Source organism: Bradyrhizobium sp. SZCCT0148, assembly GCF_018129985.1.
Lineage (GTDB): Bacteria > Pseudomonadota > Alphaproteobacteria > Rhizobiales > Xanthobacteraceae > Bradyrhizobium > Bradyrhizobium japonicum_H.
Genome location: NZ_JAFCKT010000021.1, coordinates 1 through 56,559, shown reverse-complemented (window position 1 = coordinate 56,559; position 56,559 = coordinate 1). Strand labels below are relative to the sequence as shown.

49 protein-coding genes and 1 pseudogene (1 of these 50 only partly in view) are annotated in these 56,559 nt (G+C 65.4%); 30 read left to right on the top strand and 20 right to left on the bottom strand.

What is annotated here, in order from left to right:
* The 5 genes from JQ580_RS31680 to JQ580_RS31660 form a co-directional block, all read left to right on the top strand.
* Window positions 1-851, top strand: partial view of a mannose-1-phosphate guanylyltransferase/mannose-6-phosphate isomerase gene (locus JQ580_RS31680; RefSeq protein WP_212284958.1) — the 3' portion only. Its footprint begins 562 nt before the window's first position; 851 of the gene's 1,413 nt are visible here — the last part of the coding sequence; its start codon lies beyond the left edge, outside the window; its stop codon occupies window positions 849-851.
* A 182-nt stretch (window positions 852-1,033) separates the two neighbouring features.
* Entirely contained in the window at window positions 1,034-2,038 is a 1,005-nt protein-coding gene (locus tag JQ580_RS31675; protein ID WP_212284956.1) for a Gfo/Idh/MocA family protein, read from the top strand.
* A gap of 51 nt (window positions 2,039-2,089) precedes the next feature.
* Window positions 2,090-3,241, top strand: coding sequence for a DegT/DnrJ/EryC1/StrS family aminotransferase (locus JQ580_RS31670; RefSeq protein WP_212284970.1), 1,152 nt, complete (start codon window positions 2,090-2,092; stop codon window positions 3,239-3,241).
* Window positions 3,242-3,454: 213 nt separating this feature from the next.
* A complete protein-coding gene (murJ, locus tag JQ580_RS31665; protein ID WP_212284954.1) occupies window positions 3,455-4,981 on the top strand; it encodes a murein biosynthesis integral membrane protein MurJ in 1,527 nt (508 codons plus the stop codon).
* A 261-nt stretch (window positions 4,982-5,242) separates the two neighbouring features.
* Window positions 5,243-5,623 (top strand): DUF1127 domain-containing protein, encoded by a 381-nt coding sequence (locus tag JQ580_RS31660; protein WP_212284952.1) that lies wholly within the window; start codon window positions 5,243-5,245, stop codon window positions 5,621-5,623.
* A gap of 103 nt (window positions 5,624-5,726) precedes the next feature.
* Here JQ580_RS31660 and JQ580_RS31655 read toward each other — a convergent pair whose 3' ends face one another.
* Complete coding sequence (locus JQ580_RS31655) at window positions 5,727-5,891, bottom strand: DUF2934 domain-containing protein (RefSeq protein ID WP_212284950.1); 165 nt, start codon at window positions 5,889-5,891, stop codon at window positions 5,727-5,729.
* Between the two features lie 248 nt (window positions 5,892-6,139).
* On the opposite strand from JQ580_RS31655, the gene JQ580_RS31650 reads away from it, so the two are divergent.
* From JQ580_RS31650 to JQ580_RS31640, 3 genes are all read left to right on the top strand, one after another.
* Window positions 6,140-8,449: a xanthine dehydrogenase family protein molybdopterin-binding subunit gene (locus JQ580_RS31650; RefSeq protein ID WP_212284948.1), complete on the top strand. Its 2,310-nt coding sequence runs from the start codon at window positions 6,140-6,142 to the stop codon at window positions 8,447-8,449.
* 167 nt (window positions 8,450-8,616) lie between these two features.
* Window positions 8,617-9,063, top strand: coding sequence for a c-type cytochrome (locus JQ580_RS31645; RefSeq protein ID WP_212284946.1), 447 nt, complete (start codon window positions 8,617-8,619; stop codon window positions 9,061-9,063).
* Window positions 9,064-9,353: 290 nt separating this feature from the next.
* Window positions 9,354-10,637 (top strand): cystathionine gamma-synthase family protein, encoded by a 1,284-nt coding sequence (locus JQ580_RS31640; protein ID WP_212284944.1) that lies wholly within the window; start codon window positions 9,354-9,356, stop codon window positions 10,635-10,637.
* A 72-nt stretch (window positions 10,638-10,709) separates the two neighbouring features.
* Here JQ580_RS31640 and JQ580_RS31635 read toward each other — a convergent pair whose 3' ends face one another.
* Window positions 10,710-11,126 carry a CHRD domain-containing protein gene (locus JQ580_RS31635; protein ID WP_212284942.1) on the bottom strand — a complete coding sequence of 139 codons (417 nt, stop codon included), beginning with the start codon at window positions 11,124-11,126 and terminating at the stop codon, window positions 10,710-10,712.
* Window positions 11,127-11,281: 155 nt separating this feature from the next.
* Here JQ580_RS31635 and JQ580_RS31630 point away from each other — a divergent pair, with 155 nt between their 5' ends.
* Window positions 11,282-12,208 (top strand): cytochrome c, encoded by a 927-nt coding sequence (locus tag JQ580_RS31630; protein WP_212284940.1) that lies wholly within the window; start codon window positions 11,282-11,284, stop codon window positions 12,206-12,208.
* Window positions 12,209-12,215: 7 nt separating this feature from the next.
* Here the strand turns inward: JQ580_RS31630 and JQ580_RS31625 are convergent, their stop codons facing one another.
* Window positions 12,216-12,461: an Lrp/AsnC ligand binding domain-containing protein gene (locus JQ580_RS31625; protein ID WP_018317369.1), complete on the bottom strand. Its 246-nt coding sequence runs from the start codon at window positions 12,459-12,461 to the stop codon at window positions 12,216-12,218.
* A gap of 132 nt (window positions 12,462-12,593) precedes the next feature.
* Between JQ580_RS31625 and thiD the strand changes: the two genes are divergently transcribed.
* From thiD to JQ580_RS31605, 4 genes are all read left to right on the top strand, one after another.
* Window positions 12,594-13,394, top strand: coding sequence for a bifunctional hydroxymethylpyrimidine kinase/phosphomethylpyrimidine kinase (gene thiD / locus JQ580_RS31620; protein WP_212284938.1), 801 nt, complete (start codon window positions 12,594-12,596; stop codon window positions 13,392-13,394).
* Between the two features lie 361 nt (window positions 13,395-13,755).
* Window positions 13,756-14,568 carry a UDP-2,3-diacylglucosamine diphosphatase gene (locus JQ580_RS31615; RefSeq protein ID WP_212284936.1) on the top strand — a complete coding sequence of 271 codons (813 nt, stop codon included), beginning with the start codon at window positions 13,756-13,758 and terminating at the stop codon, window positions 14,566-14,568.
* Between the two features lie 13 nt (window positions 14,569-14,581).
* The gene (locus JQ580_RS31610; protein WP_212284934.1) at window positions 14,582-15,625 is read left to right on the top strand and encodes a glycosyltransferase family 4 protein; all 1,044 of its coding nucleotides are present in this window, start codon (window positions 14,582-14,584) and stop codon (window positions 15,623-15,625) included.
* 61 nt (window positions 15,626-15,686) lie between these two features.
* Window positions 15,687-16,670, top strand: coding sequence for a threonine/serine dehydratase family protein (locus JQ580_RS31605; RefSeq protein WP_212284932.1), 984 nt, complete (start codon window positions 15,687-15,689; stop codon window positions 16,668-16,670).
* 113 nt (window positions 16,671-16,783) lie between these two features.
* Here the strand turns inward: JQ580_RS31605 and JQ580_RS31600 are convergent, their stop codons facing one another.
* A complete protein-coding gene (locus tag JQ580_RS31600) occupies window positions 16,784-18,592 on the bottom strand; it encodes a caspase family protein (RefSeq protein ID WP_212284930.1) in 1,809 nt (602 codons plus the stop codon).
* A gap of 163 nt (window positions 18,593-18,755) precedes the next feature.
* Between JQ580_RS31600 and JQ580_RS31595 the strand changes: the two genes are divergently transcribed.
* Complete coding sequence (locus tag JQ580_RS31595) at window positions 18,756-19,199, top strand: RbsD/FucU family protein (RefSeq protein WP_212284928.1); 444 nt, start codon at window positions 18,756-18,758, stop codon at window positions 19,197-19,199.
* Here the strand turns inward: JQ580_RS31595 and JQ580_RS31590 are convergent.
* Window positions 19,192-19,578 carry a VOC family protein gene (locus JQ580_RS31590; RefSeq protein WP_212284926.1) on the bottom strand — a complete coding sequence of 129 codons (387 nt, stop codon included), beginning with the start codon at window positions 19,576-19,578 and terminating at the stop codon, window positions 19,192-19,194. The two genes, JQ580_RS31595 and JQ580_RS31590, sit on opposite strands and share 8 nt — an antisense overlap.
* A gap of 150 nt (window positions 19,579-19,728) precedes the next feature.
* On the opposite strand from JQ580_RS31590, the gene JQ580_RS31585 reads away from it, so the two are divergent.
* Window positions 19,729-20,088, top strand: coding sequence for a hypothetical protein (locus JQ580_RS31585; protein ID WP_212284924.1), 360 nt, complete (start codon window positions 19,729-19,731; stop codon window positions 20,086-20,088).
* A gap of 19 nt (window positions 20,089-20,107) precedes the next feature.
* Here JQ580_RS31585 and JQ580_RS31580 read toward each other — a convergent pair whose 3' ends face one another.
* Window positions 20,108-20,461, bottom strand: a complete 354-nt coding sequence (locus JQ580_RS31580; protein WP_212284922.1) for an ADP-ribosylation/crystallin J1 — start codon at window positions 20,459-20,461, stop codon at window positions 20,108-20,110.
* Window positions 20,462-20,469: 8 nt separating this feature from the next.
* A complete protein-coding gene (locus JQ580_RS31575) occupies window positions 20,470-21,855 on the bottom strand; it encodes a hypothetical protein (RefSeq protein WP_212284920.1) in 1,386 nt (461 codons plus the stop codon).
* A 75-nt stretch (window positions 21,856-21,930) separates the two neighbouring features.
* Here JQ580_RS31575 and JQ580_RS31570 point away from each other — a divergent pair, with 75 nt between their 5' ends.
* Entirely contained in the window at window positions 21,931-23,127 is a 1,197-nt protein-coding gene (locus tag JQ580_RS31570) for an MFS transporter (RefSeq protein ID WP_212284919.1), read from the top strand.
* Here the strand turns inward: JQ580_RS31570 and dgcA are convergent.
* Window positions 23,097-24,092 (bottom strand): N-acetyl-D-Glu racemase DgcA, encoded by a 996-nt coding sequence (gene dgcA, locus JQ580_RS31565; protein WP_212284917.1) that lies wholly within the window; start codon window positions 24,090-24,092, stop codon window positions 23,097-23,099. The genes JQ580_RS31570 and dgcA overlap by 31 nt on opposite strands.
* A 133-nt stretch (window positions 24,093-24,225) precedes the next feature.
* Here dgcA and JQ580_RS31560 point away from each other — a divergent pair, with 133 nt between their 5' ends.
* The 3 genes from JQ580_RS31560 to JQ580_RS31550 are packed head-to-tail and all read left to right on the top strand — an operon-like array spanning window position 24,226 to window position 27,049.
* A complete protein-coding gene (locus JQ580_RS31560) occupies window positions 24,226-25,359 on the top strand; it encodes an MlaE family ABC transporter permease (protein ID WP_212284915.1) in 1,134 nt (377 codons plus the stop codon).
* Window positions 25,360-25,361: 2 nt separating this feature from the next.
* Window positions 25,362-26,144: an ABC transporter ATP-binding protein gene (locus JQ580_RS31555; protein ID WP_212284913.1), complete on the top strand. Its 783-nt coding sequence runs from the start codon at window positions 25,362-25,364 to the stop codon at window positions 26,142-26,144.
* Window positions 26,145-26,173: 29 nt separating this feature from the next.
* Window positions 26,174-27,049: an MlaD family protein gene (locus tag JQ580_RS31550; protein WP_212284911.1), complete on the top strand. Its 876-nt coding sequence runs from the start codon at window positions 26,174-26,176 to the stop codon at window positions 27,047-27,049.
* Window positions 27,050-27,374: 325 nt separating this feature from the next.
* Here the strand turns inward: JQ580_RS31550 and JQ580_RS31545 are convergent, their stop codons facing one another.
* Complete coding sequence (locus JQ580_RS31545; RefSeq protein ID WP_212284909.1) at window positions 27,375-33,152, bottom strand: apolipoprotein A-IV repeat region-like domain-containing protein; 5,778 nt, start codon at window positions 33,150-33,152, stop codon at window positions 27,375-27,377.
* A gap of 394 nt (window positions 33,153-33,546) precedes the next feature.
* On the opposite strand from JQ580_RS31545, the gene JQ580_RS31540 reads away from it, so the two are divergent.
* Together JQ580_RS31540 and JQ580_RS31535 are read left to right on the top strand one after the other, a co-directional pair.
* Window positions 33,547-33,921, top strand: a complete 375-nt coding sequence (locus JQ580_RS31540) for an Hpt domain-containing protein (RefSeq protein ID WP_212284907.1) — start codon at window positions 33,547-33,549, stop codon at window positions 33,919-33,921.
* Between the two features lie 164 nt (window positions 33,922-34,085).
* Window positions 34,086-34,406 (top strand): 2Fe-2S iron-sulfur cluster-binding protein, encoded by a 321-nt coding sequence (locus tag JQ580_RS31535; RefSeq protein ID WP_092213319.1) that lies wholly within the window; start codon window positions 34,086-34,088, stop codon window positions 34,404-34,406.
* A 60-nt stretch (window positions 34,407-34,466) separates the two neighbouring features.
* Here JQ580_RS31535 and JQ580_RS31530 read toward each other — a convergent pair whose 3' ends face one another.
* Window positions 34,467-34,934: an acyl-CoA thioesterase gene (locus JQ580_RS31530; protein ID WP_094972381.1), complete on the bottom strand. Its 468-nt coding sequence runs from the start codon at window positions 34,932-34,934 to the stop codon at window positions 34,467-34,469.
* A gap of 183 nt (window positions 34,935-35,117) precedes the next feature.
* Here JQ580_RS31530 and JQ580_RS31525 point away from each other — a divergent pair, with 183 nt between their 5' ends.
* The 3 genes from JQ580_RS31525 (at window position 35,118) to JQ580_RS31515 (ending at window position 37,528) form a co-directional block, all read left to right on the top strand.
* On the top strand, window positions 35,118-36,146 hold the full coding sequence (locus tag JQ580_RS31525; RefSeq protein ID WP_212284905.1) for an NAD(P)/FAD-dependent oxidoreductase: 1,029 nt from the start codon (window positions 35,118-35,120) through the stop codon (window positions 36,144-36,146).
* Between the two features lie 107 nt (window positions 36,147-36,253).
* Window positions 36,254-36,847: a DUF2147 domain-containing protein gene (locus JQ580_RS31520; protein ID WP_212284903.1), complete on the top strand. Its 594-nt coding sequence runs from the start codon at window positions 36,254-36,256 to the stop codon at window positions 36,845-36,847.
* 324 nt (window positions 36,848-37,171) lie between these two features.
* Window positions 37,172-37,528: a hypothetical protein gene (locus tag JQ580_RS31515; RefSeq protein ID WP_212284902.1), complete on the top strand. Its 357-nt coding sequence runs from the start codon at window positions 37,172-37,174 to the stop codon at window positions 37,526-37,528.
* Window positions 37,529-37,582: 54 nt separating this feature from the next.
* On the opposite strand, the gene JQ580_RS31510 is transcribed toward JQ580_RS31515, so the two are convergent.
* The 8 genes from JQ580_RS31510 to JQ580_RS31475 form a co-directional block, all read right to left on the bottom strand.
* The gene (locus JQ580_RS31510; RefSeq protein WP_212284901.1) at window positions 37,583-37,852 is read right to left on the bottom strand and encodes a hypothetical protein; all 270 of its coding nucleotides are present in this window, start codon (window positions 37,850-37,852) and stop codon (window positions 37,583-37,585) included.
* Window positions 37,853-38,022: 170 nt separating this feature from the next.
* The gene (gene garD, locus JQ580_RS31505) at window positions 38,023-39,564 is read right to left on the bottom strand and encodes a galactarate dehydratase (protein ID WP_212284899.1); all 1,542 of its coding nucleotides are present in this window, start codon (window positions 39,562-39,564) and stop codon (window positions 38,023-38,025) included.
* Between the two features lie 123 nt (window positions 39,565-39,687).
* Window positions 39,688-41,136, bottom strand: a complete 1,449-nt coding sequence (locus tag JQ580_RS31500; RefSeq protein ID WP_212284968.1) for an aldehyde dehydrogenase family protein — start codon at window positions 41,134-41,136, stop codon at window positions 39,688-39,690.
* Window positions 41,137-41,217: 81 nt separating this feature from the next.
* Entirely contained in the window at window positions 41,218-42,561 is a 1,344-nt protein-coding gene (gene gudD / locus JQ580_RS31495) for a glucarate dehydratase (protein ID WP_212284897.1), read from the bottom strand.
* Between the two features lie 25 nt (window positions 42,562-42,586).
* Window positions 42,587-43,531: a 5-dehydro-4-deoxyglucarate dehydratase gene (gene kdgD, locus JQ580_RS31490; RefSeq protein ID WP_212284895.1), complete on the bottom strand. Its 945-nt coding sequence runs from the start codon at window positions 43,529-43,531 to the stop codon at window positions 42,587-42,589.
* Window positions 43,532-43,659: 128 nt separating this feature from the next.
* The gene (locus JQ580_RS31485) at window positions 43,660-44,565 is read right to left on the bottom strand and encodes a LysR family transcriptional regulator (protein WP_212284893.1); all 906 of its coding nucleotides are present in this window, start codon (window positions 44,563-44,565) and stop codon (window positions 43,660-43,662) included.
* Between the two features lie 354 nt (window positions 44,566-44,919).
* Window positions 44,920-46,869, bottom strand: a complete 1,950-nt coding sequence (locus JQ580_RS31480) for an SGNH/GDSL hydrolase family protein (RefSeq protein WP_212284891.1) — start codon at window positions 46,867-46,869, stop codon at window positions 44,920-44,922.
* 86 nt (window positions 46,870-46,955) lie between these two features.
* Entirely contained in the window at window positions 46,956-48,038 is a 1,083-nt protein-coding gene (locus tag JQ580_RS31475; protein WP_212284889.1) for a lysylphosphatidylglycerol synthase transmembrane domain-containing protein, read from the bottom strand.
* A gap of 430 nt (window positions 48,039-48,468) precedes the next feature.
* On the opposite strand from JQ580_RS31475, the gene JQ580_RS31470 reads away from it, so the two are divergent.
* The 3 genes and pseudogenes from JQ580_RS31470 (at window position 48,469) to JQ580_RS31460 (ending at window position 52,344) form a co-directional block, all read left to right on the top strand.
* Window positions 48,469-48,975 (top strand): YciE/YciF ferroxidase family protein, encoded by a 507-nt coding sequence (locus JQ580_RS31470; protein ID WP_212284887.1) that lies wholly within the window; start codon window positions 48,469-48,471, stop codon window positions 48,973-48,975.
* A 202-nt stretch (window positions 48,976-49,177) separates the two neighbouring features.
* Window positions 49,178-49,766: pseudogene (locus JQ580_RS31465) on the top strand (MFS transporter); the annotation flags it as partial.
* A gap of 178 nt (window positions 49,767-49,944) precedes the next feature.
* Complete coding sequence (locus JQ580_RS31460; RefSeq protein WP_212284885.1) at window positions 49,945-52,344, top strand: EAL domain-containing protein; 2,400 nt, start codon at window positions 49,945-49,947, stop codon at window positions 52,342-52,344.
* A 2-nt stretch (window positions 52,345-52,346) separates the two neighbouring features.
* Here JQ580_RS31460 and JQ580_RS31455 read toward each other — a convergent pair whose 3' ends face one another.
* Window positions 52,347-52,781: a hypothetical protein gene (locus tag JQ580_RS31455; protein WP_212284883.1), complete on the bottom strand. Its 435-nt coding sequence runs from the start codon at window positions 52,779-52,781 to the stop codon at window positions 52,347-52,349.
* 77 nt (window positions 52,782-52,858) lie between these two features.
* Here JQ580_RS31455 and JQ580_RS31450 point away from each other — a divergent pair, with 77 nt between their 5' ends.
* Window positions 52,859-53,446 (top strand): hypothetical protein, encoded by a 588-nt coding sequence (locus JQ580_RS31450; RefSeq protein WP_212284881.1) that lies wholly within the window; start codon window positions 52,859-52,861, stop codon window positions 53,444-53,446.
* Window positions 53,447-53,490: 44 nt separating this feature from the next.
* Window positions 53,491-54,105, top strand: a complete 615-nt coding sequence (locus JQ580_RS31445) for a YdcF family protein (protein ID WP_249134581.1) — start codon at window positions 53,491-53,493, stop codon at window positions 54,103-54,105.
* 24 nt (window positions 54,106-54,129) lie between these two features.
* On the opposite strand, the gene JQ580_RS31440 is transcribed toward JQ580_RS31445, so the two are convergent.
* Window positions 54,130-55,473, bottom strand: coding sequence for an aminotransferase-like domain-containing protein (locus JQ580_RS31440; RefSeq protein ID WP_212284879.1), 1,344 nt, complete (start codon window positions 55,471-55,473; stop codon window positions 54,130-54,132).
* A 186-nt stretch (window positions 55,474-55,659) separates the two neighbouring features.
* On the opposite strand from JQ580_RS31440, the gene JQ580_RS31435 reads away from it, so the two are divergent.
* Entirely contained in the window at window positions 55,660-55,896 is a 237-nt protein-coding gene (locus JQ580_RS31435; RefSeq protein WP_212284877.1) for a DUF1127 domain-containing protein, read from the top strand.
* Window positions 55,897-56,559: the final 663 nt, after the last annotated feature.

Below are 56,559 nucleotides of genomic sequence, written 5' to 3'. Positions count from 1 at the left end.
ATTCGGGCTATCTCTGGAACAGCGGCAACTTCATGTTCCCGGCAAGCGTGCTGCTCGACGAATATCGCAAGGTCGATGCAGCGAGCGTCGAGGCCGTCACCAATGCGGTCAGCAATGCCGGTCGCGATCTCGGCTTCGTTACGCTGGAGCCCGAGGCGTTCGGCTCGGCGAAGGCGATCTCGATCGACTATGCGGTGATGGAGAAGACCTCGCGCGCAGCGGTCGTGCCGGTATCGTGCGGCTGGTCCGACGTCGGCTCCTGGCACGCGGTGTGGGAGCTCTCCGACAAGGACGCGCAGGGCAACGCATCGCATGGCAGCGCGGTGTTCGAGGATTCCCGCAATTGCAACGTCACCACCGATTCCGCGCTGGTCGCGCTCGAAGGCGTCGACGATCTCATCGTGGTTGCAACCGCGGATGCGGTGCTGGTCTCGCGCCAGAAAGATGCCAACGGCCTGAAGCGTCTCGTCACCAAGCTGAAGGCGGTCGCGCCGAAGGTCACCGAGGAGCACCTGAAGGTGCACCGCCCCTGGGGCAGCTACCAGTCGGTCGACAATGGCGAGCGCCATCAGGTCAAGCGCATCGTGGTGAAGCCGGGCGGGCGGCTGTCGCTGCAGAAGCACCATCATCGGGCCGAGCACTGGATCGTGGTCCGCGGCACCGCGCAGGTTACGGTCAATGAGACCGTGAAAATGGTGCACGAAAACGAGTCGATCTACATCCCGATGGGCGCCGTCCATCGGATGGAGAATCCCGGTAAAATCCTGCTGGAACTGATCGAGGTCCAGACTGGAAGCTATCTCGGGGAAGACGACATCATCCGGATTGAAGACGACTACCAAAGGTCGTAACCAGCAAACTCCGAATCACGCGACCCGGGCTAAACAGGCGATATTTTTCGGCTTAAGGCCCGGGGAACGTGTAACTTTTTGAATCAAATCGTGTCCGGGCCGCGAAGGCGGCATTCGCCACAAATGTGGCGCCCGTGCTAGAAGCGCGCCGGGGATTTGCGGTTGAATCGGGGTTTGCTCAGATGAGTTCCAACGGATCTGCGCCGGCAAAGGTCGGCTTGCGCGTCGGCGTGATTGGCGCCGGCGTAATGGGGAGCAACCACGCGCGCGTGCTTGCGGGTCTTCCCGGCGTCAGCCTCGTCGGAGTGGTCGATCCGTCGCCGGCACATCGCACACGCGCGACGGAACTGGCAAATTGCGCAAGCTTCGAGACCCTCGATCAACTGCTCGCCTCAGGCGTCGATGCCGTCACCATCGCGGCTCCAACCCATCTGCATCACGAAGTCGCGCTCGCCTGCATCGCCAAGAACATCCATGTTCTGGTCGAGAAGCCGATCGCATCCACCGTGGAGGAGGGCCGCGAGATCGTCGCTGCCGCGCACAAGGCCGGCGTCACACTGATGGTCGGCCATGTCGAGCGCTTCAATCCGGCGGTCGTCGCCGTCAAGCAGGCGATCGCGGGTGAGGACATTCTCTCCATCGCGATCACACGTGTCGGCCCGTTCCCGCCGCGCATGTCCAATGTCGGCGTCGTGATCGACCTCGCCGTGCACGACATCGATCTGATCCGCTGGTTCACCGAATCCGATATCGTCGAGGTGCAACCGCAATTGTCGAGCGCGGTCGCCGAGCGCGAGGACATCGCGCTGTTGCAGTTTCGCACCGCCAACGGCGTGCTCGCGCACATCAACACCAACTGGCTGACGCCGTTCAAGGCGCGCAGCGTCACGGTCGCGACCCGCGGCAAATACGTGATGGGCGATCTCTTGACGCGCCAGGTCACCGAATGCTTCGGCTTCAAGCCTGACGGCAGCTACTCGATGCGGCATCTGCCGGTCGGCCATGACGAGCCGCTCCGCGCCGAGCTGATCGCATTCCTCAAGGCGGTGCGCAACGGCGAGACGCCGGCGGTCACGGGCGACGAAGGCGTTGCCAGCCTCGAGATCGCGACGCAGTGCCTGGAGACGCCGTCACGGCCCGCCGCCAAATCGACCGCCCTCAAGGGCCCACGCCGCGTCGTCGGCTGATCCCTGTCCATGTCGACTGTTCAACACCAGCAAGGCGCCAAGAACCAGACGATGAACCAGCATCTGCGTTCCGAACCCATTCCCTTCATCGACGTCGCCTCGCAGCGCCGCCGGCTCGGCGCCTCGCTGGATGCCGCGGTCAAGCGCGTGATGGACCATTGCCAGTTCGTCAATGGTCCGGAAGTCGCCGAGCTCGAGAAGCAGCTCGCGGCCTATAGCGGTGCCAAGCACGTGATCGGCTGCGCCAGCGGCACCGATGCGATCCTGATGGTGATGATGGCGATGAACGTCGGGCCCGGCGATGCCGTGCTGTGTCCGTCCTTCACCTTCATCGCAACGGCCTCGCCGGTGGCACGGACCGGCGCGACGCCTGTCTACGTCGACGTCGACGAGACCACCTTCAACATGAGCCCGGAGTCGCTCAAGCGCGGCATCGCGACTGCGCGCAAGGCCGGCCTCAAGCCGGTCGCGGTCGTTCCGGTCGATCTGTTCGGCCAACCCGCCGATCACGATGCGATCGCGGAGATCGCCAAGGCCGAGGGCCTCTTCGTGCTCGACGACGCCGCGCAAGGCTTTGGCGCAAGCTACAAGGGCCGCAAGCTCGGCACCTTCGGGCTCGCCACCGCAACCAGCTTCTTCCCGGCCAAGCCGCTCGGCTGCTTCGGCGACGGCGGCGCGATCTTCACCGATGACGACAAACTGGCAGCGACGCTGCGCAGCATCCGCGTCCACGGACAGGGCGTCGACAAATACGACAACGTCCGCCTCGGCCTCACCGGCCGGATCGACACCATGCAGGCTGCGATCCTGATCGAGAAGCTGAAGATCTTCGACGACGAGATCGCCGCCCGCAACAAGGTTGCGGAACGCTATGCGCGTGGCCTGTCCAATGTCGTCACCGTGCCGCGCCTCAACCCCGGCAATACCTCGGTCTGGGCGCAGTACACCATCCGCCTCCCGAAGGGCACCGACCGCGACGGCTTTGCCGCTGCCCTGAAGGCTCAGGGCGTGCCGACCGCGATCTATTACGGCAAGTCGATGCATCAGCAGACCGCCTACAAGCAATATCCGGTCGCCGAGGACGGCCTGCCGGGTTGCGAGAGCCTGTCGCAGGACGTCATCAGCCTGCCGATGCACGCCTACCTGACCGAAGCCGATCAGGAGCGAATCATCGCTGCCGTCCGCGGCGCGCTGGCGGGCTGAGTTAGCCGGTTCTTGCGCTGATCGTCATGCCCGGGCTTGTCCCGGGCATCCACGTTCTTCGTGCTGCGTGGCAAGGCAAGGATCGCCGGGACAAGCCCGGCCATGACGTTGCGGGGACCATGGGCGCCCTGGCTAACGGACAAGCGGGGAGCGAGCGTACCTCCGCAGTGGTTTGCACCTAGACCTGATCCTGCGATGCTCTAAAACATCCGCATGCTCGGACGCATCTTCACGGTCGGTGGTTACACGCTGCTCTCGCGGCTGACGGGGTTTGCGCGCGACATCATGCTCGCGGCAATCCTCGGCGCCGGCCCCGTGGCCGACGCCTTCTTCGTGGCGCTGCGGCTGCCCAATCATTTCCGCGCGATCTTCGCCGAGGGGGCCTTCAACGCCGCGTGGGTGCCGGCCTATGCCCATGTCCATGGCGAGAAGGGGGAGGCGGCGGCGCATCTGTTCGCCGACCGCATCTTCACGCTGCTGCTGGCCTCGCAGGTGGTGCTGCTGATCGTCGCCTGGCTGTTCATGCCGCAGGCCATGAGCATCCTTGCACCCGGCTTCAGTGACGACGCCGAGCAGCGCAAGCTCGCGATCGAACTGACCCGGATCACCTTTCCCTATCTGCTGCTGATCACGCTGGTGACGCTCTATGGCGGCATGCTCAACGTGATGCAGCGCTTTGCCAGCGCCGCTGCTGCGTCGATCTTTCTCAACGTCGCGATGATGATGACGCTGGCGGTTGCCGTCTGGTTTCCGACGGCGGGCCATGCCGCGGCCTGGGGCGTTCTCATTTCCGGTTTTCTGCAATATTTCCTGTTGGCCGGCGATCTCGCCCGCCACGGCGGCCTGCCGCGCTTTGCGCCTTTGAAGCTCGACGAGGACGTCCGCGGTTTCTTCAAGGCGTTGGGCCCGGCGACGCTGGGATCGATGGGCACGCAGGTCGCGCTGTTCGCCGACACCATCATTGCGACCTTCCTGCCCGCCGGCGCGCTGTCGGCGCTGTATTATGCCGACCGCCTCAACCAGCTCCCGATCGGCGTCATCGGCATCGCCATCGGCACCGTGCTGCTGCCGGAGATGTCGAAACGGATCACGGCGAACGACCATGACGGCGCGATGAAGGCGCAGCGCCGCGCCTTCGATTTCACGCTGCTGTTCTCGATTCCGTTCGTCGCGGCCTTCCTGACCGTGCCCGACGAGATCATGCGCGCGCTGTTCGCCCGCGGGGCGTTCTCCCAGGCCGACGCAGTGGCCGCGGGCGGCACTCTCGCAGCGTATGCCATCGGCCTGATCCCGTTCGTGCTGATCCGCAGCGCGGTCGCGACCTTCTATGCCCGCAAGGACACGGCAACGCCGGTGCGCGCGTCGCTGACCGGCATCGCCGTCAACGTCGCGCTGAAAGTCGCCTTGATGGGATCGCTCGCCCAGATCGGCCTCGCGCTCGCAACCGCCGTCGGCGTCTGGACAAATCTCTTGCTTGTGCTGTTTTTCGCGATGCGCCGCGGTTTTCTCGTGCTCGACCGGGCATGGCTGGTGTCGCTCGCCAAATTCCTGCTGACCGGGATCATTCTGGCGGTGGCGTTCTGGCTGATCGCGCGCTTCAGCGGATCTTGGCTGGGTGCGATGCACCTCCACGATGAGTTGACGCTGGTGTTGCTGGCGCTTGGGGGCACCATCGTCTACGCGCTCGCAATCCTCGTGCTGTTTGGGCGAAAATGGCTCGTCTCGCTGGTGCGTGGCTAACCGAGCGGGTGCGCTCGCCTCCAGGCTGCAGCCCACATCGACACATCTGTTGATTTTGTGCCATTGCCGTGCTATCGGCGGTTCATGATCAAATCGTCGCGCAAACTCAACCGCAACCACATGACCCGCTTCGGCTGGGCCGTGGAAGGAGTCGCGCGCTAGGATTTCGACGACGACATCTTTTCACCAGGCCCCGCCGGCATCGGACGGGGCCTTTTGTTTGGCCACCGCTCCCTGCCGGCTCACCAGCAGGAGCATCCGATGCCACCTCAACTGACGAACGTGTCCACCGGGATTGATAGCGACGCCGCAAGGCGTAGCCTCAACCTCGCCATCGCGTCAGCAAAGAGCGCCGTTGACCAGGCTTTGACAGCGCGCCTCAAGGCATCCGCTGCAGCATTGGAAAACGCTCTGCCGGACAAGGGTGCCTCAGGACCCTCCGTGGCAGTGATTCCAAGCGTTCTGGGCTTGCTCAAGCGATCTTGGGATGCGTTTTGGCGGCAGCGTCGAGACCCTAGGGTCAGCTTGCAGGACCTGAGTGACAGAGCGTTGATGGATATCGGCCTGACGCGTGGTGAGATCGACCACCTCACGCCTCAGCGCGCGATCGAACGGCTGCGAGATAGCACGCGTATCTTTTGAACCGCGGGGGCCTGTAAATGACCACCCCCGCGCGACGGAGGTGCGCTTTGAGGCAGCGGCGCCAGCGTGGCCGCTGGTCTCAGGCTCATCTTATGCCGGCCTGTTACTCGAGAAATGTCTCGGACTTCTCGTCGGGATTGTTGCTGCCGTCCTTCAATTCGCGTTCGGCTTCGTGCCAGAACTCGTCCTCGCGGCCCTCGGGGTGTCCGGCGGCCTCCCACAACTGGTGTGCGCGAATACTGATCTGCTCTTGGGTCGGGCTCGGCATGGGTCCACTCGTTGATTGGGAGCGTAACGCGGCCGCACGGGCATTACGCCGTAAGGCCGCGCTGGCGACTGTCCCGCTCTGGATTCCGTCTCCGCAACACAAAGCCTGCCCTGGAGGAATTGTTCCTCCGCGGCGGTTTTGGAAAGAAGCGCCCGGGACCATGTCCGGCGCCGCCGGAAAGCCGTTTGCCTTGCCAGTTTTTCCACGGCAATATGCCCACAAAACAACCATGAGAACGGGAAGATAAAATGGCGGCTCCCATCAAGTTCGGCGTTGGCCAAAGCGTGCTGCGCAAGGAGGATGACGCGCTCATCCGCGGCAAGGGCCGCTACACCGACGATTATGCGCCGCAGGCTGCGCTCCGCTGCCTGATGCTGCGCTCGCCGCACGCGCACGCCAAATATACCATCGATGTGAGTCGCGCCCGTGGGCTTCCCGGCGTCGCGCTGATCCTGACCGCCGACGACGTCAAGGACCTCGGCAATCTGCCGTGCCTGTTCAACCTGGAGACTGATCCGTTCACCGGCCCGCCATACCCGATTTTGGCCAAGGACGAAGTCCGGCATGTCGGCGATGCCGTCGCGTTCGTCGTCGCCGAGACCATCGATCAGGCCCGTGACGCGATCGAGGCGATCGAGGTCAAATGGTCGCCGCTGCCGGCGGTGACCGGCCTCGTCAACGCCGTCAAAAAAGGCGCGCCGCAGGTCTGGCCGGACAAGCCCGGCAATGTGCTGTTCGACGTCTCGATCGGCGACAAGGCCGCGACCGAAGCCGCCTTCGCCAAGGCGCATGCGGTGGCGGAAGTTTCCATTGTCAATCCGCGCGTGGTCGCGAGCTTCATGGAGACACGTGCCGCGGTCTGCGAATACGATTCCAAGCGCGACCATCTGACGCTGACGATCGGCAGCCAGGGCAGTCACCGGCTGCGCGACATCCTGTGCCAGAACGTGCTCAACATCCCCACCGACAAGATGCGGGTGATCTGTCCCGATGTCGGCGGCGGCTTCGGCACGAAGCTGTTTCCGTACCGGGAATACGCCCTGTTGGCGGTTGCGGCCAAGAAGCTCAAGAAGACGGTGAAATGGGCGGCCGACCGCACTGAGCATTTCATGGGCGATGCGCAGGGCCGCGACAACGTCACCACCGCTAAGATGGCGCTCGCCGAGGACGGAAAATTCCTCGCGATGGATTGCGACCTGATGGGCGACATGGGCGCGTATCTGTCGACCTTCGGGCCTTACATTCCGCATGGCGGCGCCGGCATGCTGCCGGGCCTCTACGACATCCAGGCGTTCCACTGCCGGGTGCGCACCGTCTTCACCAACAGCGTGCCGGTCGACGCCTATCGCGGCGCCGGCCGTCCTGAAGCCGCCTATGTCATCGAGCGCCTCGTCGACGCCTGCGCGCGCAAGCTCGACATGACGCCGGATGCGATCCGCCGCAAGAACTTCATTCCGCCGAAGGCATTGCCGTACAAGACGGCTACCGGCAAGGTCTACGATTCCGGCGATTTCGCCGCGCATCTGAAGCGCGCGATGGAGATCGCCGAGTGGAAGGAGTTTGGAAAGCGCGCCAAGGCGGCCAAGAAGGGCGGCCTGATCCGCGGCATCGGTCTTGCGAGCTATGTCGAGATCTGCGGCACCATGGGCGAGGAAACCGCCAATGTGCGGATGGATCCCAATGGTGACATCACGGTCCTGATCGGCACGCAGTCGAGCGGGCAGGGGCACCAGACGGCTTACGCGCAGATCGTCGCCGAACAGTTCGGTGTGGCGCCCGAGCGCGTGCACGTCCACCAGGGCGATACCGACATGATCGCCACCGGGCTCGGCACTGGCGGCTCAGCCTCGATCCCGTCGGGCGGCGTCAGCGTCGAGCGGGCTACGCGCGAACTCGGGCAAAAGCTCAAGGAGATCGCGGCGCAGGCACTGGAGGCCGGCGCAGGCGACCTCGAGATCGCTGAAGGCGTGGTGCGGATCGCCGGCACGGACCGCTCGATCTCGTTCGCCGATCTCGCCAAGCGGCCGGGGGCCGATCCGTCGAAGCTCAACGCCAGCGCGACCTTCGCGAGCGCCGACGGCACCTACCCCAACGGCACGCATGTTGCGGAGGTCGAGATCGATCCGGCCACCGGCATCATCAAGATCGTCAACTACGTGATCGTCGATGATTTCGGCAAAACGCTCAATCCGCTGCTTCTGGCCGGCCAGGTGCATGGCGGTGCCATGCAGGGCATCGGCCAGGCGCTGATGGAGCAGGTGGTTTACGGGCCCCATGACGGCCAGCTGATCACCGCGACCTTCATGGACTACGCGCTGCCGCGGGCGGCGGACGGGCCGGCCTTCGTGTTCGAGACCGCCAACGTCCCCTGCAAGACCAATCCGATGGGCGTGAAGGGGGCAGGCGAGGCCGGCGCGATCGGCTCCTGTCCGGCCATCGTCAACGCGATCGTCGACGCCCTCTGGCGCGAGTACAAGATCGACCACATCGACATGCCGGCAACGCCCGAGCGGGTATGGATCGCCATCAACGAGCACCATCGCCGCCACAGCCTGTAAATATCGAGCAAACCTGGGAATGGGGGCAAACGCCCGAAACGTTGGCCCAACCATTGTCCAGCGTGCGACGATTTATCGTCGCGCTGGGGATGGAATGAAATCTGCCGAACGGTGTTGGCCCATAAGGGGTCGGCACGATCCTGACAGCAAGGAAAGGGATTTTGCGAATGAAGCGAGTGTTGATTGTTGGGGGCGCACTGCTGCTCGGGATGGGCGCCGTTTGGGCACAACAGGACTCCGTCAAGGAGGTTCAGGCCCTCATGAAGGGCAACGGCAAGAACGCCGGCGCGATGTCGGCGATGATCAAGGGCGAGAAGCCCTATGACCAGGCCACGGTGGACAGCGCGCTGGCGCAGTTCGAGGATACCGCCAAGAAGCTGCCGAACCTGTTTCCGGCCAGCGCCAAGGGCGTGAAGCTTGACGGCGACTATTCGACCTCGCCGAAGGTCTGGGAGGACAAGGCCGGCTTCGACGCAAAGATCGCGAGCTTCGCCAAGGTGGTGGGCGAGGCCAAGGGCAAGATCAAGGATCTGGACTCGCTCAAGGCGAATTTCCCCGCGGTCGGCAAGGAGTGCGGCGGCTGCCACGAGACGTACCGCGTCAAGAACAGTTGAAGCGGGTGGCTTCGTAGCCCGGATGGAGCGCAAGCGAAATCCGGGGATCTATCCGAGTTGAGTCAGTCCCGGATTGTGCTTCGCTGTATCCGGGCTGTTGGCACAAGAGAGGGCGGTTGCGACAGCAGCCGCCCTTTTTCGATTGGCAAGGTCTGACGGATCGCGACCGGAGCAGCTATCTTCAATGGCAACGGCCGCTGCGTTGATGCGACTAGGCGTATCTCGTTGCTGACTGTCTGATGACAGCAGCAGTTCCAGCGCGCGGCGAGGATCCAACAGCGAGACAGGCCATGGTCAAACCGTTCCCGTCGAAGACCCATATCGGCAATCATATGCTGCATCCGGAAACCCTGATGCTGACCTATGGCTATGATCCCCAGTTGTCGGAAGGCGCGATCAAGCCGCCGGTGTTCCTCACCTCCACGTTCGTGTTCAAGACCGCCGATGACGGCCAGGACTTCTTCGATTTCGTTGCCGGCCGGCGCGAGCCTCCGGAAGGCATGGGCGCCGGCCTGGTCTATTCGCGCTTCAACCACCCCAACAGCGAGATTGTCGAGGACAGGCTCGCGATCTACGAGCGCACGGAGAGTTGTGCGTTGTTCTCATCCGGCATGGCGGCGATCGCAACCACGATCCTCGCCTTCGTCCGCCCCGGCGATGTCATCCTGCACTCGCAGCCGCTCTATGGCGGGACGGAAACGCTGCTGACCAACACGCTTTCGCGTCTGTCGATCGGCGCCGTCGGTTTCGCCGACGGGATCGACGAAGCAGCCGTGAAGCAGGCGGCGGACGAGGCCATGGCCAAGGGGCGCGTCTCGATGATCCTGATCGAGACGCCGGCCAACCCGACCAACGGCCTGGTCGATGTCGCCATGATCCGCCGCATCGCCGATTCCATCGGAAAGGCGCAAGGCGGCACGCCGATCATCGCCTGCGACAATACGCTGCTCGGGCCGGTGTTTCAGCGGCCGATCGAGCACGGTGCGGACCTGTCGCTGTATTCGCTGACGAAATATGTCGGTGGACATTCAGATCTGATCGCAGGTGCGGCGCTCGGCTCGAAAGCGATCATGAAAGGGATCAAGGCGCTGCGCGGCGCCATCGGCACCCAGCTCGATCCGCATTCCTGCTGGATGATCAACCGCTCGCTCGAGACGCTGAGCCTGCGCATGGAGAAAGCCAACAGCAATGCGCGCCTCGTGGCGGATTTCCTACGCGATCATCCCAAGGTCGCCAACGTTCACTACCTCGGTCATCACGAGGAGGCCTCGCCCGCCGGCCGCGTGTTCGCGCGGCAATGCCTGGGGGCGGGATCGACCTTCGCGTTCGACATCGTCGGCGGCAAGGACGCTGCGGTCAAATTCCTCAACGCGTTGCAGATCATCAAACTGGCGGTAAGCCTCGGTGGCACCGAGTCGCTCGCGAGCCTGCCCGCGACCATGACCCATTCCGGAGTTCCTGCCGACATCCGCCGGAAAATCGGCGTGCTCGATTCCACGATCCGGCTGTCGATCGGCATCGAGAACCCCTCCGATCTGATCGCCGACCTCACGCAGGCGCTCAACGCGGCCTAGGCGCGATCGAATCGAAGAGGCCGGGCGCCCCCTCCTGCGCCCGGCTTCCCCGCAGCGAAGCAGCGTCGCGGCTTACTTCGTCACTTGGCCGCGGATCTCGCCGCCCGGATTGGCCGCGGTGTGGATGTTGATGTAGTACTTGCCGCCGAGCAGATCGGCAGCCTGCGCATCCGTGAGCGTCGCCTCACCCTTGACCGGGCTCGCGGCTGCATTCGCGATCGGCACGGCCACGCCGGCGTTCTTGCCAGCCTCGGCAGGTCCGTGGAAATGCGCGGCGGTGGCGGGTCCGGACAGTCCGGAATAAGTGACGGTCCACGACAGCTTCTTGCTGGCGGCATCATAGTTCAGATCGGCGGTTCCGGTGCCGCTGCTGGTCGTTGCCGGCACCTCGGACTTGCCGTCGAGGGTCGCCTTCAGCTTTTCGGCACTGGCGGGGCTCGCGAAGGCAATGGCGCCGAGCGCCAAGGCGGCAATGACAGTCTTGTTCATGATAATCTCCCTGCTGAACCCATTCGGGCTGCCTAACTTCCAACAGCCGGCATTTCAGTTTATTCCCGTTTCCGGCCAGGGCGGGCTAAATTCTTCGTGGCTGGAGCCACGACGACATCGGTCTTAGGTTCGCCGCGACGAGTGAATGGATCGGCATGTTGCAACGAACAATTCTCGCAGGGCTGCTCGCCGCTGTCGTTGCTGGCGGCGTCTATTGGTGGCTCAGCGCGCCGGTGGTGGCAGCTGTGGGCAATCCGCCGGCCCATGTGGCAGACCTTGCCAATGGCGAGGTGATGTTCAACGCAGGAGGCTGCGCGTCCTGCCATGCCACGCCGAACCAGCCCGATCGTGTCAGGCTCGGCGGCGGCGTCGCCATCAAGTCGCCGTTCGGAACGTTCTACGCGCCGAACATCTCGCCCGATCCGAACGACGGTATCGGCAAATGGACCGACGCCGACTTCGTCAACGCGGTGATGCACGGGGTTTCGCCGGGCGGGCAGCATTATTTTCCCGCGTTTCCCTATACGTCGTACCAGCATGCCAGGCGCGAGGACGTGCTCGATCTCTTCGCTTATCTGAAGACGCTGCCGCCGGTGGCCGGCAAGGTGCGTGACCACGACGTCGGGTTTCCCTTCAACATCCGCCGCAACATCGGCATCTGGAAATTCCTGTTTCTGGACGACAGGCCATTTGTCGCCGACGGAAGCAAGTCGCCGCAATTCAATCGCGGCGCCTACCTCGTCAACAGTTTCGGCCACTGCGCCGAATGCCACAGCCCGCGCAATGCACTCGGCGGCATCATCGCGAGCCAGCGCTTTGCCGGCGGGCCGAATCCGGAAGGCGAGGGCTGGGTGCCCAACATCACGCAGAAGCGCCTTGGCGAGTGGAGCGCGAAGGATATCGCCTATTTCCTCAAGACCGGCGAATTGCCCGACGGCGACAGCGTCGGCGGCGCGATGACGCGCGTGATCAAGAACACCTCGCAATTGTCCGACGCGGATCTCGCGGCGATGGCGGACTACCTCAAATCGCTGGCGCCGGTGGACGGCCCGCCGCGGCCCAAGCGCAAGGACGCCGGCTAGCTGCGGGCTAGCTGGCGCCAAACGCCTTGAAGGTGATGATGGTGAGGGTGTCCTGGATGCCCGGCAGCACCTGCACCTTCTCGTTGACGAAATGGCCGATGTCGGTGTCCTTGTCGACGTAGAACTTCACGAGAAGGTCGTATTGGCCGGCCGTCGAGTAGATTTCGGACGCGATCTCGGCTTCGGCAAGCGCGTTGGCCACCGTATAGGACTGGCCGAGCTTGCATTTGATCTGGACGAAAAAAGGAACCATCGCGGGCACTCCGAAAGCGTATTCTTCCGGCTAATAGGCCAAAACCGGCCGGAATTAGCAAGCGAACTTGCTTGTCACCCGGTGCGCGCGGTAGGACGGACCATGGTCCCCGAAAACGCGGAACATCCGCCCATGACGACCCCGGTCGCACTCACCATCGCCGGCTCCGATTCGAGCGGCGGCGCCGGCATTCAGGCCGACCTGAAGACGTTCGCGGCGCTCGGCGTCTATGGCGCCTCCGCCATCACGGCGCTGACGGCGCAGAACACGCGCGGCGTCACCGGCATTCACGCGGTGCCGGCCGAATTCGTCATCGCGCAGATCGATGCGGTGTTCTCCGATCTGGACGTCGGCGCGGTGAAAATCGGCATGGTCGCCCAGGTCGCCAGCATCGACGCGATCGCGGCCGCGCTGTCGCGCTGGAAGCCGACGCATGTCGTGCTCGATCCCGTGATGGTGGCGACCTCCGGCGACCGCTTGCTGGCATCCGAAGCCGTCGATGCCCTGCGCAACAAGCTGATACCGATGGCCTCCGTGATCACGCCCAATCTGCCGGAGGCCGCGGCGCTGCTCGACGAGGAGATCGCGGTGAGCGAAGCCGGGATCGAAAGCCAGGGGCATCGCCTGCTGGCGCTCGGCTGCCGCGCGGTCCTGATCAAGGGCGGGCACGGCGAGGGCGCCGAGAGCACCGACTATCTCGTCACGTCCGAAGGCGGAATCGCGCTCGCGGCGCCGCGTGTTGCCACGCGCAACACTCACGGCACTGGCTGCTCGCTGTCCTCGGCGGTTGCGGCAGGGCTGGCCAGGGGCGAAGGTCTGGAGCTTGCCGTGCGCAACGCCAAGGCCTGGATCAGCGCAGCCATCGCAGCCGCCGACCGCTTCAGCGTCGGCCACGGCCACGGCCCGATCCACCATTTCCACAAGTTCTACTGAAGCGGCCTCCGCGGAAGCGATTTCGCGAGCGGCCATCCTTCGAGACGCCCGCCGTTGGCGGGCCCTCAGGATGAGGGCGGAATGTGCGGCCCGCAGTTTCACAGAAATCGGTGTTGCTGAGCCTCATCCTGAGGAGACCGCGAAGCGGTCGTCTCGAAGGACGAAGCGCGCGCTCAGCTGTGCAAAGCGACATTCGTGAAAAGGTGCGCCCTGGAGCCCCCTGCGGCGCCATGTCGCCTGATTGTCGCATGCGACTGATATTCGCGGGGAGGGCGAGGCAAGGCGTGATTCGTATCTGAAGGTGCCTCAAGGGTTCAATCTGTCATCCCCCTGTCACGGGACATTTGTTACAGGCTGGCGCATGGGAAGTTACGATGTGAGTGACGAGAGCCCGGAGCGGCGCTTTCGCACGTTGTTCATCTCCGACGTTCATCTCGGAGCCCGCGGTTCTCAAGCCGATCTTCTGCTCGACTTCCTGCGCTACCATGATGCCGACACGATCTATTTGGTCGGCGACATCGTCGATGGCTGGGCGCTGAAATCGAGCTGGAACTGGCCGCAATCCCACAACGACCTGGTGCAGAAGCTGCTGCGCAAGGCGCGCAAGGGCGCCAAGATCGTCTACATCCCCGGCAACCACGACGAGTTCCTGCGCAACTATTATGGCACGCATTTCGGCGGCATCGACGTGGTCGAGAACACCGTCCACACCGGAGTGGACGGCAAGCGCTATCTCGTCATCCACGGCGACATCTTCGATCTCGTGGTGCAGAATGCGCGCTGGCTCGCCCATCTCGGCGACAAGGCCTACGACTTCGCGATCCAGATGAATCGCTTCGTCAACTTCTTCCGGCGCCTCTTCAAGGTGCCCTATTGGTCACTGTCGCAATGGGCCAAGCAGAAGGTCAAGAACGCCGTCAATTACATCGGCGCGTTCGAGCAGGCGCTCGCCGCGGAGGCACGACGCTACGATGCCGACGGCGTGATCTGCGGCCACATCCATTACGCCGTGATCCGCGACGAGGGCGGCATCCGCTACATGAATTGCGGCGACTGGGTCGAGAGCTGCACGGCGCTGGTCGAGCACGACGACGGTCGTTTCGAGATCATCACCTGGGCGGATCATTTGCAGAAGCCGGCAGCCGTCCCGCAGGTCGCAGCCAGAGCTGCATGACGGAGACCACCTGATGCGCATCCTGGTCGCGACCGACGCCTGGCACCCGCAAGTGAACGGTGTGGTTCGGACGCTGACCAAGCTTGCCGACGCCGGCAGAAGCCTCGGCGTCGAATTCGAGTTCCTGACCCCGCAATCGTTCCGAACCTTTGCGATGCCGAGCTATCGCGACGTGCGCCTGGCGATGCCCCGCCCGACGCGAATTGCGAAGCTGATCGCGGAGGCGCAACCGGACAGCATCCACATCGCGACCGAAGGGCCGATCGGACTGATGGTCCGCCGCTATTGCCGTCAGCGCAAACTGCCGTTCACGACCAGCTTTCACACCCGCTTTCCCGAATATGTCCGCGCCCGCGTGCCGGTGCCGGGATCGCTGATCTGGCGGGCGCTGCGCCGCTTCCACGCGCCCAGCCGCGCGGTGATGGCGGCGACGCCCGCGCTGGCCAGCGAATTGACCGAGCGCGGTTTCGACAATGTCGTGCTGTGGCCGCGCGGCGTCGACACCCATCTGTTCCACCCCCGCGCCATCGACCTCTGCCTTCCGGCGCCAGTATTCCTGTCGGTCGGCCGCGTCGCGGTGGAAAAGAATCTCGAGGCCTTCCTCGATCTGGATATGCCCGGCACCAAGGTGATCGTCGGCGACGGTCCGGCGCGCACCTCGCTCGAAGAGGCCTATCCCGACGCGATCTTTCTCGGCGCGAAGCACGGTGAGGAACTGGCCGACATCTATGCGGCCGCTGACGTGTTCGTGTTTCCCAGCAAGACCGACACGTTCGGCCTTGTGCTGCTCGAAGCGCTCGCGAGCGGCCTGCCGGTCGCGGCCTTTCCCGTGAAAGGCCCACGCGATGTGATCGGCGATGCACCGGTCGGCGCGCTGGATCACGACCTGCGCACCGCCTGCTTTGCGGCGCTCGACGTCTCCCGGCAGGACTGTGTCGAGTTCGCCTCGAATTACACCTGGGAGGCCTCCGCAAGAGCTTTTGTGGACAGCATTGTGGCGGTCGACGCCGTGCTACCGGGGCGGAGCGGCGCGGAACAGCCACGTTTCGTCGCCTGAGGGAGAAAACCCCATCCGGAGATATCTTGCCCGCGCCGCGTCGGCCGCGATAAGGTCTGATATGACCGAACAGCTCCTCCCGATCGGCCCTGCCGACATCGACGCCGCAGCGCGCGTGATCGCGCCCTACGCCATCCGCACCCCGCTGTTGTCCTTCCCCGTGCTCAACGAGCGCGTCGGGGCGAAAGTGTTCCTGAAGCCGGAGATGCTCCAGCGCACCGGCTCCTTCAAGTTCCGCGGCGCCTTCAACAAGGTGTTCTCGATCCCGCAGGACAAGCGCGCCGGCGGCGTCGTCGCGTTCTCCTCCGGCAACCACGCCCAGGGCGTGGCGGCAGCGGCAAAGATCCTCGATATGCAGGCAACGATCGTGATGCCTGCGGATGCGCCGTTGTCGAAGCGCGAGCGCACCAAATCCTATGGCGCCGAGGTCGTGCTCTATGATCGCGACAAGGACGACCGCGAGGCGATCTCGCGCGGCATCGCCGAGAAGCGCGGCGCGACTCTGGTGAGGCCCTATGACGACCCCTTCGTGATCGCGGGGCAGGGCACCGCCGGCCGTGAGATCGCGGAGGACATGGCGAGCCTCGGTCTCAGCCCCGACATCGTGGTGGCGCCGGCCTCCGGCGGCGGCTTGATCGCGGGCGTGGCGACCGCGATCAAGGCGCGCTATCCGCTGGCCGAGATCGTGGTGGCCGAGCCCGAGGCGTTCGACGATCACGGCATTTCGCTGAGCGCAGGCCATCGCGAACCGCACGGGCCCGCGGGCCGCACCATCTGCGATGCGCTGATGGCCCTGATCCCCGGCGAAATGACGTTTGCGATCAACAGCAAGCTGCTGGCGCGCGGCGTCACGGCGTCGGACAAGGAAGTCGGCGCCGCCGTCGCGTTCGCCTATCGCGAGCTGAAGCTCGTGGTGGAGCCGGGCGGCGCAGTGGGCCTCGCCGCGCTGCTGGCGGGCCGGCTCGATGTCGCCGGCAAGAACGTCGTCATCGTGCTTTCCGGCGGCAATGTCGATGCGGATCTGTTCGCCGAACTGGTCGCCTGAGGCTTCATTCCGGGCCTGCGCCTCGCGGCGCATCCCGGGATGACCAAGAACCGAATGAAGAAGGGGCAGAGCGTTTCCGCTCTGCCCCTTCTTCATTGTGCGGCTGATCGCGATCAGCGCATGAAACCGCCGCGGCGATTGCCGCCATTGTTCATGCTGGGCGCCTGGTTCATCGACTGCCGGAAGTTGTTGTTGTTGACCATGCGGTTGGTCGTGTTGAGCTGCGGGCGGATGGTCTGCACGTTGTTCTGGATCTGCACCTTGTTCACCGGGGTGTTGTTGATCTTCGCACCGTTGTTGATGCGGATCGGGTTGTTCTGTGTCTGAACATTCACCGGCTTGGTCTCGACCTTCGTGCTGCCCTTGCCGACATTCACCGGCATGCTGACGATCTTGCCGGAGGTGCCATTGCTCGTGCCGTTGCCGTCGTCCGGCTTGGTGTTCGTCGCCGGCAGTGTCACGATTTTGCCGATGCCGCCCTTGTTGGTGGTCGTGTTGGTCGGCGCGGGCAGGGTGACGATCTTGCCGGGGGTCTGCGACGGCGTACCGTTCTGCTGGTTCGGCGGGTTGTTGCCTGAGGGCAGATTGACGATCTGGCCGCCATTGCCAAGCTTGCCGATGACGTTGCTATCGACCGGCTTCTGCATGATCGGCAGGTTGCCGTTGATCTGGCCGCTGCCGTTGCCCTGCTGGATCAGCGGCATGTATTTGGGCTGGCCGAGATTGCCGACCTTGAAGCTCGGAACAATGTTCTGCGGCGCCAGGAACTTGGTCGCCTGCATCAGGGGGATCTGCTTCGGCTGCACCTGGAGCTTCAGCGCCATCTGCGCATAGGGGCTGTTGCCGTAGCTGTCATAGAAGGTCTTGTAGCCGATCGGCGAGTTCACGAGCACCGCCTTGTGCCAGGCCTGCGAGAGCAGGATGTTGTTGAGCAGCCAGCGGACGTGGTCGCACAGCGGGTCGTGCGGATACATCCGGATGAACTCCTGATAATATTCCGGCCGGCCCTCGGACACGACGTAGTCATAGGCCTGGCGCGTCGAACGGCTCGGCAGGTTGGAGGCCATCTGCACCACAGGCGTATTTACCGGTGCACGGTTGGCAGCGACCGCGGTGTCGCCGAAGAAGGTGAAGTCGCTCGTGAGCGAGGAGCTCTCCCACGGGATCTGCGCGCCGCTGGTGGACTGGTTCACCTGCAGGCGGACGCGCTTGAACAGCTGCTCGATCGGCACGTTGGGCTCGCGCGCGACGTCCAGGAAGGCTTGCGTGTACGGGCTGTGGCCGCCGGTACCGTCGAGCGCTTCGGCGCCCGGCGCGGTCGAGTAGCCGACGATCGAGCCGTTCGGCGCATCGACGATGGCAAGGCCGCGGCCGGCATCGTTGACGTTAGGGAACGGGTTGTTGCGGCAGGCGTCGAGGATGACGATGCGCATGCGGCTCGGGATCGTCTCCAGCGTCGACATCACGTCGACCAGACGCACCGAATTGTTGACGAGCTCGGTCTGGCTCGACACTTTGGCGTCGACCGGAACGAGATAGTTTTCGCCGGCGAGCTGTACGCCGTGACCGGCGTAATAGACCATCGCCACCGTGTTCGGACCGCGCGCAGACACCTTTGCGGAGAAGTCCTGCACCACGCGCAGCATGTCGTTCTGGGTCAGGTCGGTTGCAGCGACCACTTCGAAACCGGCGGAGTTCAGGAACTTCGCCATCGACTCGGCATCATTGTCCGGATTGGCGAGCTGCGGTGCGTTCTGGTAGTTCGAATTGCCGATCACCAGCGCCACCCGCTGCTCCGGGCCTTGCAGCGCGGTGGGGGCCGGCTGGACCGAGGCAACTTGCGCGGAAACAGGCCCGCAGGCGAAGCCGAACAGGCTTCCCACGAGGCCGGCTGTCATCAGCAAAGGCTTTAGGCGGAACATGGCGTGCTCCTTTGGCACTGATCTCGATGCGAGATTGGTTGCCGGGGAGCCTCGCCGCGTTCGAGATTGAAGTCCGTGATCCCTCTCACCCTCGTGTCTTGCGTGATCTGAATCACGCCCGGAACCTGCTATGGTTAGCGATCGATAAGGGAACTGCCGTCACATGCTGAAATCGATCGATCCGATCCTGACGCCTGACCTGCTCTGGCTGCTGGCCTCGATGGGCCACGGCGACGATCTCGTGGTCGTCGACGCCAACCACCCTGCCACGCACATCGCCCGCTCGACGTCGTCGCAGCGCCTGATCCAGCTGCCGGGCCTGACGATGGAGACGGCCGTCCGCGCCATCATGTCGGTCTATCCGCTTGACGATTTCGATCCGGACCCGGTGCGCGTGATGGCGCCGGTCGACGATCCCGACCGCGTGCCCGACGTCCAGCGCGCGGTGCTCGCCGAGATCGAACGCGCCAGCGGCGGCCCGGTCAGCCCCGGCAAGCTCGCGCGGGCGGATTTCTATCGCGCGGCAGCGGCGGGCTTCGGCGTGGTGCAGGTCGGCGACATCAGAGGCTATGGCTGCTTCCTGATCAGGAAGGGCGTGATCAGCTAGGCGGACTGCGCATCAGCTCCGAGGGCCAGCCAACCCGGACGAGAAGGCCCTCGGGGCCGTTGATGCCGACTTCATACATGCCCCATTCGCGGTGACGCAGCACGCCGCCGGGCCGGATGACGAGGTCATCCACGCGCGCCGCAACGGCTTCGACCTCGGGCGTGCGAATGAAGATGCCAAAGGGATTGTGCTCGGGCACGCGCCATGGGCCATCGCCGGCCTGCGTGAGATGCACCTCGCATCCCCAGCCGCTCATGATGACATAGCCGGCATCGCCGCCGATGCGCGCAAAGCCAAGCCGTTCCCAGAACGGAATTGCGGCGGGAAGATCGTTGCTGGGAACGATCGCAAAGGCGCCGACGCGCGGGCTCTCAGGCATTCGGTCACTCCGGCATATGCAAGCGGTCGGCGCCGCGTTCAAGCTGCACGTTGCGAGTCTTATCAAGAGCGAACGCTCGGCAGAAGCGGCGAAACGTCCCGCACTCGAAATTGAATGGCGCGGCGGGAACTGACTGTCTATGGTCTCTTCATGCCCCGTTCTATGTGTCTATTCGTTGCCGTCATCCTCTCGCTGCTGCCGGCCGTCGCATCCGCAGACCCCATTCAAAAGCGCTCCAAGCAGGCTTTTCATGGCTACGGCTTCCTGCCCGGCTATCGTCAACCGCTGAGCAACAGCATTCCGCTCTACAAGCAGAAGGAAGCGATGCGGCGCATGTCGCGCAGCGATCGTCGCCATTGGTACATCGATCCGGTTCCGCAATATTACGGCTGGGACGGCGAGTGGCGCTATTTCGGCCGCCCCGGCTTCAACGGCGGCCGCTACAACGGCGGCAGCTTCGGTCCGTGCTGGACGCGCACGCCGATCGGAGCGGTGTGGAATTGCGGGTGAGGGGGCTGATCGTTCGTGGTCAGGGAAAACTTCGGACGATTTCGATCAAACCGACGATCGCGGCGTTGAAGGCATGGAGGTCTTCCGCCGGAACCCAGTACTCCAGATGTGAGCGCCCGCCGGCTTCCTGCACGTCGTATCTTTCGATGAAGCTGCGCTTGACCGCGAACCGCGTCACGAAGCCCGCGCCGCTCGCCGGGACGTTCCATTCGCGCGCAACCTTGATCGCGTAGTCTTCGGTCAGCACCGGATAGAAGATCGGCTGGTCGGGCAGGCGTGGCGGAAATGCGCGCATGCCGGATTGCTGGATCAGCTCCAGCTCTTTCGGGCCGACAGGACGCCAGAGGGTGAGGGTGTCTTCGATGGGGAACATAGCACCCCTTACGAGAAGAAAGCGATCTTCTCGGCCTGGGTCATGCGGCGGATCGGGGCGAGGGGATCGTTGGCCGGCGTGCGGGGCTTTTGCAGGATGCCGCTGGCCAGGATGGTGGCGCCGAGCGAGGTCTCGGGCATGGAAGCAGACAAGGGCGAGGGCATCGGCAGCGTCGTAGCCGGGCCTGCGCCGAATGATGCTGCGGCCGCCATGGCCGGGGCCGGCTGCTCCATCACCTCGGCGGCGGCCTCCGCGATGGCGTCGGTGAGGCGTGCGAGCGAGTCCATCGCGATCGGCGCGTCGGCGGCGGGCTCTTCCACCATTGGGGCGGCGACCGGCTGATACGCGACCGGCTCCGGCGGCTCGCCAGCGATGGGCGCCGCGGCCTCCGCCACCATCGGCTCCGCAACGGCCGCTTCCAGCTCGACCGGCGCGATGATCTCGTTGAACTCCGGATCGGGCGCGGCCATCTCGAGCGCGATCGCCTCGAGCACGGCGTCGTCCTCGGCTTGCGCGGCAGCGTCGAGCGCGAACGCGTCGGCGGCTTCCGCGAGGGCCGCGGGCTCGGTGGCCGGCTCCTCGAACGAGACGGCTTCGGACGCGACGTTTTCCGGCGCGACTTGCTCCAGTGCTGCGCTCTCGACGGCGATCTGGCTCTCGGCCGCAATTTCCGGCGCGACGACGGCGTCCATGGCCTGCTCGGGCTCGGCGAACGCTTCGCCGGCCGCTTCAGTCTCGGCAGCCGCGGCGGGATCCTGCGGCGGCTCCGTAAAAGCCACGGGGGTTTCGCTTGCCATCGCCGCGGGCGCGGTCTCGGCAGGCGCGGCGTCGGCGGCAGACGCCGGCTGCGGCGTTGCGCCGCCGTCTGTCTGCTCGACCCGATCCCTCAAGAGATCGAACGCGGCCTTGAGTTCGACACGGGGGTCGATGATCGAAACCTGCCCGCAGGCGGCCTCGATCGAAGCGAGCTGCGAATCAATGAGGTCGCAGATCCGGCCGTCGGCGCCGATCTCGCGCCAGCGCCAGGAGATCTCCTTGATGATGCGCACCCCGCGCGGGATCGCGGCGAGGCTCGCCTGGATCGCGGTGGGATCGAAGGCTGCGATGGCGCTCGTCTCGGCCTCGTGGATCGCGCGGCGAATCTCGACGAGGGCTTCGGGCAGGCGATCTTCGACAACGGGTTGTCGCTGCGCCGCAAGGGTTTCTTCGATTTTCGCGACCGCGTCGAGCACCATGCTCGTGTCGGCATTGCGGTTGCGCCTGGCGTATTCGCCGAGGAACCAGCGGCCGCGCGCCGTCTCCATGAAGGCTTCGCGGATCGCGTCGTAATCCTGCTCGTTCGGCTCGGCCGCGCGGGCAGACATGGGCGAAAGGGCGAATGCTTCGTTGGCCATTGCGATCTCGTCGCGCAAATCACCGCGCGTTACAGTAACGATCACCACGATATCGACCGAATCGCAATTGGTTTGATGGCACCCGAATCACAAATCCCCACGCCAGCACCGGCGAAACGGCGATTCGCCGTCAGCCTGGCGCTGTTCTATTCGGCCGTGTTCGCGGTCTCGGGCACGCATCTGCCGTTCTTCCCGGTGTGGCTGAAGGCGATCGGCGTCGACGCGGCCTGGATCGGCCTCATCAACGCGCTGCCGGCGATCACGCGCTTCACCACGCTGCCGCAAGTGACCGCCTTCGCCGAAAAGCGACAGGCGATTCGCGCCGGCATGATTGTGTCGGTGCTGGCGACCGCGATCGGCTTTACCGCGGTCGGGCTGCAGCAGCAGCCGCTGGCGCTGTTTTTGATCTACGCCGCGACCTGCATGATGTGGACGCCGACGATGCCGCTGACGGATGCCTATGCGCTCCGCGGCGTCGCCCGCTACGGGCTCGATTACGGACCCTTGCGGCTGTGGGGCTCAGCCGCCTTCGCCGCCGGCTCGCTCGCCTGCGGCTATCTCGTCGACCACATCGCCGCGCGCGATCTGATCTGGGTCATCGTCGCATGGGCCGTCGTTGCGGTCGCAGCCGGCCTGCTGCTTCGGCCGCTGGACGACGTCAGGCGCAAGACAACGGAAAGGCATGCCGGCAAGGCGCTGCTGCGCGATGCCGGCTTCTGGCCCGTCATCGTTTCGGCGGCGCTGATTCAGGGCAGCCACGTCGCCTACTACACCTTCTCGGCCATCAACTGGCAGCTCCATGGGATCAGCGGGCTCACGATCGCGGGCCTGTGGACGCTGGGCGTGATCGCGGAGATCGTGGTGTTCGCGCTGTCGCCGCGCTTCTCGCTGCATCCGTCCACCATGATCGCGATCGGAGGGGGCAGCGCCGTGCTGCGCTGGATCGTCACGGCCAATGAGCCGCCGCTCGCGCTGCTCGCGATCGTGCAGCTCGGCCATGGCCTCAGCTTCGGCATGACCGTCGTCGGCACGATGAATCTGCTGGTGCAGCGCGTGCCCTCGCATCAGATCGCGCGAGGGCAGGGCTACCTCGCCGCGTGCAGCGGACTGCTCAGCGCTGCGACCTCGATCGCGTCAGGCGCGATCTATGCCCGGATCGGCGATGGCGTGTATTACGTGATGGCTGCGATGGCCGCGGCCGGCGCGCTTCTGATCTGGTCGGCGCGGCATCGGCTGATGCCTCAGCCCCAAAGCGAAGCGTCCGGCGGATAGACCAGGCTGTCGTCATAACGCAGGGCGTGATCGCGGTCGCGCGCCAGCAGCAGCGGCCCATCGAGGTCGACGAAGCGCGCCTGCGGCGTCACCAGCATCGCGGGCGCCATCGACAGCGAGGTTGCGACCATGCAGCCGATCATGATCTCGAAGCCGAGTGCCTGCGCGGCATCCGCCATCGCCAGCGCTTCGGTGAGGCCGCCGGTCTTGTCGAGCTTGATGTTCACGGCGTCGTAGCGCTCGCGCAAGGCAGCAAGCGAAGAGCGGTCGTGCACGCTCTCGTCGGCGCACACCGAAAGCGGGCGCCTGATCCGCGCCAGCACCGCGTCCTTGCCTGCCGGCAGCGGCTGCTCCACCAGCGTGACGCCGACCGCGTCGCAGGCGGCAAGATTGTGCTCCAGATTGGCCTCGGTCCAGGCCTCGTTGGCATCCACGATCAGCTCGGATTCGGGCGCGGCCTTGCGCACCGCCGTGATCCGCTCCGGATCGCCATCGCCGCCGAGCTTGATCTTGAGCAGGGGCCGGTGCGCCGCCTTGGCGGTCGCGGCAGCCATCGCCTCAGGGGTCCCTAACGAGATCGTGTACGCCGTGGTGCGCTCGCCCGGCACCGGCCGGTCGAGCAGTTTCCAGGCCCGCAGGCCAGCCGCCTTGGCCTCCAAATCGATCAGGGCGCAATCCAGCGCGTTGCGGGCTGCCCCGGGCGCCATGGCGGCCTGGAGGGCTTCCCGTGTCAGGCCGTCCGCGACGGCCTGCTGCATGGCCTGGATGGCGGCAAGCGTCGCCTCGGGCGTCTCGCGGTAGCGGGGGTAGGGCACGCATTCGCCGCGGCCGGTGAGCCCGTCCCGGCTGACCTCGGCCACGACGGTCACGGCCTCGGTTTTGGCCCCCCGGCTGATGGTGAAGCTGCCGGCGATCGGGAAGCGCTCGATTCGCGCCGCCAGGGAAGCAAATTTCATGGAAGTCATTTTGAACTCTGGCGAAATCTGAACCTGCTAGTTACCTCTAGCAACTAACATTAACCACTTGGGGATACCTTCTCTGGGTAAGGGCGCGTGCGCAACACTCTGATTTTCTCCGCCCCCTACGGGAGCGGACATCTTGAATAGCGATCCGAAGCTCGAACGGATTGCCAAGGGCAATGCGCTGGCACTCTGCGCCACGGGAACCTGGACCGCGAGCTTCGCGCCGGTGCTGGAGCGGATGGTGGCCGACGCCGAGAAACTCGCCGGCGGCCCGCAAAGCATCTTCATCGACGTCTCCGAAGTCGCCAAGCTCGACACCTTCGGCGCCTGGCTGATCGAGCGGCTGCGCCGCAGCCTGACGCAAGGCGCCGTCGAGGCGCAGATCGCGGGTCTCTCGGCGAACTATTCGAGCCTCGTTGACGAGGTGCGCCGGGTCCGGGCGAACCCGGTGGTCGACAGCAGCACGATCACCATCACCGGCATGCTCGAGCAGATCGGCCGCGCCGTGGCCGGCGTCGCCGGCACGGTCGCGGGCCTGGTCGACATGCTGGGCGCGGTGCTCGCCGCGGGCGCGCGTACCCTGATCCACCCCCGCTCGTTCCGCCTGACCTCGACCGTGCATCACATGGAGCAGGTCTGCTGGCGCGCGGTGCCGATCGTGGTGCTGATCACTTTCCTGATCGGCTGCATCATCGCGCAACAAGGCATCTTCCATTTTCGCCGCTTCGGCGCCGATCTGTTCGTCGTCGACATGCTCGGCGTGCTGGTGCTGCGTGAGATCGGCGTGCTGCTGGTCGCCATCATGGTCGCGGGCCGGTCCGGCAGTGCCTACACTGCCGAGCTGGGCTCGATGAAGATGCGCGAGGAGATCGACGCGCTCCGCACCATGGGCTTCGACCCGATCGAGGTGCTGGTGTTGCCGCGCATGCTGGCCCTGGTGCTGGCGCTGCCGATCCTGGCTTTTCTCGGTGCGATGGCCGCGCTCTATGGCGGCGGCCTCGTCGCCTGGCTTTATGGCGGCGTCCAGCCCGAAGCTTTCCTGCTGCGGCTGCGCGACGCCATCTCGATCGACCATTTCATCGTCGGCATCGTCAAGGCGCCAGTGATGGCTGCGGTGATCGGCATCGTCGCCTGCGTCGAGGGGCTCGCCGTGCAGGGCAGCGCGGAATCGCTCGGGCAGCATACGACGTCGTCTGTCGTGAAAGGCATCTTCTTCGTCATCGTGATGGACGGCGTATTCGCCATCTTCTTCGCCGCGATCGGGATGTGACGATGGCAAAAGAAGTTCAAGGCGAAATCCAGAACCCCATCATCCGCGTCCGCGACATCACCGTGCAGTTCGGCGCGACGCGTGTGCTCGACGGCCTCAACCTCGACGTCAAGCGCGGCGAGATCTTGGGATTCGTCGGCCCCTCGGGCGCGGGCAAGTCGGTGCTGACGCGCACCATCATCGGCCTCGTTCCGAAGCTCGCAGGCTCCATCGAGGTGTTCGGCGTCGATCTCGATTCCTCCAACACATCGCAGCGCCGCAACGTCGAGCGCCGCTGGGGCGTGTTGTTCCAGCAAGGCGCGCTGTTCTCCTCGCTGACCGTGCGGCAGAACATCCAGTTCCCGATGCGCGAGTATCTGCGCGTGTCGCAGCGGCTGATGGACGAGATCACCATCGCCAAGCTCACCATGGTCGGACTCAAGCCTGAGGTCGCCGATCGCTTCCCGTCCGAACTCTCGGGCGGCATGATCAAGCGCGTCGCGCTGGCGCGCGCACTCTCGCTCGATCCCGATCTCGTGTTCCTGGACGAGCCGACCTCGGGCCTCGATCCGATCGGTGCCGGCGACTTCGACGAACTGGTCAGGACGCTCCAGCGCACTTTGGGGCTGACGGTTTTCATGGTAACCCACGACCTCGACAGCCTTTACACCGCATGTGACCGCATCGCCGTTTTAGGGAACGGCAAGATCATAGCGGCAGGGTCGATCGCCGACATGCAGGCCTCGCAGCATCCCTGGCTGAGGCAATATTTCCATGGCAAGCGCGCCCGCGCGGTCATGGGTTGAGGAGCTGTGATGAGTAGCCGGAGCACCTGATGGAAACGCGGGCAAACTACGTCTTGATCGGGTCGTTTACGCTGGCGGTGATCGCCGCGGCGATCGGCTTCGTGCTGTGGTTCCAGTCGCTGCACACCACCAAGCAGCGCAGTCCCCTGCGCGTCGTGTTCGAAGGGCCGGCCGCGGGCCTGCGCAACGGCGGCAGCGTCAATTTCAACGGTATCCGGGTCGGCGAAGTGGTCTCGGTGAAGCTGGACAATCCGCGGCGGGTTGTCGCACTCGCCATGATCGAGAACAACGCTCCGATCCGCAAGGACACCCTGGTCGGCCTCGAATTCCAGGGCCTCACCGGCGTCGCCGCGATCTCGCTCAAGGGTGGCGACGAAGCCGCGCCGCCGCCGCCGCTGGACCAGGACGGCATCCCGACGCTGACGGCAGACCCCAACAAGCTGCAGGACGTCACCGAGGCGATCCGCGGCACGCTGCAGAACATCAACAAGATCGTCGCCGACAATCAGGAATCGGTGAAGAACTCGCTGAAGAACCTCGAGACCTTCACCAGTTCGCTCGCCCGCAATTCCGAGAAGATCGACGGCGTGATGGTCAAGGTCGACGGCGTCATGCTCAAGGCCGACAACCTCATGCTCGGTCTCAACACGCTGGCCGGCGGCAAGGACGGCGGCGAACTGTTCCAGGCGGTGAAGTCGATCCGCGAACTCGCCGACGATTTCGACAAGCGCTCCGGCGCGTTGATGGCCGACGGCCGCCGTACGCTGGGCGACATCAGCCGCGCCGTGAACAATTTCGACCGCAACCCCACCCGCGTCCTGTTCGGCGCCAGCAACAGCAGCGCACCACCGCCGCCACCGCCGGCGCCCGAGCCGCCGAGGCAGGCGCCTGCGCAGAGGCGGTAGGGGCAGTCTATCTCCTCATCGTTGCAAGCCAGGTCTCGTGTCCCGGACGCGCTGCAACGCTCTTCGCGTTGTTGCGCAGCGCGGGACCCAGACGGCAACACAGTACCTGCGGAGAGATGGACCCAGGCTCAGCAGCGCACCGCCGAAGGGGCGCTGCGCTGCGTCCGGGGCATGAGAGGAGAGAGGTGCATGCCCTCTCATCCGTCATTGCGAGCGCAGCGAAGCAATCGAGACTGCCTACGATCCCTCCTCAGAGTGACGCGCCCAAACAAAAACGGAGGCCGCGAGGCCTCCGTTCTCATTCGTCACTTTTGCTCTCAGCCAATTACCCCAGCCGGCCCGCCGCGTGCGCGAGCAGCGTGTAGACCAGGCCCGTTTCCGAAGTCAGATGGCTGCGCAGTTCCTGCGGACCGCGGCCGTCGCGGGCCACTTCGTCGAGCAGGCGCTCGAACTCGGCAACGTAGCGGTCGACCGTGCCCTTGAAGTTGCGGTCGGCGCGGTACTTGCGGGCGACCTCATCGAAGGCCTTCTGGCCGGCGGGCGTGTAGAGGCGCTTGGTGAAGGCCTTGTTCTCGCCGCGCTGGTAGCGGTCCCACATCTCCGCGGCGAGGTTGCGGTCCATCAGCCGGCCGATGTCGAGCGACAGCGATTCCAGCGGATTGCCGCCGCCTTGCGGCGCCTGCGGCTGCGGAGCCGGGGCAGCCTGGCGGCCGCGCGGCGCCTCACGGCCGGTCGGGGCGCCCTGATTGGCGTCTGTCCGGTTGAGGAGGTCCGACAGCCAGCCGTCCCGGCCCTGGTCGTTGCCGGCGGGCGCGACCGGCGGTGCTTCGGTGCGGCGCGCGGCCGGCATGCCGAGGTCCGGCGGCGGCAGCGTCGAGGCGCTGCCGGTGTCGCGCATCCGGGTCTCGGTGGCGCGGGCACCCGCAGCCGCCATCACCGGCTCCTCCTGGCGATGGACGGCGACGGACGCGCGGCCCGTCGTGGTGACGTCGAGGCCGCGGCCATGCTGGGCCACGATGCGGTTGAGCTCGGCGAGGGCCTCGATCTGGTCGACGATCACCTTGCGCATCTGCGCAGTGCTCTCGGCGGCCTCCTGCGGCATCTCGAGCACGCCGCGGCGCAGCTCGTTGCGGGTGGCTTCGAGCTCGTTGTGCATCTCGAAGGCCATCTGCTTCATGCTGGCGACGAGGTTGGAGAACTTCTCCGTCGACTGCTTAAACATCGCATCCGCTTCGTCGGTGGTGGTGCGGTAGATGTCGTGCATGGCCTCGATGGTCTGACGGTGCTCCTCCTCCGAGGCCACGCGCACCGCCTCGAACTGGCGGGTGATCGCGGCCGAGCCAGCGCCGGCTGTCTCGGCGACGACGCGAGCGATGTCGCGGGCACGCTCTTCCGCAGCCGCCAGCGATTCGTCGAGCAGGCCGGTGAAGCGCGACAGCCGCTGGTCGAGATCGGCCGTGCGCAGGTCGATCGTGGTGACGAGCGATTCCAGCGCCTGCTTGCGCTCGGCGAGCGAGGCGGTGGTGTTCTTGTTGCTCTGCTCGACGACTTGCGCGGCGTCGACCAAAGCCTTGCCGTGCGCGTCGAACTGGGTCGACAGCTCGCCGAGGTCCTGGAGCGCCTTCGTGGTCTTGCTGTTGAAGACATTGAGCTGCTCTTCCAGGTTCTGCGTCGCCTCGCCGTTGCGCGAGGTGACGTCGTTCATCGCCGAGACGAAGTCGGCGACACGCGTCACCAGCGCCCGCTCGAGCGAGTTGAGGTTGTCGTGCGCACCGGTCAGCACCTCCTGAAGGAGGATGTTGCCTTCGCGCAGACGCTCGAACAGCGCCACCGTGTCGGTACGCAGGATCTTGCTGGTCTCCTGCATCTCGGTGACGGCCGCGATCGAGACCTGGCGCGACTGGTCGATCGCCGAACGCGAGGCCTGCTCGAGGTCCTTGAGGGACTTGCTGACCGCCGTCGTGGCGATCTCGCTCGCCGCGTTGATGGTGCGCGCGACTTCCGAGCCGTTGCCCATCATGGTCTGCGAGAACGCATGGCCGCGCGTCTCGATCGACTTCAGCGCGTCCGAGGTGACGCGGTCGATGTCGAGCGTCAGCTGGCTGGTCTTGGAGCCGATCGCGTCGACCAGGGAGCCGCGCTTGGCGTCGATCATGTTCGACAGGCGGTCGGCCTGCTGCTGCACATAGGTGACGATCTCGTCGGTCTTGCCGGTCATCGCCTGGCCGAAGCTGGAGCTGGCGGCGAGCACCGAACGCTCGACGTCGGACGAACTCGTCTTGACCCGCGAGCTCGCCTCGTTGGCGGCGGTGATCAGCGCGTTCTGGGCGTTGAGCGCGCTGGTCTGGATGTCGTTGGTCGCGTTCGCGGTGGCTGCGCTCAGCGTGCGCTCGATCTCGGTCGAGATCGTGCGGATCTGGTTCGCGGCGTCCGCCGAGGTCGAGGTCAGCGAGATCTGGGCCTCACGCGCGCTGCCGAGGATGGCCGAGGCGGTGTCGGCGCCGACCGCGGTCAGCGTGCGCTCGATGTCCGTGGTCAGCGACTTGATCTGGCTGGCCGCGTCGGTCGAGGCGGAGATCAGCGTGCCCTGGGCCTCGCGCACGCCGCTGGTGAGCGCCTCGATGGTGGCACCGCCGGCGGTTGCCAGCGCGCGCTGCATCTCGGCCGCGAGCGAACGAACCTGGCTGGTCTGTTCGGCCGAAACGGTGAGCAGGGTGCTCTGGGCGTCGCGGGCGCTGGAGGTGATCGTCTCGGCGGTCGACTGGCCGACCTGCGAGAGCGAACGATGCACTTCGGCCGCGAGCGACTTGACCTGGTTGGCCGCCTCGGAAGACGCCGTGACCAGCATGTTCTGGGCCTCGCGCGCGCCGGCGGTGATGGTCTCGGCGGTCGAGGTGCCGGCCATCGAGAGCGAGCGCTGCACGTCGGCGGTGAGCGATTTGACCTGGGCCGCCGCATCCGAGGAGCCGGCAACCAGGGTGTTCTGCGCCTCGCGCGCGCCGGTGGTGAGGATCTCGGCGGTCGAGGTGCCGGCCATCGTGAGCGAACGCTGCACGTCGGAGGAGAGCGCCTTGATCTGGTTGGCGGTCTCGCTCGAGGCCGCGATCAACGCGCTCTGCGCATCGCGGGCGCCGGCGGTGATCGATTCCGCCGTGGTGGTGCCGGCCAGCGACAGCGAGCGCTGCACGTCGGCAGTGAGCGTCTTGACGTGGTTGGCCGCATCCGACGACGCCGTGACGAGGGTGGTCTGCACCTCGCGGGCGCCGGCCAGGATCGAGGCTGCCGTCGCCGAACCGGCCGCGGACAGCGTACGCTCGACGTCGGCGGCAAGTCCCTTGATCTGGTTCGAGGCCTCGCCGGAGGCGGTGACCAGGGTCGACTGCGCTTCGCGTGCACTGGTCAGGATCGAGTTTGCCGCGCCGGTACCGACCGCGGTCAGCGCCTGCTCGACTTCGGCCGAGGTCATCTTCAGCTGGGCGTTGACGTCGGAGGAGACCGTCATCAGCGACTGCTGGGCGGTGCGTGCGCCGGTCTGGATCGTCTCGCTGGTGTTGACGACGAGGTTGGTCAGCGAGCGCTCGGCGTCCTCGACATGCGAGCGGATCGCGGTCGAGATCATCTCGGCGCGGGACATCATGTCCTCGCTGGCCTGGCGGCCGCTGCTTTCGATGCGGCCGGCGACGGCCTCGACGCGCGAGCCGAGCAGGTCCTCGAACTGCGCCACGCGCACGTCGATGTCGTTGGCGACCGAGCCGACCTTGGTCTCGATGGCCTGATGAATCTCCTGGAAGCGCGCCGTGACCGTGTCGGTGAGATGCGTGCTGCGACCGTCGATCATCTCGGTGACGCCGGTGATGCGGCGGTCGACCGCCTCGATCGCCTGCGCGGTGCCGTCCGTGAGGGTCGATGTCAGCAGGGTCAGACGCGTGTCGATCGACTGCACCGCCTGTGACGCGCCGTTGGTCACCGCCGTGGAGAGGTAGGTGAGGCGGGAGTCGATGGACTCGAGCGCCTGGGTTGCGCCGCCGGTGAGCGTCGTCGTGAGATGGGTCAGTCGCGTGTCGATCGTGTGGATGGTCTGGGATGCGCCATCGGTGAGCGACGTCGTGAGGTGGGTGAGGCGGGAGTCGATCGACTGGATCGCCTGCGTGGCGCCGTCCGTCAGCGTCGTTGCCAAGGTGTCGAGGCGGTTGTCGATCGTTTCGGTGACCGACTTCGCGCGGGTGTCGAACGACTGTTCCAGCGCGGCGACGCGGCCGACGAGCTGCTCGTCGAAGGTCTTGATGTGGCCTTCGATCGTGCCGTCGAGGCTGGCGATCTTGCCGTTCAGCGAGGTGTCCAGATTGCTGACGCGCTCGCCGATCGTGGTCTCGAACTGTACCAGGCGCTGGTCGAGAATGGCTGTGATCTCGCCGCCGTTGGCGGTGAAGCGGGTGTCGAAATTGTCGACATAGGTCTTCAGCGAGTCATGGATGTCCTGCGTGCGCTGGCCCATGCGCTCGACGATCTCGCCGCCGAAAGTCTTAACGGTGCGGTCGAATTCGGAGATGTGGCGCGTGATCAGCGCGCCGAGCGTACCGGAGTCGCGGGCGAACTTCTCGACCAGCTCGGTGCCCTGGTTCCGCACCAGCTCGTCGAACGCGCTCATCTGCAGCGACAGCGAGTCGTGTGCGGTCTCGGTCTGGCTGACGACCTTGGCGACGAGGGTGTTGACGGTGGCGTCGAGAGCCTCGCTCGCCTTGTCGCCGCTCGTCAGGATCTGGCCGGCGAGGCGGTTGCCGGCATCGTCGATCTTCGCGGAGAGGTCGTTGGAGCGCAGCTCGAGCTCGAGCAGCAGCGAGTCCGAGGAGTTCTTCAGGCTGTCGTGCACCTGCTCGGTGCGCTCTGAGATGCCGTCGACGATGGCGGCGGAGCGCTGCTCGAACTCGCCGGTGATGCGGTCGATGCGCTCGTTGAGCATCTCGTGGACGCGGTCGGCGAGGTCGACGAACTCGTCGTGGACGTGGCCGGTCTTGAAGTTGAGGCTGGTGGTCAGCCGCTCGCTGGCGTCGAGCACGGCGCGCGTGGTCTCGTTGCTGGCTTCCTCGAGGCGGTCGAGCAGGTCGCCGCCGCGCTCGCCGAGCGCCAGGATCATGTTGTCGCCGGCGTTGCTCAGCGCGCTCGTGATGTGCGCGCCGCGCTCTTCCAGCGCGCCGGTGATGGACTTCGCGACCTCGTCGACGCGCGAGGCGATCGCGTCCGAGATCAGCGCGATGTCGTGGCGCAGATCGATCTGCACGCCGGAGATGGCGCTGCGGACCTGCTCGGCCTGGCCGACCAGGTTGTCGCGCTGATGCGCGATGTCCTGCAACAGGGCGCGGATGCGCACTTCGTTGTCGGAATAGGCCCGTTCGAGCGCGGCGACCTCGTTGGCGACCAGCGTCTCGAGTTCGCCGGCGCGCGCGATGGCGCGCTCGATGCCGTCGCCCATCGCCGCGACCTCGCGGCGGATGGCCTGGCCGACGGTGACCATGGAATCGGAGGCCGAGCCCTCGGGCTCGGAGAAACGGATCGCGACCTGGGCCATCGCCTGCGCGACCGAGCTCATCTGCTGGCCGCGCCAGACCAGGCTCGCCAGGAAGTAGAACAGCATGATGGGCGCGAAGAACATGGTGACGAGGCCGGCGATCGCCAGCACGCCGCCGCTCTGGCCCATGGCGGCCTGGATCGAGGGCAGGAAGCCGACGGTCAGCGCGGCGCAAGCCGCGAGCCAGATGACGGTGAAGATCGTCGCGCCGGTGTAGATGCTGCGGGCAGGGCGACCCGTCTGCAACGCCTGGAGCAGCTGGCCGATGGTCTCGCGGTCGTCATTGGCGGCGCGGCGCGAAGCGCGCGGCTCCTCGACCGGGTCGAACACGTTGGCCCGTTCGTTGGCGGCAGGACGCGGTTCGAAGCTCGGCTCGTCGAAGATCGGGGGCGGCGGCGCCATCGAAGGCGCGGTTTCGTTGCGCACCGCGGCGTTGCGGCTGGTGTCGGCAGCCGTGTCGCTGATGTTCAGGGCTTCCTGGATCGCAGAAAGCGCAACTTCTGTGGGGTCTTTGACCTTTTTCGGAGTGTTCGCCATGTTCAGTCCGAGCCCTCGTTACTTGTACGCGTCCCCCGCGAGCCCTGCGCGCTGCGCAAGCCCACAGACCGGATCATGCCGCTCGCGCGGATCTCCGAGCCGTCCCCACCCGGACGGCTTGTCCGCCAATTTCCGAAACATCCTATTGGCAGAGCATCGCGAATGAAATGCCTGCGATTAAGACATTCTTAATCATCGTTAACAGGATCGCGGTGTAACGCCTTAGCAATAAATGCAATTCTCCACCGGACTCGGCCGATTGCGGCAACTTTTCGTCAATAAGCCGGCAGATTTGCGTTCAAGACCCCAAACAATTCGTTAACCATTTCCGTGCTTGGGTGAGGCGAACGTGCCGCCGATCCGGCGGAACCGTCGCGCGATGCCGGGGCCTGCGATGACGCCTGAACTGCAACGGATGGACTGGATGCCTTCGCCCCCGCTCGCACCCATCGACAGCCCACTCGACCTCGACCATCTCTCCCGGATGACGCTCGGCGACGCGGAGCTGGAGCAGGAGGTGCTGGCCATGTTTGCCGAGCAGGCGGTCCGGCTGGTCGCGACAATGGCGGCGCTGCCGACCGAGGCCGCTGTATTGGCCCACAAGCTCAAGGGCTCGGCCCGCGGGATCGGCGCTTTCGCGGTAGCGGATGCCGCCGCCAGCCTGGAGATCGCGATCCAGACCGGCCATGATCAGCGCCACGCCTTCGCCGCGTTGAAAGAGGCGGTGACCGAGGCCCGCGCCGCCATCGAGGCGATCCTGAAGGCTTGAGGCCACGCCGCCGGGCCCGACCGTAGTCTCTTGTTTTGACGCGTTTTCTTCCCGCAAAGCGGGATTCACTTCGCGCTAAAACCCTATGGCGCCGGCCTTATCGACCCGTTATAGGACAGCCCGGACCCTCCTTCATTCCCAGCACCGCGGCAGCACGAGCACACATGGCCAAGATTCACTTTGTCGACCACAAGGGCGAAACCCGCACGGTAGAAGTCGAGAACGGCGCAACCGTGATGGAAGCCGCGATCCGCAACAGCATTCCCGGCATCGAGGCCGAATGCGGCGGCGCCTGCGCCTGCGCGACCTGCCACGTCTATGTCGACGAAGCCTGGCGCGAGAAGGTCGGCGGCCCGACGCCGATGGAAGAGGACATGCTCGACTTCGGCTTCGACGTGCGCCCGAACTCGCGCCTGTCCTGCCAGATCAAGGTCTCCGACGAGCTCGACGGTCTCGTCGTGGCGACGCCGGAACGCCAAGCCTGATTCCTGCTAGCCTTATTTCTGCAGGCCTGAACCTTGCAGGCCTGCCTGCTCCGAGCTGAATCAGATGTTCGGCGTCGCGACCTCGATGCCGCGCTTGTGCCAGGGTCTGAGCTTCTCGACGATCTCCGCGCTGAGCGGCGCCGGCCGTCGCGTCGCCTCGTCGAGCATGACGCCGACCGACATCGCCGAGGCGATGCACTTTCCTTGCGAGAACACGACCTGCTCGAAGGTCACCGATGTCCGTCCGAGCTTCACCACGCCGAGGCCGAGCTCGATCGTGTTCGGCCAGTGCAGCTCGGCGCGGAAATGGATGTCGAGCCGCACCATGATCCAGGCGAGCCCTGGCGGCGTCAGTCCGTACTCGGGCAGTTTCATCAGCGTGACGCGGCCGGTCTCGAAATAGGTGGCGTAGACCGCGTTGTTGACGTGCTGGTTGGGATCGAGATCGCCGAAGCGGACGTTGTCGCTGAGGCGGAAGGGATAGTCCTCCAGGCGTGGCGTCGTATCGAGGCGGCTTGGTGCGTTCACCGATTGATCTCCGTCATATCCTTGCTCGTTACAGCCCAGTTATCATGACCCGGCAAGGGGGCGCGGCTGCGGGGCGCTCCCGCTTTTATGCCTTCCCTGATCCATCCCCGTTGGCTAGACAGGCAGGGTCACCTCTGCCCGCGGGGCGCCGTCCAAACCGATAACGACCGATAAAGAGACGACATGAGCGATGTGATCAAAACCGACGTGCTGATTATTGGCGCCGGCCCCTGCGGTCTGTTCGCCGCTTTCGAGCTTGGCCTTCTCGACATGAAGGCGCATTTCGTCGACATCCTCGACAAGGTCGGCGGCCAGTGCGCCGAGCTCTATCCGGAAAAGCCGATCTACGACATTCCCGGCATTCCTCAGGTCTCGGGGCAGGGCCTCACCGACGCGCTGATGGAGCAGATCAAGCCATTCCATCCGACCTTCCATCTCGGCGAGATGGTCGAGACCGTCGAGAAGATCGGCGATCCCCTGTTTCGCTGCACCACGGATGCGGGCAAGGTGTTCGAATGCAAGGTGCTGGTGATCGCGGCCGGCGGGGGCTCGTTCCAGCCCAAGCGTCCGCCGGTGCCGGGCATCGAGGCCTATGAAGGCACCTCGGTGCATTACGCCGTGCGCAAGATGGAGACGTTCCGCGACAAGAACGTGCTGGTCGTCGGCGGCGGCGATTCCGCGCTCGACTGGACGTTAAACCTGCATCCGATTGCGAAGCGCATCACGCTGTTGCACCGGCGCGACGAGTTTCGCGCCGCGCCGCACAGCGTCGAACAGATGCGCGCGCTGGTGGCCGGCGGCAAGATGGATCTCCGGCTCGGCCAGGTCACCGCTCTCTCCGGCGCCGAAGGCCAGCTCGCCGGTGCCACCATCAAGGGCAACGACAACAGTGTGACGGAGATTGCCTGTGATACCATGCTGCCGTTCTTCGGGCTGACCATGAAGCTCGGTCCGGTCGCCAATTGGGGCATTGCGCTGGAGAACAATCTGGTGCCGGTCGAGACGTCCGCGTTCGAGACCAATGTTCCCGGCATCTTCGCGATCGGCGACATCAACACCTATCCCGGCAAGATCAAGCTGATCCTGTGCGGCTTCCACGAGGGCGCGTTGATGTCGCAAAAAGCCCATCGCTATGTCTATCCGGAGAAGCGGCTCGTGTTCCAATACACGACCTCGTCCTCCAGCCTGCAAAAGAAGCTCGGTGTCAACTGACTGCGGCGCGCCGGGAAGGCAATGCCCCATGTTTCTGGCGCTGGAACCGTTCGCGAAATCGCCGTAGTCTGCGGCCATTCCGGTCGTGGAATAACAAGGTGATCTTAATGCGTAATCTTTCCAGCTCTCGGCTGCTTGCCTTTCTCGCGCTCGCATTGTCGCTCGCGATGGTAACGCCGTCTGCGGCGCAGCCCGCCGAGCCCACTGCGGCCGGCCTCTGGCAGAAGGTCGAAGACGGCAAGACGGTCGGATGGTTTCTCTTTATCGACCACAACGGCGTCTTCGAAGGCGTGATCGCAAAGACCTTCCCGCGGCCCGGCGACGATCCGAACGAGGTCTGCGCCAAGTGCACCGACGATCGCAAGAACGCGCCGGTGCTCGGCATCTCCTTCGTCCGCAACATGAAGCGCGAGGGATTGAAGTACGAAGGCGGCAACGTTCTCAATCCGCGCGACGGCCAGATCTGGAAGGCCAACATGAAGGTCAGCCCTGACGGCCAGACCTTGACCCTGCGCGGCTATCTCGGCATCTCGCTGCTCGGCAAGGACGAGACCTGGACGCGCCTGCCTGACACCAACATCGCCCAGGTCGATCCCGCCATCGTGGCGAAATACCTGCCCGCGCAGGCCCCGGCCGCCAAGTCGGCCCCCGCGGCGAAGAAGGGCGGCGGCATGATGATGGCGCCGGCGCCCAGGCAGTAGGCGTGTTCGTCGAACGCCTGGCCGCCTGATCGGCCATAGCCCCACACATCGTCGTCATTGCACGCGCAGGCGGGGAAGGCGGCAAGTCGGCGCCCGCCATCTCCGCCGAAAGACCAATGCGCCGCGGGCGGGCTCCAGTAGTTGCCCGGAATGCATGCTGGCGCCGGATTTGCATAGCTATCCGCAGAGCTGCTGGGGGAATGAGTCGCTGCCTCCACGCCTTTCGTGCAAGCTGCGGAAGGCGGGCAGTGCGCATTGTCCCACGCGGTAATCATGTCGACCCGCGGAGACGATATGCGACTTCCAAGATTGCGATCTGCAGGATTGCGACCTGCAAGACTGTATGCGGCGCCTATTCTGGGCTTCGCCGCGCTCGTGACGACATCGGCACTGGCGCGCGATGACGGACGTTACGCCAACTCGCCGCTAAAGCCCTGGTTCGAGAGCCTGCACAGCGAGTACGGGCAATGCTGCACGGATGCGGACGGCTATGTCGTCGCCGACGTCGATTGGGAGTCCAGCCAGGGGCGCTACCGCGTGCATCTCGACGATGAGTGGGTCGTGGTGCCCGACGGGGCCGTCATCACCGAGCCGAACAAGATCGGCCGCACCATGGTGTGGAAGCACTATATCGACGGCCATCCGCGGGTGCGTTGCTTCATGCCGGGCAGCATGACCTGACAACGCTGACGGCGCCCGCATCCGATGCAGGCGCCGCAAGCGATTTCGAAAGGCTCAGCGCGCTTCACTGCCCGAACCGGCGCTCGCGAGCCGCTTCACGCGCGGCGACAGCACCGAAACCTGCGCGGGCGAGGCGGGCATGTCGGCGACGATCATCGAGGGCGCAGTCGACTGCTCCTCGACGCCGGCGCCGCCGAGCACCTGCACCTGCGTCGCCGAGATCGGCAACGACTTCACTTCGTAAGTGGGCAGTTCGCTGGAGAAAGCACCGGTCGAGCTCGCAATCACCGCGCTGGTGACGGCAATCATTGTGAGAACACGCATTGGAAAATCTCCGTTGAAGATGTCAATCGGAGGTTTGGTCGTGACGGTGCAGCAGGAGGTTCGCTCGTATGCGGACATTCGTGTGTCCGCAAACGAACCGATTGATTGCGTGATGCGACAGCACGAAACGATGACGAAGTTTTCGTCGCGATTGTTTCCGGACGGTTTCGCTAGGTCACCGGAGCCGGATTGAACAGCGTCAGGTCGTTGTGGATACCCCAGCGGTCCGACCATGGCTTGGTGCGGCCGGAGGCGACATCGAGGATGAGGCGAAACAGGTCCCAGCCGGTCTCCTCGATGGTCTTTTCGCCGGTGGCGATGCGGCCGGCATCGAAGTCGATCAGGTCCTTCCAGCGCCGTGCAAGCTCGGTGCGGGTCGCGACCTTGATCACGGGCGCGGCCGCAAGGCCGTAAGGCGTGCCGCGTCCGGTCGTGAACACCTGCAGCGTCATGCCGGAGGCGAGCTGGAGCGTGCCGCAGATGAAGTCGCTCGCCGGCGTTGCCGCAAACAGCATGCCCTTCTGCGTCGCCCTCTCGCCGGGCGCGAGCACGCCGGTGATCGCGGACGAGCCGGACTTGACGATCGAGCCCAGCGACTTCTCGACGATGTTGGCGAGGCCGCCCTTCTTGTTGCCGGGCGTGGTGTTGGCGCTGCGGTCGGCGCCGCCGCGCGCGAGATAGGAATCGTACCAGGCCATCTCGCGCACCAGCGCGCGGCCGACGTCCTCGTTGATCGCGCGTCGCGTGAGCAACTGGATGGCGTCGCGCACCTCGGTCACTTCCGAGAACATCACGGTGGCGCCGGCGCGCACCAGGAGGTCGGCGGCAAAGCCGACGGCGGGATTGGCGGTGACGCCGGAGAAGGCGTCGCTGCCGCCGCATTGCAGGCCGATGACGAGATCGGAGGCCGGGCAGGCCTCGCGGGTGCGCTTGTTAAGGATCTTCAAGCGGGCTTCCGCCTGCGTCATGATCGCGTCGACGATCGCGCCAAAGCCGTCGAAGGCTTCGTCCTGCATGCGGACGATGGCGTCGCTGACGCCCTCCGGCACCAGGCGCTCGGGTGCGAGCTTTTCGCATCCGAGGCTGATGACCAGGATCTCGCCGCCGAAATTCGGATTGAGCGCGAGGTTCTGCAGCGTGCGGATCGGCACGATGGCATCGGGGGCATTGATCGCGACGCCGCAGCCATAGGCATGTGTCAACGGCACGACGTCGTCGACGTTGGGATACTTCGGCAACAGCTCGGCGCGGATGCGCTTCACGGCATATTCCATCGTGCCCTTGACGCATTGCACCGAGGAGGAAATGCCCAGAATGTTTTTCGTGCCGACCGATCCGTCAGGATTGCGGTAGCCTTCGAAGGTAAAGCCGTCGAGCGGCGGCAGCGGCGCGGGGACCGCGGTCGAGATCTCGAGCTTGTCGAGGTCAGGGGCCTCCGGCATGCGGATGCGGGCTTCGTCGACCCATTCGCCGGCCAGGATCGGGGCGAGCGCGTAGCCGATGATCTCGCCATAGCGGATGATCGGCGCGCCTTCCGCGATGTCGACCAGCGACGTCTTGTGTCCCTGCGGCACGAAGGCGCGCAGCGTCAGGCCGCTGGCGAAGCGCGAGCCGGCCGGAAGCCCGAAATCATTGACCACGATTGCGACATTGTCGCGCTCGTTGAGCTTGATGTAGCGCGGCTGCTCTTTAGCTGCGACGTCCTGGTCCATCTGCGCTTGCCTCCGAAGCCGTAGGGTGGGCAGGGCGCAACGCGCCGTGCCCACCATGCTTCATACCGAACGTCACCGGCGGGCACGCTTCGCTTTGCCCACCCTACGATATCTTCCCCGCGCTTAGCCCGGGAACGTATAGGCCGTCTTCACCGTGGTGTAGAACTCGCGCGCGTAGGAGCCCTGCTCGCGGGCGCCGTAGCTCGAGCCCTTCCGGCCGCCGAACGGCACGTGATAGTCGACGCCGGCGGTCGGCAGATTGACCATCACCATGCCGGACTCGCTGTTGCGCTTGTAGTGCGAGGCGTATTTCAGGCTGGTGGTGCAAATGCCCGAGGCGAGGCCGAACTCGGTGTCGTTGGAGATCGCCAGCGCTTCCTCGTAGTTCTTGGCGCGGATGACCGCGGCAACGGGCCCGAAGATCTCCTCGCGCGCGATGCGCATGTTGTTGTTGGCCTCGGTGAACAGCGCCGGCTGGAGGTAGTGGCCGGGCGTCTCGCGCTTGAGCAGCTCGCCGCCGAAGGCGAGCTTGGCGCCCTCGTCCTGACCGATCTTGATGTAGCGCAGGTCCTGGTCGAGCTGGCTCTGGTCCACGACCGGGCCGATATGCACGCCGGCCTTGAGCGCGTCGTCGACCGACAGGCCGTTCAGGCGCTCGGCCATCGCCGCGACGAAGCGGTCGTGGATGCCTTCGGTGACGATGAGGCGGGACGACGCGGTGCAGCGCTGGCCGGTCGAGAAATAGGCGCCGTTGACGGCGACCTCGACGGCGGTCTTCAGGTCGGCGTCGTCGAGCACGACCAGCGGATTCTTGCCGCCCATCTCCAGCTGGAATTTCTTCATCGGGTTCGAGAGCACGCAGGCCTGCGCGATCTTGCGGCCGGTCTGCACCGAGCCGGTGAAGGAGATTGCAGCCACATCCGGATGCTCGAGCAGGGTCTGGCCGACCACCGAGCCGGAGCCGACCACGAGGTTGAAGACGCCGGCCGGAATGCCGGACTTTGCAATGATCTCGGAGAGCGCATGCGCGCAGCCCGGCACCAACTCGGCCGGCTTGAACACCACGGTGTTGCCGTAGCAGAGCGCGGGCGCGATCTTCCAGGCCGGGATCGCGATCGGGAAATTCCAAGGTGTGATCATGCCGACGACGCCCATCGGCTCACGGGTGAGCTCGACGTCGAGACCGGGACGCACCGAGGCGCCCTTTTCGCCGATCAGCCGCAGCGCCTCGCCGGCGAAGAACGCGAAGATCTGGCCGGCGCGCGCGACCTCGCCGACGCCCTCCGGCAGCGTCTTGCCTTCCTCGCGGGCGAGCAGGCGGCCGAGTTCTTCCTTGCGGGCGAGGATTTCGAGCGAGATCTTGTTCAGCGCGTCGTAGCGCACCTGCGGGGTCGACTGCGCCCAGGCCGGGAAGGCGGCCTTGGCGGCGGCGATCGCCTTCTCGGTCTGCGCCTTGTCGGCCTTGGCGTATTCGCCGACGACGTCGTTGGTGTTGGAAGGGTTGATGTTCCTGGTGACGCCGGAGCCGTCGACCCATTCGCCGCCGATGAAGTTCTTCAGGATCGCAGTCATCATTTTCCTCCGAGTCATTCAAGGGGCATATCCCTATCGGAAAACCGCTGTCCAATTTTCCGGGATCACGCCTGAAGTATTTTAACGCACGAGGCAGGGACGCTTGTCGTCGAAGGTCCAGCCCGGGATCAGGTCCTGCATGGCAATAGCGTCATCGCGGGCACCGAGTCCATGCTGCTTGTAGAGGTCATGCGCCGCGTCGATGGCGGCCCTGTCGATTTCGATACCCAGGCCCGGGCTATCAGGGACGGCAATCTTGCCGCCCTTGATCTGAAGCGGCTCCCTGGTGAGGGCCTGGCCGTCCTGCCAGATCCAGTGGGTGTCGATCGCGGTAACCTTGCCGGGGGCGGCGGCGCCGACATGGGTGAACATGGCCAGCGAAATGTCGAAATGGTTGTTGGAGTGCGAGCCCCAGGTCAGGCCGTTGTCACGGCAGGTCTGGGCCACCCGCACCGAGCCCTGCATGGTCCAGAAATGGGGATCGGCGAGCGGAATGTCCACCGCGCCGAGCCGCAGAGCGTGGGTGAGCTGGCGCCAGTCGGTCGCGATCATGTTGGTCGCGGTCGGCAGCCCAGTGGCGCGGCGGAACTCGGCCATGATCTCGCGGCCGGAGAAGCCGGCCTCGGCGCCGCAGGGGTCCTCGGCATAGGCGAGGATGCCGTGCATGTCCTTGCAGAGGCTGATCGCCTCGTCGAGCGACCAGGCGCCGTTGGGGTCGAGCGTCACGCGCGCGTCCGGAAAACGCTGTGCGATCGCGGTGACGGCCTCGATCTCCTGCTCGCCACGCAGCACGCCGCCCTTCAGCTTGAAATCGGCGAAGCCGTAGTGGTCGTGGGTGGCTTCCGCGAGCCGCACCACGGTCTCCGGCGTCATCGCCTCCTGGTGGCGGAGGTTGAACCATTCGGGTTTGCCGGTCTCGCCGCTGACGTAGTTCAGCTTGCTCTTGCGGCGGTCACCGACGAAGAAGAGATAGCCGAGCGTCTCGACGCTGTTGCGCTGCTGACCCTCGCCGAGCAGCGCGGCTACGGGCAGGTTGAGATGCTGGCCGAGCAGATCGAGGAGAGCCGACTCGACCGCCGTGACCGCGTGGATCATCACGCGGAGGTCAAATGTCTGCTTGCCGCGGCCGCCGGCATCGCGGTCGGCGAACGCGGTGCGGATATCGGCGAGGATGTTGTTCATCGCGCCGACGGTCTTGCCGATCACAAGATCCCTGGCGTCCTGTAGCGTCTGCAAGATATTCTGCCCGCCCGGCACCTCGCCGACGCCGGTGTGGCCGGCATTGTCGGTGAGGATGACGATGTTGCGGGTGAAGAACGGCGCGTGCGCGCCACTGAGGTTGAGGAGCATGCTGTCGCGGCCCGCGACCGGGATCACCTGCATCGCGGTGACGACGGGTGCGCCGGAAATCTCGGTCAGGGCCATCGTTCGCTCCTCGCTGGTGTCGTCCTTATTCTGCCGCTTGTTGTGTCGATCGGATGGCGGGCAGATTCTTCACCAGCGCGGTCACCTCCGCGATCTCCTGCTCGGTGAGGTCGGTGAGCGGCGGGCGGACCGGGCCGGAATCGCGGCCGATCACCTTCATGCCGGCCTTGATGATCGAGACGGCATAGCCCTTCTTGCGGTTGCGGATCGCGATCAGCGGCAGGATGAAGTCCTTCAGCCCCGCCTGGATCGTGGCATGGTCGCGCTTGCGCACAGCGGCATAGAAGTTGGTGGCGAATTCCGGAACGAAGTTGAACACGGCCGAGGAATAGGTCGTCACGCCCATGTCGAGATAGGGCAGCGCGAAGGTCTCGGCGGTCGGCAGGCCGCCGATATAGGTCAGGCGATCGCCGAGCTTGGTGTAGACGCGGGTCATCAGCTCGATGTCGCCGATGCCGTCCTTGTAGCCGACGAGGTTCGGGCAGCGCTCGCCGAGCCGCGCCAGCGTGTCGGGCTGCAGGATCGCGTTGTCGCGGTTGTAGACGATGACGCCGATCTTCACGGCGGCGCAGACCGCCTCGACATGAGCGGCAAGGCCGTCCTGCTCGGCGTGGGTGAGATAGGGCGGCAGCAGCAGCAGGCCGTCGGCGCCGGCCTTCTCGGCACCAACAGCGATCTCGCGGGCGATCGCGGTGCCGTAGCCGGTGCCGGCGAGCACGGGTACGCGGCCCTTGGTCTCGTCCACCGCGATCCTGACGACTTCAGGGACCTCGGTCGGCGTCAGCGAGAAGAACTCGCCGGTGCCGCCGGCGGCGAACAGGCCGGCGACGTCATAGCCGCACAGCCAGTCCATGTTGGCGCGGTAAGTCGCCTCGTCGAACGAGTAATCCGCCTTGAAGGGCGTGACGGGGAAAGACAGAAGGCCCGACCCGATCTTCCGGGCCATTTCCTGCGGGGTCATCTTGCTCACGCGCGCTGCTCCGTCATTGCGTGTTGGGGAGGACGTCACCGTCATCTGCGCGTCCATGCGCCGTGGTTTAGGAGACCGTTCGATGCGGGTCCAAGCCAAACCCTATATCGACCGATGCGAAATCAGCATCAATCTTCCGTTGGCTCCGCCGAGGCCAGCTCGCCGGCGATCCTGACCAGCGCCGACAGCAGCGGATTCTCGTCGTCGCGGCGCCAGACCATGAACAACTCGACGGGAACGCGCGTGCGCAGCTTCAGCGGGCGCAGGCGAACGTCGGAAATCTTCAGGCTTGCTGCCGCCGCCGGCACGATGGCAAGGCCGAGGCCGGCACGCACCATGGCGAGGATCGAATGGATCTGGCTGAGATGCTGGACATAGCGCGGCAGCACGTCGGCGCGGGTGAACAGCGCCACCAGCAGATCGTGGAAGTAGCGGCTCTCATAGGGCGAGTACATCACGAAGGGCTGGTCGTCGAAATCCTTGATGGTGATGCTGTCGGCATTCGCCAGCGGGTGCTTCTTCGGAATCGCGGCGAGCAGGGGCTCGGCCACGACGCGGCGGCTGGTGAGTTCGGGCCGCGCGATCGGCGGCCTGAGCAGACCGGCGTCGATCTGGCCCGAGGTCAGCGCCTCGAACTGGTCGCCCGACACCATCTCCTTCAACGAAAAATCCACCTCCGGCAGCTTGGCGCGGCAGGCGGCGACGAGTTCGGGCAGGAAGCCGTAAGCCGCGGCCGCGGTGAAGCCGATCTTCAGCGAGCCGGTCTTGCCGAGCGCGATGCGCCGGGCGACCTGCGAGGCGCTCTCGGCAAGCTTGAGGATGCGCCGTGCCTCCGGCAGGAAGCTGCGCCCAGCCGGCGTCAGGCGCACCGAGCGGCTGGTACGCTCCAGCAAGGGCGCATCGATGATGTGTTCGAGCACCTGGATCTGCCGTGACAGTGGCGGCTGGGTCATGTTCAGCCGCGTCGCGGCGCGGCCGAAATGCAATTCCTCCGCCACCGTGACGAAACAGCGGAGTTGGTTGAGGTCGAACATCGATACATGCCTTAAATGGATAAGGCGTTTCCCCGGTACTTCTAGCATCGATCATCCCCAAAACAAAGACGGCGGCTTTGGGGCCGCCGTTGAGTTGCCTGGTCAGCTCCCATCGGGAGCCCTCAGGAGGAACGTTTGAGCGTCACCCGCTCGATCTTGCAGACGACCCACCAAGGCGAGTCGTAGAGGTCCGCGCGGCGAGGTGTCCAAGTTCAAGGCAGCATTGATCGATGCCGTTTTTGGATTGATGGAGCGATGGTGGGGGATGCAAATCCGCGATTGCGGGTGCCGCATACCCGCAGGGAGCAAACCGAGATGCGGGAAGTTGCCCGCGCGACGATACCGTCGTCCCCGCTATTGCTGCGCGCCGCCCAGCAGCGGCGCGAGCAGGCTGCGCGTAACGCCCGGCGGCACCGCATTGAGCCCGAGCACCGTGCTTGCTGCCGGCAGCGCCGCATCCGCCATCGCCGCATGCCCCTCCGCGCTCGGATGCACCGCGCCGCCGTAGACGGCGGAGAGCACGCCCCAGGTCGCGTCATGAATGTCGGTCGGCTGGCTCGCTGCCGGCAATCCTTGCGGATAGGTCATCGCGGCGAAATAGCTGTCATTGGCATCGCGGATCCAGCGCGCGCGGGGCAGATAGGCGCGATATTCCGAGGCGCCGCGGCCGCACAGCATCGGCTGGCTCGCCGCGCTCACGATGTCGGGGTTGAAGCTCTGGCCGTTCTCGGCAAAGCAGCTGCGGTCGAATTCGGGGTCGTTGCCCGAATGGGCGCAGAAGCCGTGATCGGCGAACGCAGCCTGGTGCGCGTCGACGAAGGTCATGCGGTCGGCTTCGGGATCGCGGCACAGCGCGCCGCGGGTGCAGGTGGCGAGCCCCTTCAGTTGCGGCAGGAACTCGGTGTCGACGAAGGTCGAGACGCGCGCCAGACGCTGCGGATCGGCGTTGAACGCCGGATGGATGTCGAAGCCGGCCTTGCCGCCGCGGCAGGGCACGCCGCCCTCGGCGAGCGCGGGGTTGGCGTAGGAGACATAGACGACGTGCGAGAGGTCGCCGCCGACCAGTGGCTTGAGCGCCTCGCGCAGCTTTGCGAAATTCTGCGGCAGTTCGCGCGCCAGCACGTCGCGGGAATCGTCGACGGTTGCCATCACGCCGGAGCGGCGGAACAGCGCGCGCTCGGTCGCGGTCTCGACGATCACGTCGGCGACGAGACCGGAGAAATAGACGTCGTTGGCGCCGACCGACAGCAGGACGAGGTCGAGCGTGCGGTCCGGCTGGCGCTTTTTTGCTGCGGTGAGCGCCTCGCGCAACTCGGCGACTTGCGCGTTCACGCTGGTGTTGCAGACACCGGTCTTGCCGGGCGGGCATTCGCGGGCCCGCTGCGAGCCGAGCAGGCCGTCGCCGATGCTGGCACCGGTGCAGGCGAGCGGGAGATAAGTCACGGCGATGTGGGTGTAGCGCACCGCGAGCGCCAGCGCGGTGCGGGTCTGGTAGCTGTAGAGCGAGCGGTGGCACGGCGAGTTAAACCAGAGCGCGCTGTAGCGCTGCCAGTTGGCGAGCGTATCCGGCGCCTCGCAGGCACGGCCGCCCTTGAAGCCATGGCGGCTCGGCCGGTAGTACTGCGCGCCGGCGGTGCCGAGATAGGAGCGGAAGCAAAAGCCCTCGTCCGACAGCGCCAGCGGCCGGTCCGGATTGCCTTCGCCGGAGGCGATGCTGTCCCCGAGGCCGGCGACGAAGATGTCGCGGACCTGGATCTCGGTCTGGACGCGCTGGGTCGGATCCGAGCCGGAAGAGACGTCGACCGTCGCGACTGTCTGCTTGCCGTAGCGGACGCGCAGATTGATCGGCTCGGCGCAGTCGAAGGTCGATTGCTGAGGCCCGTCGCCGTCGTCGAACGACCATGCACAGGTGGCGCCGACCGGCACCGCTCCGGTGAGGCGCACGGTGACGGGATGGTCGATCGGGGTCAGGTAGTTTTCCTTGGTATTATCACGGGTGCATGGCTGGTTGACCCGGCCCTGCAGGTCGATGCAGAGCCGGTTGACCATGTTGCGGGCCCAGCCGCGGCCCTCGCTCTGGAGCTCAAGCGATTGCTCGGTGGCCAGGATGCTGCGGTTGCGGGCGTTCTCGACATGGAGCAGGAAGTCGCGCTCCTCGCGGAACAGCCGGAAGCGGTTGCGCACCTCCCAATTGATCTGCAGGGCGCCATCCTGAGCGCTGGCGCGCTCCGGCGGCATGGCAATCAGTATCCCGGTAAGCAACAGGGCGCCTGCGGAGAGGGTGCGAAGAAATGAAGGGATCATGACCCTCGTCTTCAACGGCAAAGTTGAGGCGGAAATAAGAGAGCATTGCTCTGCCGCCCGCAACCCCTCCGGATTCGGACCGTGACCTACCGTTTGTTGGCCTGCCGGAGTGCCCGCTCGCGCTCCATCGTCGCCACCTGCTTTGGCAGATTGGCCTGCGCGCAGGCCTCCGCCAGCCGCCTTCGCTCCTGCCAGGGCTCGACCACGTTCATCCAGAGTTCGCGCGTCCCCATGACGGAAATGGCGAGGCCGAACGGGATCACGAAATAGAGGATGCGGAACACCAGCAGCGTCGCCAGGAGCTGCTCGCGGCCGAATTCGGGCAGGGCCAGCAGCATGGCGGCATCGAACACACCGATAGAGCCGGGGGCGTGGCTGGCGAAGCCGAGCAGTGTCGCCAGGATGAACACCACGGCCAGCGACATGAAGTCGATCGGCGGGTTCGCCGGCATCAGCAGGTACATCGCCGTGGCGCAGAAGCCGAGATCGACGACCCCGATCAAGATCTGGACCAGCGTCAGCGGTGCCGACGGCAACACCACCTTCCAACCCTTTTGGCCAAGCTCGCGCCGCTTCTCGCCCATCGTGAGCCAGACCAGATAGGCGCCGATCGAGGCAAGCCCGCCAAGCGCGATCAGCCGGTTGATCGAGGAGGGGAGTTGATCCATCGAGGAGGCCGCATCCGGATGGATCGCCATGCCGATCGACAGCACGAAGATGTTACCGAGCCAGAAGGTCAGGCCCGACAGGAAGCAGATCTTGGCAACGTCGATCGCGTTCAGCCCATAGTCCGAATAAATCCGGAAGCGGATCGCGCCCCCGGTAAAGACCGTGGCACCGATGTTGTGGCCGATCGAATAGGACGTGAAGCTGGAGAGCGCCGCAATGCGGTACGGCACGTGCTTCTTGCCGATCGTTCGCAGTGCAAAAAAATCGTAGAAGGTCAGCGTACAGAACGCGAAGAACACGCAGATCGCCGCCAGCCCGATGCTCCCGCGGGGTATCTCGGTCAACGCGGTCAGGATGACCCCGGTATCGATGCCCTTGAGGGTTCGCACCAGCGAGGTGATCGCGAAGGCGATGATGAAGATGCTCGCGGCGACTCCAAGCCGTCGCCAGCCGATCCATCTCTTGAACCCGCGCTTCAGCGCTGGCAGCAGTCCGTGCATTCATCCTCCCGGCGGGGGGCAAAGACCCTCCGGGCCAGGCATTGGCCGGTCGGGTGCGATCATGGCCAAAGGCAGGCATCGATCGCTAGGCATGATCCAGATCATTTAAGGCATAAACAGCAGCTTGTGCAGCCCTTGACAACAATAGGTTCTGCGCCGGACCGGTCCCCTTGTCATACGCGGTTCACATCGGTGGCGCGTTAAGCATACGAGTCGTGAGCCTGATCCCTTCTCGCACATGAAGGATGTCGACACGATCTTCGATACCGACACCATCCGCATTGTTCCAGCGCAAGTCATCCGGGTCTTTTTGGAACGCCGGTGCCGCGCACTCGTTGGGCCCCATCAGCAACCGGACACGGCGGAACAAGCGGCTTTTTCGTGCAAGCCCGCCGCCTTCGTGTTCCAGAAATTGGAAGAGGACGGAACGATGGGACTGTTCACAAAAGACATCAAGACCATGAACGACCTGTTCGTGCACCAGCTCCAGGACATCTATTACGCCGAGCAGCAGCTCACCAAGGCGCTGCCGAAGATGGCTGCCAAGGCCACCGATCCGCAGCTGAAACAGGGCTTTTTGACGCACCTCGAAGAAACCAGGCAGCACGTCGCGCGGCTGGAGGAGGTCTTCAAGATGCACGGCGTCGCCGCGAAGGCGGTCGACTGTCCGGCGATCGACGGTATCATCGAGGAAGCCGAGGAGACTGCCGGCGAAGTCGCCGACAAGGCGGTGCTCGATGCCGCTCTGATCAACGCGGCGCAGGCCGCCGAACATTATGAGATCGTGCGCTATGGCAGCCTGATCGCCTGGGCCAAGCAACTCGGCCGCAACGACTGCGCGGCAGTGCTCGCAAAGACGCTCGAGGAGGAAAAGGCGACTGATCAGAAGCTGACCAAGCTCGCCGAGAGCAAGGTGAATCTGCGCGCGGCAAGCTGATGCACGTATCCTAATCCAAGCGCCGCGCGGTCCTCCGCGCGGCGCTTTTTGTCATCATCAATCGGGCTGTCATGCCCGCCTGCACGGAGACGACACTGGTTGGCCAGCCGGCTGTCTGCTGCAGTGATGCTTCGGTCGTTGTCGAAGCATGGCGCCGGTGCATCGCGTATATTTCGCATGGGGCTGCAACCGAGGCGGCAGCATGCGTGCCAGCACCATTCATTATGCACCCTTTGACGATCGAACCGCTGCTCGGCGTGCCGGCTCGCGCGTTGCTACCACGCTCACGCTCGCCGCGATGAGCCTCGGCTATGGCGTGGTGCAACTCGACGTCACCATCGTCAACACCGCGCTCGATGCGATGGGCAAGACGCTCGGCGGCGGCGTCGCCGAGCTGCAATGGGTGGTCAGCGCCTACACCATCGCCTTTGCCGCCTTCATCCTCACGGCCGGCGCGCTCGGCGACCGGATCGGAGCCAAGCGCGTCTTCCATGGCGGGCTTCGCCATCTTCACCGCGGCCTCGCTCGCCTGCGCGGTGTCGCCCAATGCGGCGCTGCTGATCGGCGCGCGGCTGGCCCAGGGATTGGCCGCAGCGATCCTGGTGCCGAATTCGCTAGCGCTGCTCAATCATGCCTATCCGGACGACCGCGCGCGCGGCCGCGCTGTCGCGGTCTGGGCGGCCGGCGCGAGCCTTGCGCTCACTGCCGGCCCCTTCGTCGGCGTCGCGCTGTTCGGCTCGCTCGTGGCCGCGCAAGGTGCGTTCATGACGGGGTTCCATGTGTCGTTGCTCATATCAGCGTCGGTCCTGCTGCTCGCGGCATTCGTGATCGGTTTCGGTGTTCCGGCGTGGGATGAACAATCCGATTGAATGGACAAAGCTTCCGTTCACCATTGCCGTAGCTGGCGCGTAGCCAGTTACCACCTGTCCATTATTGTCGGGTGATGTGCGGGTCGATCAGAGGCCCGCAATGCATCAAGTTCTCTACTGTCTCACCGACGAGCACGATTGGCGGCTGGTCGCGCTTGGCGGCGCGGTGTGTCTGCTCGCCAGCGCGGCGGCGATCAGCTTGTTCCACCGGGCGCGGGCGACCAAGGGCGTCGGGCGGCTGGCCTGGCTCGGCCTCGACGCGGCCGTCAGCGGCTGCGGGATCTGGGCGACGCATTTCATTGCGATGCTCGCCTACGGACCGGGCGGCGCCGGTGCCTACAACATTCCAGTGACGATCCTGTCGTTGATCTTCGCGATCTCCGTGACCTTCGTGGGGCTGAGCATCGCCGTGTCGTCCTCGCGAGCGGCGTCGATTCTTCTCGGCGGCGCCATCGTCGGCAGCGGTGTCGCGGCGATGCATTTCACCGGCATGGCGGCGCTGGAGATACCGGCGCGCGTCGACTGGATCGGAAGCACGGTCTCCGTCTCGGTGCTGTCAGGTATCGTCTTTGCCGCACTTGCATTGCTCGTGGCCGCGCGGCGCGATGACCTCTTCCATGCACTGACGGCCACGGTCCTGCTGACGGTCGCCATCGTCGCGCATCATTTCACCGCCATGGGCGCGGTGGTGCTGACGCCGGATCCGACACTTGCAATCGGCGGCCTCTCGATTCCGCCGGCCTCGCTGTCCTTGCTCACCGCCAGCGCCGCGGTTGCGATCATCGCGATCGCGCTGGTGGCTGCACTGCTCGACCGCCGCGCCAAGGTCGAACTGGGCGCGCAGCAGATGGTGTTGGATACGGCGCTCGAGAATATGTCGCAGGGTCTTTGCATGTTCGATGCGGACGGCAAGATCATGCTGTTCAACGAGCGCTATGCGGCCATGCTTCGTCGCACCGATATCGCGCTGACCGGCCGCTTGCTGGTCGACGTGCTCAGGGAGGAGCAGGCCAAGGGTGAGTGGCAGGGCGATGCCGATGAATTTTTCGCCCGCCTCGTCGCCGACGCGCGCGAGGGCCGCACCACGACGGACGCCGTCAACCGGTTCGGCCGGTCCATCCGGGTGGTCAATCAGCCGATGCAGGGCGGCGGCTGGGTTGCGACCTTCGAGGACGTCACCGAATGGCTGGAGGCGCAGGCCAAGATCTCGCACATGGCGCGCCATGACGCGCTGACGGGCCTGCCGAACCGCGTGCTGTTCCACGAGCAGCTGGAGCAGGGACTGCGCCGGACCAGGTCGGGCGATCAGCTCGCGGTGCTTTGTCTCGATCTCGATCACTTCAAGGACATCAACGATTCGCTCGGCCATCCCATCGGCGACGCGCTGCTGAAGGAGGTCGGCCGCAGGCTGGCGGCCGCCGTCGGCGAGAGCGACACCGTGGCGCGACTGGGCGGCGACGAGTTCGCGGTGGTCCAGGTCGGTCGTTCCGAGGAAACCGCCGCGAGATCGCTTGCCGGCCGGCTCGTCGAGGTCATCTCGGCGCCCTACGAGATCGACGACCATCAGATCGTGATCGGCGTCTCGATCGGCATCTCGCTGTCGCCGCAGGACGGTAGCGATCCGAGCGAATTGCTGAAGAATGCCGACCTAGCGCTCTACCGCGCCAAGGCGGACGGCCGCGGCACCTATCGCTTCTTCGAGACCGGAATGGATGCGCGCGCACAGGCGCGGCGCCTCCTGGAAATGGACCTGCGCGCGGCGCTGCAGCGCGACGAGTTCGAGGCCTATTACCAGCCGATCCGCGACGTCGCCAGCGGCCGCGTCGTCGCCTTCGAGGCGCTGCTGCGCTGGAATCATCCGCAGCGTGGCCTGATCGCACCCATCGACTTCATTCCGCTGGCCGAGGAGACCGGACTGATCCTCCAGCTCGGAGAATTCGTGCTGCGCTCGGCCTGCACGGATGCCGTCACCTGGCCGGACGATGTCGATCTCGCCGTTAATTTGTCGCCGGTTCAATTCAAGAATCCGAACCTGATCGCCTCCGTGATCGCAGCGCTCACCGCCTCGGGACTGGATGCGCGCCGTCTCGAGCTCGAGATCACCGAATCCGTGCTGCTGCAGAACAGCGAGGCGACGCTGGCCACGCTGCATGATCTGCGCGCCATGGGCGTGCGCATCTCGCTGGACGATTTCGGCACCGGCTATTCGTCGCTGAGCTATCTGCGCAGCTTTCCGTTCGACAAGATCAAGATCGACCGCTCGTTCGTGTCGGAGCTGGCGACGCGCGAGGATTCCATGGCGATCATCCGCGCCGTGACCGGTCTCGGCCGCAGCCTCGGGATCGTCACCACTGCGGAAGGCGTCGAAAACGACGCGCAGCTCGAGCTGCTCAGGCGCGAGGGCTGCACCCAGGCGCAGGGCTATCTGTTCAGCAAGCCGCGGCCCGCCGCCGACGTGGCACTGATGCTGAACCGCCCGAGGCTGCTGGCGTCCGCCTGAAGTCAGCCGCGGCGCAGGGCGAAATGCGCGCCGCAGAATGCCATGACGGCGCCAAGGCACAGCGCTGCGAGCCCGGCCAGTACGCCTGAGATGGTCGGGACCGGACTTGGCGCCGAGGCCACCTGGCCCGCACCCGCGAGCAGCAGCACGCCGACCGCGATCAAAAACTGCCGCATCCGTTGCGGGATCTGGCCGGAGACCGCGCTCTGCATCAGCGTCGCCGTGAAATAACCGCCGGAGAAGCCGACCGAGGCGATCAGCCACCACGCGATCGCAGCGCCGGCCGGTATGAACTCATGCGTGTCGGAGCGCCAGAGACCGCCGAGGTCGAGCCCATAGCGCGCACCCAGCATGTGCACCGCAAGCGCGAGCAGCACGCCTGATATCATTGCGGCGCCGAGAATCAGGCGGCGCGGAAAAAAGGTCGTCTCAGCCATGCCCCGCTTGTAGGATGGGCGAGGGCGATCGCGCAAGCGGATCGCAGGCGGGATGGCTGACGGGATTGATTGTCGGGATGCAGGATTCAGAAGCTGAGACCGCGTCGGTCACGAGCTACGCCTACAAGGCGTCGCTGATCGGTTCGGCACATCGCTTCGAGCTGACCGGGCAGGGGCTGTCCTGGCACATCGGCGGCCGATCCGGCCTGTGGCCTTACGACGAGATCAGCGCGATCCGGCTGTCGTTCCGTCCGGTGTCGATGCAGCAGCACCGCTTTCGCGCCGATGTCACCCACAGCAGCGGCCGCCGTATCGCGATCCTGTCGACGAGTTGGCAGACCGCGGCGCTGATGGCGCCGCAGGACAACGGCTTTCGCGCCTTCATCCTCGCGCTGCATGCGAGGATGGCGAAGGCAGGCAGCCGCGCAACGCTGACGGCGGGGCTCGGCCGCACCGCCTATGCGGCAATGCTGGCGTTCCTGGCGGTGCTGACGGTGGCAATGGTCGGCCTTTTGATCCGGGCGCTTGTCAGCGGCGAGTTCGCCGGCGCGCTGTTCATCATCGGCTTTGCCGCGCTGTTCGCCTGGCAGGTCGGCGGCTTCGCGCGGCGCAACCAGCCGCAGAGCTATCGCTTCGATCAGGTGCCGCGCGCCCTGCTGCCCTAGGTGCAATCGGTCGCAATCAAACGTGACTTCGCGCAACCGCGCCGATGCCGCATCGTGCCGCCATGTCAGTCATGGACCGCAGTACACGTTTGCCGACGGCAGATGAGATCGATGGAATCAACCGCACCCATCTGATCGATACGCCGCTCCGGCCGGCCGATTTGCTGTTCCTGTTCGGCACCCGCGAGGACGTCGACTTGCGCGCCGACACCGCCGTTCGGCTGTGGCGCGAGGGCTATTTCCGGTGGTCGATTGTGAGCGGCGGCGTGACGCCTGGCTCGGAGCAATCCGAATGCACGCTCATCAAGGCGGCGATGGTCAATGCGGGCATTCCGGCAGAGCTTGTTCTTGAAGAGCATCGGGCGATGAACACCGGCGAGAATGTGATTTTCTCGCTGCCGATCCTTGATGCGGCGTTAGGGCTTTCGAACATCCGCAGCGTGATCTGCCTCGGAAACACCTGGACCGCGCGGCGCTATCCGATGACACTGCATCGGCATTGGCCGGAGGTCGAGAAAATACTGCTCACCGTCGACAGCTTCGCGACGCCGCGCGCACTGTGGCATACCGACGCCGAATTTTGCCGCCGCATGCTGCACGAATGGGATAAGATCGAGCCTTACAAGGCGAAAGGCTTCATCGCCGAATGGCCGGCGTAACCGGCACAAGGGCGCGCTCGCGAGCTACTCGGTGGAGTCGAAATCCTCTTCCTTGGTGCCGAGCAGCGAGACGATCGTGCGCAGGCCCGAGTCGAGTTGCTCGAAGGTCGGCGGAGCGAGGGCGAGGCGCACCGCATTCGGGGCATGGCCGTGGGCAATCGCGAAGGTGGAGGACGGCGTCAGCGCGATGCCGCGCCGCGCGGCGGCGGCGACGAAGGTCTGCGAGCGCCAGTGTGGAGGCAGGGTCAGCCAGAGATGATACGAGCGGGTGTCGGCGGCAATCTGGTAACCGGCGAGCAGCCTTGCTGCGGTCTGCTGCCGGCGCGCTGCGTCGATGCGTTTCAGCCGCGTCAGCTCGGCGACGGTGCCGTCGGCCATCAGCCGTTGTCCGGAGGCGAGCGCGTGGCCCGAGGCGATCCAGCCGCCGGTGCGGACCGCGCTCATCACGCTCTCGCGCAGGCGCGGCGGCGCCACGAGGATGCCGAGCGCAAGGCCCGGCGCGACCTTCTTGGACAGGCTGTCGATCACGATGCAGCGGTCCGGCCCGAGTGCGGCCAGCGGCGTGTCGTCGGCGAGGAAGCCGTAGACGGCGTCCTCGATGATGGTGAGGTCGAGCTTCTCGGCGACCCGCATGATGTCGGCGCGCCGCGTCGCGTTCATGGTGACGCCGAGCGGGTTCTGGATGATGGGCTGCAGATACAGCGCCGACAGATGCGCCTCGCGATGCGCTTTCTGGATCGCATCGGGACGAGCGCCGAATTCGTCCATGGGAATCGGGACCAGCGTGATGCCAAGCCGCGCCGCGATGCTCTTGACGTAAGGGTAGGTCAGCGCCTCGACGCCGCAACGGCCGCCGGTGGGGACGAGTGCTGCGAGCGCCGCGGCGAGCGATTGCTTGCCGTTGGCGGTGAAGACGATCTGCTCGGCCTGCGGCGCAAAATCCTTCCGCGCGAGATAGGCGGCAGCCGCATTGCGCGCGCTCTTGGTGCCGGTGCTGGTCGAGACCCGCAGCGCGGATTCCAGCGCGTCGACGCGCTCCAGCCCCGCGAGGCTCTTGGCGATCATCGCCCATTGCTGCGGCAATAGCGGATAATTGACCTCGAAATCGATCCGCGCATCGCGCGGCTCGCTCAAAGCTTCGACCTCGCGCCTGATGGCGCCGGAGATGAAAGTGCCGCGACCGACCTCGCCGACGACGAGCCCGCGGCGGAGCAACTCCGTATAAACCCGGCTCGCGGTCGAGACCGCGATGCCCCGGTCATAGGCAAAATTGCGCTGCGGCGGCAGCCGATCGCCGGGTCTTAACGTGCCATTAGAGATATCCGAGGCAATGGCATCGGCAAGCTTCACGTACTCGAACTTGGACATTATTGCACCGAGAGCAATGTTTCACTTGCTCCGAGTAGTGTACTGGAGCATTTAAGTTCCATCAAGGTCCGCGATTGAGCCGAGGTGAGCGAGAGCAATCCGACGGCAAATGAGGTGCAAGCGCTCACGCGTCTGTGCCAACGGCATTCGCTTCGCCGCGCGGACCAAAAGCCGGAGAAGAAAAAAATGACCACGATCTCGCAAACTGCCGGGCGGAATTTACGCCCATCCTCGACGGGCGGATTTTTCAGCATGCTCGCCCAGAGCGCCTATGCGCTCTTCAACAGCCTCGAGCGCCGCTCGGCCGTCAAGACATTGAGCGACCTCGACGACCGCGCCCTGCGCGACATCGGCATCACCCGCAGCCAGATCGAGGACGCCGTCTACGGGCAGGTCAAGGCCGAGCTGACGCGGTATCTGTAATTCATTCGGCCGTGTCCCGGACGCGCTGCAATGCTCTTTGCGTTGCGGTGCAGAGCCGGGGCCCAGCAGGCCACGGCACGTGCTGCAACATGCGCCCCGGCTCTGCAGCGCACCGCCGAAGAAGCGCTGCGCTGCGTCCGGGGCACGAGAGCGGTGTTCAACGGCACACATGATTGATCATCCTCGCGGCGCAATTCGCCCGAGCTTTGCTTCGTCGCTTCGCCCTTGATTGAAAGAGGGCGCAGGGAAGACCGGGCGCCGGCTGGCACCCGCGGTCCACTGTGCGAATCCTGCGTCATAAGGAAGCTGCACAGCGGCATACAGGTGGAGCCAGGACAGCCCGGCCTTCCCTGCGCAGTGGCTTTACGGCTTATGTCGTGATCTCCCCGGGGAGCGTTGCACTATTGCCCCCGTCGCCTTGCGGATGGCTGATGCGCTTGCCCGGTTGAGCAAGACACATCACCACAAGACTTGGCGCACAGACCCCGGGCGCCAGGACCACACGATTTTGCCGTACGCCGATCGCACCGGTCGTGTGCGCGAGGCGCCTTGCTCACGGTTGCCCGCCCTGCAAAACCCTTCGCGCCGATGCGATCTGCGTCCACCGCCGCCCGGCCCGCGTTCGTGACGATCGCGATACGCCCCTCTTCCTTGGGCCGGGTT

Excerpts from the sequence above, each read along its gene's own strand:
- JQ580_RS31440 (WP_212284879.1), bottom strand. The coding sequence starts at position 55,473 with ATGTCCAAGTTCGAGTACGTGAAGCTTGCCGATGCCATTGCCTCGGAT.
- JQ580_RS31635 (WP_212284942.1), bottom strand. The coding sequence starts at position 11,126 with ATGAACAAGACTGTCATTGCCGCCTTGGCGCTCGGCGCCATTGCCTTC.
- JQ580_RS31480 (WP_212284891.1), bottom strand. The coding sequence starts at position 46,869 with ATGATCCCTTCATTTCTTCGCACCCTCTCCGCAGGCGCCCTGTTGCTT.
- gudD (WP_212284897.1), bottom strand. The coding sequence starts at position 42,561 with ATGGCCCTGACCGAGATTTCCGGCGCACCCGTCGTCACCGCGATGCAG.
- JQ580_RS31445 (WP_249134581.1), top strand. The coding sequence starts at position 53,491 with ATGCCGCATCGTGCCGCCATGTCAGTCATGGACCGCAGTACACGTTTG.
- JQ580_RS31550 (WP_212284911.1), top strand. The coding sequence starts at position 26,174 with ATGGAAACGCGGGCAAACTACGTCTTGATCGGGTCGTTTACGCTGGCG.
- JQ580_RS31595 (WP_212284928.1), top strand. The coding sequence starts at position 18,756 with ATGCTGAAATCGATCGATCCGATCCTGACGCCTGACCTGCTCTGGCTG.
- JQ580_RS31615 (WP_212284936.1), top strand. The coding sequence starts at position 13,756 with ATGGGAAGTTACGATGTGAGTGACGAGAGCCCGGAGCGGCGCTTTCGC.
- JQ580_RS31590 (WP_212284926.1), bottom strand. The coding sequence starts at position 19,578 with ATGCCTGAGAGCCCGCGCGTCGGCGCCTTTGCGATCGTTCCCAGCAAC.
- JQ580_RS31610 (WP_212284934.1), top strand. The coding sequence starts at position 14,582 with ATGCGCATCCTGGTCGCGACCGACGCCTGGCACCCGCAAGTGAACGGT.
- JQ580_RS31655 (WP_212284950.1), bottom strand. The coding sequence starts at position 5,891 with ATGCCGAGCCCGACCCAAGAGCAGATCAGTATTCGCGCACACCAGTTG.
- JQ580_RS31520 (WP_212284903.1), top strand. The coding sequence starts at position 36,254 with ATGCGTAATCTTTCCAGCTCTCGGCTGCTTGCCTTTCTCGCGCTCGCA.
- JQ580_RS31485 (WP_212284893.1), bottom strand. The coding sequence starts at position 44,565 with ATGTTCGACCTCAACCAACTCCGCTGTTTCGTCACGGTGGCGGAGGAA.
- JQ580_RS31600 (WP_212284930.1), bottom strand. The coding sequence starts at position 18,592 with ATGTTCCGCCTAAAGCCTTTGCTGATGACAGCCGGCCTCGTGGGAAGC.
- JQ580_RS31675 (WP_212284956.1), top strand. The coding sequence starts at position 1,034 with ATGAGTTCCAACGGATCTGCGCCGGCAAAGGTCGGCTTGCGCGTCGGC.
- JQ580_RS31525 (WP_212284905.1), top strand. The coding sequence starts at position 35,118 with ATGAGCGATGTGATCAAAACCGACGTGCTGATTATTGGCGCCGGCCCC.
- garD (WP_212284899.1), bottom strand. The coding sequence starts at position 39,564 with ATGGACCAGGACGTCGCAGCTAAAGAGCAGCCGCGCTACATCAAGCTC.
- thiD (WP_212284938.1), top strand. The coding sequence starts at position 12,594 with ATGACGACCCCGGTCGCACTCACCATCGCCGGCTCCGATTCGAGCGGC.
- JQ580_RS31625 (WP_018317369.1), bottom strand. The coding sequence starts at position 12,461 with ATGGTTCCTTTTTTCGTCCAGATCAAATGCAAGCTCGGCCAGTCCTAT.
- JQ580_RS31545 (WP_212284909.1), bottom strand. The coding sequence starts at position 33,152 with ATGGCGAACACTCCGAAAAAGGTCAAAGACCCCACAGAAGTTGCGCTT.
- murJ (WP_212284954.1), top strand. The coding sequence starts at position 3,455 with ATGCTCGGACGCATCTTCACGGTCGGTGGTTACACGCTGCTCTCGCGG.
- JQ580_RS31575 (WP_212284920.1), bottom strand. The coding sequence starts at position 21,855 with ATGGCCAACGAAGCATTCGCCCTTTCGCCCATGTCTGCCCGCGCGGCC.
- JQ580_RS31535 (WP_092213319.1), top strand. The coding sequence starts at position 34,086 with ATGGCCAAGATTCACTTTGTCGACCACAAGGGCGAAACCCGCACGGTA.
- JQ580_RS31580 (WP_212284922.1), bottom strand. The coding sequence starts at position 20,461 with ATGTTCCCCATCGAAGACACCCTCACCCTCTGGCGTCCTGTCGGCCCG.
- JQ580_RS31460 (WP_212284885.1), top strand. The coding sequence starts at position 49,945 with ATGCATCAAGTTCTCTACTGTCTCACCGACGAGCACGATTGGCGGCTG.
- JQ580_RS31500 (WP_212284968.1), bottom strand. The coding sequence starts at position 41,136 with ATGACTGCGATCCTGAAGAACTTCATCGGCGGCGAATGGGTCGACGGC.
- JQ580_RS31605 (WP_212284932.1), top strand. The coding sequence starts at position 15,687 with ATGACCGAACAGCTCCTCCCGATCGGCCCTGCCGACATCGACGCCGCA.
- JQ580_RS31510 (WP_212284901.1), bottom strand. The coding sequence starts at position 37,852 with ATGCGTGTTCTCACAATGATTGCCGTCACCAGCGCGGTGATTGCGAGC.
- JQ580_RS31660 (WP_212284952.1), top strand. The coding sequence starts at position 5,243 with ATGCCACCTCAACTGACGAACGTGTCCACCGGGATTGATAGCGACGCC.
- dgcA (WP_212284917.1), bottom strand. The coding sequence starts at position 24,092 with ATGACTTCCATGAAATTTGCTTCCCTGGCGGCGCGAATCGAGCGCTTC.
- JQ580_RS31670 (WP_212284970.1), top strand. The coding sequence starts at position 2,090 with ATGAACCAGCATCTGCGTTCCGAACCCATTCCCTTCATCGACGTCGCC.
- JQ580_RS31540 (WP_212284907.1), top strand. The coding sequence starts at position 33,547 with ATGACGCCTGAACTGCAACGGATGGACTGGATGCCTTCGCCCCCGCTC.
- JQ580_RS31570 (WP_212284919.1), top strand. The coding sequence starts at position 21,931 with ATGGCACCCGAATCACAAATCCCCACGCCAGCACCGGCGAAACGGCGA.
- JQ580_RS31450 (WP_212284881.1), top strand. The coding sequence starts at position 52,859 with ATGCAGGATTCAGAAGCTGAGACCGCGTCGGTCACGAGCTACGCCTAC.
- JQ580_RS31645 (WP_212284946.1), top strand. The coding sequence starts at position 8,617 with ATGAAGCGAGTGTTGATTGTTGGGGGCGCACTGCTGCTCGGGATGGGC.
- JQ580_RS31630 (WP_212284940.1), top strand. The coding sequence starts at position 11,282 with ATGTTGCAACGAACAATTCTCGCAGGGCTGCTCGCCGCTGTCGTTGCT.
- JQ580_RS31650 (WP_212284948.1), top strand. The coding sequence starts at position 6,140 with ATGGCGGCTCCCATCAAGTTCGGCGTTGGCCAAAGCGTGCTGCGCAAG.
- JQ580_RS31585 (WP_212284924.1), top strand. The coding sequence starts at position 19,729 with ATGCCCCGTTCTATGTGTCTATTCGTTGCCGTCATCCTCTCGCTGCTG.
- JQ580_RS31470 (WP_212284887.1), top strand. The coding sequence starts at position 48,469 with ATGGGACTGTTCACAAAAGACATCAAGACCATGAACGACCTGTTCGTG.
- JQ580_RS31555 (WP_212284913.1), top strand. The coding sequence starts at position 25,362 with ATGGCAAAAGAAGTTCAAGGCGAAATCCAGAACCCCATCATCCGCGTC.
- JQ580_RS31475 (WP_212284889.1), bottom strand. The coding sequence starts at position 48,038 with ATGCACGGACTGCTGCCAGCGCTGAAGCGCGGGTTCAAGAGATGGATC.
- JQ580_RS31455 (WP_212284883.1), bottom strand. The coding sequence starts at position 52,781 with ATGGCTGAGACGACCTTTTTTCCGCGCCGCCTGATTCTCGGCGCCGCA.
- JQ580_RS31640 (WP_212284944.1), top strand. The coding sequence starts at position 9,354 with ATGGTCAAACCGTTCCCGTCGAAGACCCATATCGGCAATCATATGCTG.
- JQ580_RS31435 (WP_212284877.1), top strand. The coding sequence starts at position 55,660 with ATGACCACGATCTCGCAAACTGCCGGGCGGAATTTACGCCCATCCTCG.